43 protein-coding genes, 3 tRNA genes and 2 pseudogenes are annotated in these 48,032 nt (G+C 66.4%); 30 read left to right on the forward strand and 18 right to left on the reverse strand.

Annotated elements, in window-relative coordinates; genetic code table 11:
* Window positions 1-253: 253 nt before the first annotated feature.
* Window positions 254-1,150: a riboflavin biosynthesis protein RibF gene (gene ribF, locus Q0K09_RS02230; RefSeq protein ID WP_294472324.1), complete on the forward strand. Its 897-nt coding sequence runs from the start codon at window positions 254-256 to the stop codon at window positions 1,148-1,150.
* 33 nt (window positions 1,151-1,183) lie between these two features.
* Window positions 1,184-2,551, forward strand: coding sequence for a DUF1576 domain-containing protein (locus Q0K09_RS02235; protein WP_294472327.1), 1,368 nt, complete (start codon window positions 1,184-1,186; stop codon window positions 2,549-2,551).
* 50 nt (window positions 2,552-2,601) lie between these two features.
* Here the strand turns inward: Q0K09_RS02235 and Q0K09_RS02240 are convergent, their stop codons facing one another.
* Window positions 2,602-3,474 carry a 4Fe-4S cluster-binding domain-containing protein gene (locus Q0K09_RS02240; RefSeq protein WP_294472329.1) on the reverse strand — a complete coding sequence of 291 codons (873 nt, stop codon included), beginning with the start codon at window positions 3,472-3,474 and terminating at the stop codon, window positions 2,602-2,604.
* Window positions 3,471-3,692, reverse strand: a complete 222-nt coding sequence (locus Q0K09_RS02245) for a helix-turn-helix transcriptional regulator (RefSeq protein WP_294472330.1) — start codon at window positions 3,690-3,692, stop codon at window positions 3,471-3,473. The genes Q0K09_RS02240 and Q0K09_RS02245 overlap by 4 nt, the downstream gene beginning before the upstream one ends.
* 76 nt (window positions 3,693-3,768) lie before the next feature.
* Here Q0K09_RS02245 and Q0K09_RS02250 point away from each other — a divergent pair, with 76 nt between their 5' ends.
* Window positions 3,769-3,948: a hypothetical protein gene (locus Q0K09_RS02250; protein ID WP_294472332.1), complete on the forward strand. Its 180-nt coding sequence runs from the start codon at window positions 3,769-3,771 to the stop codon at window positions 3,946-3,948.
* A gap of 8 nt (window positions 3,949-3,956) precedes the next feature.
* Here Q0K09_RS02250 and Q0K09_RS02255 read toward each other — a convergent pair whose 3' ends face one another.
* Together Q0K09_RS02255 and recJ are read right to left on the reverse strand one after the other, a co-directional pair.
* Complete coding sequence (locus tag Q0K09_RS02255) at window positions 3,957-6,176, reverse strand: bifunctional (p)ppGpp synthetase/guanosine-3',5'-bis(diphosphate) 3'-pyrophosphohydrolase (protein ID WP_294472335.1); 2,220 nt, start codon at window positions 6,174-6,176, stop codon at window positions 3,957-3,959.
* A 74-nt stretch (window positions 6,177-6,250) separates the two neighbouring features.
* A complete protein-coding gene (gene recJ, locus Q0K09_RS02260) occupies window positions 6,251-8,320 on the reverse strand; it encodes a single-stranded-DNA-specific exonuclease RecJ (RefSeq protein ID WP_294472336.1) in 2,070 nt (689 codons plus the stop codon).
* A gap of 304 nt (window positions 8,321-8,624) precedes the next feature.
* On the opposite strand from recJ, the gene Q0K09_RS02265 reads away from it, so the two are divergent.
* Complete coding sequence (locus Q0K09_RS02265) at window positions 8,625-9,437, forward strand: cell wall hydrolase (RefSeq protein WP_294472338.1); 813 nt, start codon at window positions 8,625-8,627, stop codon at window positions 9,435-9,437.
* A 73-nt stretch (window positions 9,438-9,510) separates the two neighbouring features.
* On the opposite strand, the gene Q0K09_RS02270 is transcribed toward Q0K09_RS02265, so the two are convergent.
* From Q0K09_RS02270 to Q0K09_RS02280, 3 genes are read right to left on the reverse strand one after another with little or no spacing between them, the layout of a single operon-like run.
* Complete coding sequence (locus Q0K09_RS02270; protein ID WP_294472340.1) at window positions 9,511-9,912, reverse strand: GtrA family protein; 402 nt, start codon at window positions 9,910-9,912, stop codon at window positions 9,511-9,513.
* Window positions 9,896-10,861, reverse strand: a complete 966-nt coding sequence (locus Q0K09_RS02275) for a glycosyltransferase family 2 protein (RefSeq protein ID WP_294472341.1) — start codon at window positions 10,859-10,861, stop codon at window positions 9,896-9,898. Before Q0K09_RS02275 ends, Q0K09_RS02270 begins: the two co-directional genes overlap by 17 nt.
* Entirely contained in the window at window positions 10,854-11,054 is a 201-nt protein-coding gene (locus Q0K09_RS02280) for a helix-turn-helix transcriptional regulator (protein WP_294472343.1), read from the reverse strand. The genes Q0K09_RS02275 and Q0K09_RS02280 overlap by 8 nt, the downstream gene beginning before the upstream one ends.
* A 766-nt stretch (window positions 11,055-11,820) precedes the next feature.
* On the opposite strand from Q0K09_RS02280, the gene Q0K09_RS02285 reads away from it, so the two are divergent.
* Window positions 11,821-12,093 carry a hypothetical protein gene (locus Q0K09_RS02285; RefSeq protein ID WP_294472345.1) on the forward strand — a complete coding sequence of 91 codons (273 nt, stop codon included), beginning with the start codon at window positions 11,821-11,823 and terminating at the stop codon, window positions 12,091-12,093.
* A gap of 46 nt (window positions 12,094-12,139) precedes the next feature.
* On the opposite strand, the gene Q0K09_RS02290 is transcribed toward Q0K09_RS02285, so the two are convergent.
* From Q0K09_RS02290 to Q0K09_RS02300, 3 genes are read right to left on the reverse strand one after another with little or no spacing between them, the layout of a single operon-like run.
* Window positions 12,140-12,853: a sigma-70 family RNA polymerase sigma factor gene (locus Q0K09_RS02290; protein WP_294472347.1), complete on the reverse strand. Its 714-nt coding sequence runs from the start codon at window positions 12,851-12,853 to the stop codon at window positions 12,140-12,142.
* Window positions 12,850-13,290 carry an anti-sigma F factor gene (spoIIAB, locus tag Q0K09_RS02295; protein WP_294472349.1) on the reverse strand — a complete coding sequence of 147 codons (441 nt, stop codon included), beginning with the start codon at window positions 13,288-13,290 and terminating at the stop codon, window positions 12,850-12,852. Before spoIIAB ends, Q0K09_RS02290 begins: the two co-directional genes overlap by 4 nt.
* A 50-nt stretch (window positions 13,291-13,340) precedes the next feature.
* Window positions 13,341-13,646, reverse strand: coding sequence for an anti-sigma factor antagonist (locus tag Q0K09_RS02300; protein WP_294472351.1), 306 nt, complete (start codon window positions 13,644-13,646; stop codon window positions 13,341-13,343).
* Window positions 13,647-13,854: 208 nt separating this feature from the next.
* On the opposite strand from Q0K09_RS02300, the gene malQ reads away from it, so the two are divergent.
* The 9 genes from malQ to Q0K09_RS02345 all read left to right on the forward strand — a co-directional run bounded on the left by malQ (window position 13,855) and on the right by Q0K09_RS02345 (window position 26,793).
* A complete protein-coding gene (malQ, locus tag Q0K09_RS02305) occupies window positions 13,855-15,333 on the forward strand; it encodes a 4-alpha-glucanotransferase (protein WP_294472353.1) in 1,479 nt (492 codons plus the stop codon).
* 374 nt (window positions 15,334-15,707) lie between these two features.
* Window positions 15,708-18,677, forward strand: a complete 2,970-nt coding sequence (locus Q0K09_RS02310) for an acyl-CoA dehydratase activase-related protein (protein ID WP_294472355.1) — start codon at window positions 15,708-15,710, stop codon at window positions 18,675-18,677.
* Entirely contained in the window at window positions 18,674-19,441 is a 768-nt protein-coding gene (locus tag Q0K09_RS02315; RefSeq protein WP_294472357.1) for a GNAT family N-acetyltransferase, read from the forward strand. Before Q0K09_RS02310 ends, Q0K09_RS02315 begins: the two co-directional genes overlap by 4 nt.
* A gap of 46 nt (window positions 19,442-19,487) precedes the next feature.
* On the forward strand, window positions 19,488-20,813 hold the full coding sequence (locus tag Q0K09_RS02320) for a 2-hydroxyacyl-CoA dehydratase (RefSeq protein WP_294472360.1): 1,326 nt from the start codon (window positions 19,488-19,490) through the stop codon (window positions 20,811-20,813).
* A gap of 38 nt (window positions 20,814-20,851) precedes the next feature.
* Window positions 20,852-21,415 (forward strand): GNAT family N-acetyltransferase, encoded by a 564-nt coding sequence (locus Q0K09_RS02325; protein ID WP_294472362.1) that lies wholly within the window; start codon window positions 20,852-20,854, stop codon window positions 21,413-21,415.
* Window positions 21,412-22,227, forward strand: a complete 816-nt coding sequence (locus Q0K09_RS02330; RefSeq protein WP_294472363.1) for a hypothetical protein — start codon at window positions 21,412-21,414, stop codon at window positions 22,225-22,227. Before Q0K09_RS02325 ends, Q0K09_RS02330 begins: the two co-directional genes overlap by 4 nt.
* Window positions 22,228-22,251: 24 nt before the next feature.
* Window positions 22,252-23,595: an MATE family efflux transporter gene (locus Q0K09_RS02335; RefSeq protein WP_294472364.1), complete on the forward strand. Its 1,344-nt coding sequence runs from the start codon at window positions 22,252-22,254 to the stop codon at window positions 23,593-23,595.
* A 165-nt stretch (window positions 23,596-23,760) separates the two neighbouring features.
* Window positions 23,761-24,837 carry a hypothetical protein gene (locus tag Q0K09_RS02340; RefSeq protein ID WP_294472366.1) on the forward strand — a complete coding sequence of 359 codons (1,077 nt, stop codon included), beginning with the start codon at window positions 23,761-23,763 and terminating at the stop codon, window positions 24,835-24,837.
* Window positions 24,838-25,146: 309 nt separating this feature from the next.
* Window positions 25,147-26,793 carry a methyl-accepting chemotaxis protein gene (locus Q0K09_RS02345; RefSeq protein WP_294472368.1) on the forward strand — a complete coding sequence of 549 codons (1,647 nt, stop codon included), beginning with the start codon at window positions 25,147-25,149 and terminating at the stop codon, window positions 26,791-26,793.
* A 301-nt stretch (window positions 26,794-27,094) separates the two neighbouring features.
* Here the strand turns inward: Q0K09_RS02345 and Q0K09_RS02350 are convergent, their stop codons facing one another.
* The 6 genes from Q0K09_RS02350 to Q0K09_RS02375 all read right to left on the reverse strand — a co-directional run bounded on the left by Q0K09_RS02350 (window position 27,095) and on the right by Q0K09_RS02375 (window position 30,251).
* Complete coding sequence (locus tag Q0K09_RS02350) at window positions 27,095-28,729, reverse strand: class I adenylate-forming enzyme family protein (RefSeq protein ID WP_294472370.1); 1,635 nt, start codon at window positions 28,727-28,729, stop codon at window positions 27,095-27,097.
* 110 nt (window positions 28,730-28,839) lie between these two features.
* A tRNA-Val gene (locus Q0K09_RS02355) sits at window positions 28,840-28,915 on the reverse strand.
* 13 nt (window positions 28,916-28,928) lie between these two features.
* A tRNA-Glu gene (locus tag Q0K09_RS02360) sits at window positions 28,929-29,003 on the reverse strand.
* A gap of 23 nt (window positions 29,004-29,026) precedes the next feature.
* A tRNA-Met gene (locus Q0K09_RS02365) sits at window positions 29,027-29,103 on the reverse strand.
* 108 nt (window positions 29,104-29,211) lie between these two features.
* Window positions 29,212-29,904: a VanR-ABDEGLN family response regulator transcription factor gene (gene vanR, locus Q0K09_RS02370; protein WP_294472372.1), complete on the reverse strand. Its 693-nt coding sequence runs from the start codon at window positions 29,902-29,904 to the stop codon at window positions 29,212-29,214.
* A gap of 95 nt (window positions 29,905-29,999) precedes the next feature.
* Window positions 30,000-30,251, reverse strand: coding sequence for a phage-shock protein (locus Q0K09_RS02375; protein ID WP_294472374.1), 252 nt, complete (start codon window positions 30,249-30,251; stop codon window positions 30,000-30,002).
* 157 nt (window positions 30,252-30,408) lie between these two features.
* Here Q0K09_RS02375 and spoIIR point away from each other — a divergent pair, with 157 nt between their 5' ends.
* Entirely contained in the window at window positions 30,409-31,056 is a 648-nt protein-coding gene (gene spoIIR / locus Q0K09_RS02380) for a stage II sporulation protein R (RefSeq protein WP_294472375.1), read from the forward strand.
* A gap of 10 nt (window positions 31,057-31,066) precedes the next feature.
* Here the strand turns inward: spoIIR and Q0K09_RS02385 are convergent, their stop codons facing one another.
* A complete protein-coding gene (locus Q0K09_RS02385) occupies window positions 31,067-31,831 on the reverse strand; it encodes a hypothetical protein (RefSeq protein WP_294472378.1) in 765 nt (254 codons plus the stop codon).
* A 195-nt stretch (window positions 31,832-32,026) separates the two neighbouring features.
* Here Q0K09_RS02385 and Q0K09_RS02390 point away from each other — a divergent pair, with 195 nt between their 5' ends.
* From Q0K09_RS02390 to Q0K09_RS02450, 15 genes and pseudogenes are all read left to right on the forward strand, one after another.
* Window positions 32,027-33,316, forward strand: coding sequence for a cytochrome c biogenesis protein/redoxin (locus tag Q0K09_RS02390; protein ID WP_294472380.1), 1,290 nt, complete (start codon window positions 32,027-32,029; stop codon window positions 33,314-33,316).
* Between the two features lie 205 nt (window positions 33,317-33,521).
* A complete protein-coding gene (locus Q0K09_RS02395) occupies window positions 33,522-33,953 on the forward strand; it encodes a hypothetical protein (RefSeq protein WP_294472381.1) in 432 nt (143 codons plus the stop codon).
* The gene (locus Q0K09_RS02400; protein WP_294472383.1) at window positions 33,893-34,855 is read left to right on the forward strand and encodes an ABC transporter substrate-binding protein; all 963 of its coding nucleotides are present in this window, start codon (window positions 33,893-33,895) and stop codon (window positions 34,853-34,855) included. Before Q0K09_RS02395 ends, Q0K09_RS02400 begins: the two co-directional genes overlap by 61 nt.
* A 163-nt stretch (window positions 34,856-35,018) precedes the next feature.
* The gene (locus Q0K09_RS02405) at window positions 35,019-36,305 is read left to right on the forward strand and encodes an ATP-binding protein (protein ID WP_294472385.1); all 1,287 of its coding nucleotides are present in this window, start codon (window positions 35,019-35,021) and stop codon (window positions 36,303-36,305) included.
* A 12-nt stretch (window positions 36,306-36,317) separates the two neighbouring features.
* Window positions 36,318-36,548: pseudogene (locus Q0K09_RS02410) on the forward strand (HAMP domain-containing sensor histidine kinase); the annotation flags it as partial.
* A complete protein-coding gene (locus Q0K09_RS02415; RefSeq protein ID WP_294472386.1) occupies window positions 36,545-37,321 on the forward strand; it encodes a response regulator transcription factor in 777 nt (258 codons plus the stop codon). The pseudogene Q0K09_RS02410 and the gene Q0K09_RS02415, both read left to right, overlap by 4 nt.
* The gene (locus Q0K09_RS10710) at window positions 37,230-37,589 is read left to right on the forward strand and encodes a hypothetical protein (protein WP_365931237.1); all 360 of its coding nucleotides are present in this window, start codon (window positions 37,230-37,232) and stop codon (window positions 37,587-37,589) included. Before Q0K09_RS02415 ends, Q0K09_RS10710 begins: the two co-directional genes overlap by 92 nt.
* Entirely contained in the window at window positions 37,589-38,044 is a 456-nt protein-coding gene (locus Q0K09_RS10715; RefSeq protein ID WP_365931240.1) for a hypothetical protein, read from the forward strand. The genes Q0K09_RS10710 and Q0K09_RS10715 overlap by 1 nt, the downstream gene beginning before the upstream one ends.
* A gap of 2 nt (window positions 38,045-38,046) precedes the next feature.
* Window positions 38,047-39,201 (forward strand): N-acetylglucosamine-6-phosphate deacetylase, encoded by a 1,155-nt coding sequence (nagA, locus tag Q0K09_RS02425; RefSeq protein ID WP_294472388.1) that lies wholly within the window; start codon window positions 38,047-38,049, stop codon window positions 39,199-39,201.
* A gap of 45 nt (window positions 39,202-39,246) precedes the next feature.
* Window positions 39,247-39,705, forward strand: a pseudogene (locus tag Q0K09_RS10720) (class II fructose-bisphosphate aldolase); the annotation flags it as partial.
* Window positions 39,706-39,778: 73 nt separating this feature from the next.
* The gene (locus Q0K09_RS10725; protein WP_365931246.1) at window positions 39,779-40,366 is read left to right on the forward strand and encodes a class II fructose-bisphosphate aldolase; all 588 of its coding nucleotides are present in this window, start codon (window positions 39,779-39,781) and stop codon (window positions 40,364-40,366) included.
* A gap of 12 nt (window positions 40,367-40,378) precedes the next feature.
* On the forward strand, window positions 40,379-41,215 hold the full coding sequence (locus tag Q0K09_RS02435; RefSeq protein WP_294472390.1) for a triose-phosphate isomerase family protein: 837 nt from the start codon (window positions 40,379-40,381) through the stop codon (window positions 41,213-41,215).
* A 9-nt stretch (window positions 41,216-41,224) separates the two neighbouring features.
* On the forward strand, window positions 41,225-42,685 hold the full coding sequence (locus Q0K09_RS02440; RefSeq protein ID WP_294472392.1) for a lactate racemase domain-containing protein: 1,461 nt from the start codon (window positions 41,225-41,227) through the stop codon (window positions 42,683-42,685).
* Between the two features lie 12 nt (window positions 42,686-42,697).
* On the forward strand, window positions 42,698-43,864 hold the full coding sequence (locus Q0K09_RS02445) for a 6-phosphofructokinase (RefSeq protein ID WP_294472394.1): 1,167 nt from the start codon (window positions 42,698-42,700) through the stop codon (window positions 43,862-43,864).
* A gap of 6 nt (window positions 43,865-43,870) precedes the next feature.
* Window positions 43,871-44,683 carry a hypothetical protein gene (locus tag Q0K09_RS02450; RefSeq protein WP_294472395.1) on the forward strand — a complete coding sequence of 271 codons (813 nt, stop codon included), beginning with the start codon at window positions 43,871-43,873 and terminating at the stop codon, window positions 44,681-44,683.
* Window positions 44,684-44,816: 133 nt separating this feature from the next.
* Here the strand turns inward: Q0K09_RS02450 and Q0K09_RS02455 are convergent.
* On the reverse strand, window positions 44,817-48,032 hold a 3,216-nt coding region (locus tag Q0K09_RS02455; protein WP_294472397.1), incomplete at its 5' end, for a hypothetical protein.

A 48,032-nucleotide genomic window follows, 5' to 3' on the forward strand; every position in this document is an offset into this window, starting at 1 on the left:
TGCCAGCGGCCCAAAATCCCTCGCTGCCGGACACATCGCCAATTTTCAAACAAGCCCTAGGGCTTGTTTGAAAAATGGCAACATGCCCAACCGGCGGGGCTTTTGTCCCCTGGACGGCGCAATTTTTCCTTGAAATCCGCCAGGATTCCTGCGAAAAAATTGCTTGCCAGCGGCCCAAAATCCCTCGCTGCCGGACACATCGCCAATTTTCAAACAAGCCCTAAACCATCAGAGATTCAGAGAGGTGACATTTTTGGAGGAAATCAGACGGGCCATTGCCCTGGGCTTCTTTGACGGCGTCCACCTGGGCCACGGGGCCCTGCTGAGCCGGGTGAGGGAGGTCTCCGCCCAGAGGGGCCTGACCCCCTCGGCCTTCACCTTCGACGCCCACCCCAACAGCCGCATCACCGGAGCGGTGACCCCCCTCATCAACTCCCCCGCCGACCGGGCCGGCCTCATGCGGCGGCTCTACGGCATTCAGGATGTCATTGTGGCCCACTTCGACAGCATGATGCGCATGGACTGGCGGGACTTCGTCACCGAGTACCTGGTGAAGGAGCACGGGACGGCCCATGTGGTGGCCGGCCATGACTTCCACTTCGGCTACAAGGGGGAGGGCAACCCCCAGCGGCTCCAGACGCTGTGCCGGGAACTGGGGGTGGGCTGTGACATCATTCCGAAGGTGGAGCTGGAGGGCATCACCGTCTCCTCCACCTACATCCGCACCCTCATCGCCCAGGGGGAGATGGAGCGGGCCATGGAGTTTCTGGGCCACCCCCACATCCTCACCGACCGGGTGGGCCACGGGAAGCGGCTGGGCTCCGCCCTGGGCTTCCCCACGGTGAACCTCCGCTTCCCGGAGGGAGTGCTGGTGCCCGCCCACGGGGTCTACGTCACCCGGGTCCGGTTCCAGGACGGCGCCAGCCGACCGGCCGTCACCAATATCGGGGTCCGCCCCACGGTGGACGACGGGGACCGGGTTAATGTGGAGGGCTATATTCTGGACTTCTCCGGCGACCTGTACGGCCAGCTGGTGCGGATAGAGTTTTATAAAAAACTGCGGGGGGAGCGGAAGTTCCCCTCCCTGGAGGCTTTGCGGGACGAAATTATGAAAAACGCGCGGGAGACCTGGGACTACTTCCAGACCTGAGGCTCCGCACCATAACAGAAGGAGGACCTTTGGATGCGATATAAGAAGGAGTATTGGTTGATTGTCTTGTTTGCCCTGTCCCTGGCTGTGGCGGGCCTCTGCTTCGGCGACCCCGCCAGCATCCTTCCCGGGCTGCGGAAGATCATTCTCATGCAGGACGTGCTCATCACCGACTATGTGGAGACCGTGGGACCCGGCGCCGCCTTTGTCAATTCGGCCCTGGTGACCCTCATCAGCGCGGGCCTGCTCTACTTTTCCGGCGACGTGCCCAACGGCTTTACCATCACCGAAATCGGCCTCATGTCCGGATTTGCCCTCTTCGGCAAGAATATCTTCAACATATGGCCCATCATTCTGGGGACCTTCCTCTACAGCCGCATCCAAAAAGAACCCTTCTCCAAATACGTCACCACCGCCCTGCTGGCCACTGCCCTCTCCCCCCTGGTGAGCTACATGGCCTTCGGCAGCCGCCACGCCCACCTGCTGTGGGGTCTGGTCATCGGGGTGATCATCGGCCTCATCCTCCCGCCCCTGTCGGCCTACACCTATAAGGTGCAAAACGGCATGAACCTCTACAACATGGGCTTTGCCTGCGGGATGCTGGCCATGATGATCGTGCCCATGCTGGCCGCCATGGACGACAGCCCCCAGGCCGTCTCCTATTGGGCTGAGGGCTACAACCTGGAGTTCGGCCTGATGCTGGCCAGCTACTGCGTCATCTTCATCGTCTGCGGCATCTTCTTCTCCGGGACCCCCATCTGGGCGGCGTGGGCCGGCTACCGGCGCATCCTCACCACCTCCGGCCGGGCCCCCAGCGACTACCTGCGTACCTCCGGCCACGGCCCCGTGCTGATCAACATGGGGGTCAACGGGCTGGTGGCCATGGCCTACATCCTGCTGGTGGGCGGAGATTTGAACGGCCCCACCCTGGGGGGCATCTTCACTGTCATCGGCTTTTCCGCCTACGGCAAGCACCTCTTTAACATCCTCCCCGTCATGGTGGGCGTGCTCTTCGGGGGCGTCTTCATGCACTACAACGTGGACGCCCCCAGCCTCCAGCTGGCCGCTCTTTTCGGCACCACCCTGGCCCCCTTTGCCGGAGTATTCGGCCCCGTCACCGGCGTGGCGGCGGGCTTCCTCCACTCGGCTGTGGTGCTCCAGACCGGCTCGGCCCTGGCGGGGGTCAACCTCTACAACAACGGCTTCTCCGGGGGGCTTATCTCTATCGTCCTCTTCCCGGTGGTGACGGCCATCTTCCGCCACAGCAACCCGGACCTGGTCCCCATGGACTTCTTCGTAGACACCCGGGGCGACAAGCCCGCTCCCCTGGAGCGGGACCAGATTCCCACCATCCGGGAGCCCGCCGCTTCAGAGGGCCAGGAGGAACACCGGGAAAACTAACAGAAACGCACGCGTCCCCGCCCGGCGGCGGGAGACGCGTGCGTTTCTGGTTATACCCCTGTGAGGTCAAAGGCCGGGAGGAAGCCGATGTCGTCGGCCCCCGCCTCCTGGCAAAAGCCCTCCAGGCCCAGGTCCCGCATGTATGCCTGGGCCGCCCGGACCTCGGAGGGCCGCAGCCGCCGGTTCAGCGTAGGATACTCCGCCGCCCGGCCCAGGGGCAGGTACTGGCTCATAAGGGAGAAGAGGACGGTTTTGGGCGGGAAGGTCCCGGCCACCCAGTCCATGACCCGCTTGGCCTCAGCCAGCTGCCCCGGCAGGAGGAGGTGGCGGATGAGGACCCCCCGCCGCAAAAGGCCGTCCTCCAGGACCCAGGGACCGGTCTGGCGGACCATCTCCCGGATGGCGGCGGCAGCCGCCTCCGGATAATCAGCGGCCCCGGAGTACCGCTCCGCCAGGGCCGGAGTCAGGTACTTGAGGTCCGGGAGATAGACGTCCACCTTTCCCTCCAGGGCCCGCAGGGTCTCCACCCGGTCGTAGCCCCCGGAGTTCCACACCACCGGAACCGGCAGGGGCTCGGATAAGAGCTCCGCCGCCACATGGGCGAAGTGGGTGGGGTTCACCAGGTCGATGTTGTGGGCCCCCTGGCGCACCAGGTCCAGGCAGATCTCCCGGAGCCGGGCCGGGGTGACGGGCTTTCCAAAGTCCCGGTGGCTGATGGCGTCGTTCTGGCAGAAGAGGCAGTCCAGACTGCACCCGGAGAAGAAGACCGTCCCGGCCCCCCGGCTTCCGGAGATGGGGGGCTCCTCCCAGCGGTGGAGGGCCGCCCGGGCCAGCACCGGCAGGGTGGGCATCCGGCAGCGGCCCGCCCCCCGGTCCGGGGTCCGCTCCGCCCCGCAGCGCCGGGGGCACAGGGCGCAGATCACAGCTGGTGGAGGACCCGGTCCTCCGTGCGCCCCATAAGCCAGTCCACCGAGACCTGATAGAAGTTTGCCAGCTTCAGCAAGCTGTTGTAGTTGGGCCGGGCGTCCGCCTCAAGCCGCTGATAGGCCCGGAGGGCCATCCCGCAGGCTTCCGCCACCTGGGACTGGGTAAACTGGCCCTCCTTCCGAAGCTGCCGAAGCCGCTCATTGCATACCACCATTTTGAATTCTCCTCTTGACATACGTTGTCCGCCCCATTATAATATGACAGAAAAGACGTTTTTGAGGGGGATCCCTATGACAAAGACCATAGAGATGTTATACCACTATTGGATTGGCGCACCCAGGCCGGAGCGCTGGCCGGAGTTCGCCGCCAAGGACCCCCTGCTGGCCCACGGTCTGGACTGCTTCCAGGAGGGCTTCCGGCTGGGCCTCCTGCTGGGGCTGGAGGCCCTCTCCGCTGAGACGGAGGATTGACCGGCCGCTCAGCCGGAGGCCCGCTTGACCTGGTAGACGCCGGAGATCTGGCTGAGCTTGTTGGTCACGGAGGTGAGCTCGTTCCGGTCCTTGACCTCCAGGACGATGAAGCCCCGGGCGTAGCCGTCCGGCAGGCTCCGGACGGAGAAGTTGTGGACCTTGACCTTGGCGGTGGTGAGGGCCATGGTGATGTCCAGGGCCAGGCCCTCCCGGTCCTTGGCGGAGAGCTCCAGGGAGGTCTGGTAGCCGGGCAGCTCACTCTCCCCCCAGGCCACCTTCACCCAGCGGCCGGGCTCCTCCTGCTGCTTTTCCGGGGAGGCGTTGGGGCAGTCCTGCCGGTGGACCGACACGCCGAAGCCCCGGGTGATGAAGCCCACCACCGGGTCCCCAGGCACCGGTGCGCAGCACTTGGCGAACTTCACCAGGCAGTTGTCCAGGCCCTCCACGATGATGCCAGACTCGCTGCGCCGGGCTCCGGGGATGAGCTTGGCTGGGGCGGAGAGCTGGGGGGAGCCGGCCTGGGCGGCCAGCCGCTCGGCGTTGGCCTTCTCGTTTTTGTCCCGGGCCTGCTGCCGCAGCTCGTCCCGGATGCGGTTGACCGCCTTCTGGGCGGTCATGCCGCCGTAGCCGATGGCGGCGTAGAGGTCGTCCAGGCTCCCGGCCCCCACCTTTTTCAGGATGTGGGGCAGCATCTCCTCGCTGGTAATGGCGGCCAGGGGGATACCCGTCTGCTTGAGGGCCGACTCGAACATGGACCGGCCGGTGACGATATTCTCCTCCCGGCGCTCCTTCTTGAACCACTGGCGGATTTTGTTCCGGGCCTCGTTGGACTTGCAGATCTTCATCCAGTCCCGGCTGGGGCCGTGGGCCGACTTGGAGGTGATGACCTCCACGATGTCCCCGCTCTGAAGCTGGTAGTCGAAGGTGACGATGCGGCCGTTGACCTTGCAGGCGGTCATGGCGTTGCCCACGGCGGAGTGGATGTTGTAGGCAAAGTCGATGGGGGTGGCCCCTGCGGGGAGGTTCACCACGTCCCCCCGGGGGGTGAAGACGAAGACCTCGTCGGCGAAGAGGTCTACCTTCAGGGTGCGGACGTACTCCTCGGCCTCGGTGTCCTGCTGGCTCTCCAGGAGCTTGCGGACCCACTCGAAGGCCTCCTCGGTGCCCAGCTTGTCGTTGGCCATGCCCTGCTTGTACTTCCAGTGGGCGGCGATGCCGTACTCGGCGGTGTGGTGCATCTCCCAGGTACGGATCTGGACCTCGAAGGGGATGCCCTCCCGGCCGATGACGGTGGTGTGGAGGGACTGGTAGCCGTTGGGCTTGGGGGTGCCGATATAGTCCTTGAACCGCCCCAGCACCGGCTTGAAGAGGTCGTGGATGCAGCCTAAGACGTTGTAGCACTCGGTGGTGTCGTCCACAATAACCCGGAAGGCGTAGAGGTCGAAGATCTCGTCCAAGGTCTTGTTCTGGGCGAACATCTTCCGGTAGATGGAGTAGATATGCTTGACCCGGCCGTAGACCGTGGCGTGGATGCCCTCATCGGCCAGGCGGCCGGTGATTTTGCGCTGGATGCTGGCCATAAACTCCTCATGGGCGGAGGAGCGGCGCAGGAGCTCGTCTGCGATCTCCTGGTAGCCCACCGGGTCCAGGTATTGGAGGGAGAGATCCTCCAGCTCCCATTTGATCTTCTGCATCCCCAGCCGGTGGGCGATGGGGGCGTAGATCTCCATGGTCTCCAGGGCCTTCTCCCGCTGCTTCCGGGGGGTCTGGTACTCCATGGTGCGCATGTTGTGGAGCCGGTCGCAGATTTTGATGAGGATCACCCGGATGTCCTTGGCCATGGCCATGAGCATCTTCCGCAGGTTCTCCATCTGCTCCTCTTCCTTGGAGGTGTACTGCACCCGGGTCAGCTTGGTGACCCCCTCCACCAGGTCGGCCGCCGCCGGGCCGAAGTGCTTGGCGATCTCCTCATGGGTGACCCCGGTGTCCTCGATGCAGTCGTGGAGGAGGGCGGCGATGATGGAGTCGGTGTCCAGCTCCAGCTCGGCCACGATTTCGGCCACCGCCAGGGGGTGGGTGATATAGGGGGAGCTGTCCTTCCGAAGCTGGCCGGAGTGGGCGTTGTCCGCGAACTGGAAAGCGGCGAAGAGCCGCTTGGTGTCCAGATTATGGTTATACGCCTTGACTTTGTCTTCCAGGGCGTGATAGCTCTCCAATACGGGGTCCATAGGATCACCTGCTTTTTTTCTGGGTAGCGGGCTCCCGCAGGAGTCCTGTGCCGGCGCCTCCGGCGGGGAAGGGGTCAGCCCTGGGCCATGCGCCGCAGGCGGCGCATGAGGGGGGCAGCCTCCAGGTCGGCCTTGCCCTTTACCGGGCACAGGTCGATGCGGAGGTGGTCGGTGGAGTGCTCCACCCGGATGAGCCCCCGGTCGTCCAGGACCTCCAGGCAGACCAGGGTACGCATGACGGTCTCCCGGAGGCCGCTGCACCGGGAGACGCACCGGGCCAGCCGGCGGGCGGTGTCCTCCACCCGGCCCAGGCGGGCGTGGCCGTTGAGGTAGCGCCACACGGCGGCGAACTCCTCCCGGCTGGGAATCAGGGAGGCGGCCTCCTGGGGGGAGAGGGGCTCCCCCTGGTGCAGCCGGTTGTAGAGGGCCTGCTCGGCCTCCATCCGGGTGGCGGCGGGGCGCAGGTCGCACAGCTGGAGCTGGACCGTGCGGCTGCCGCGGAATTCGTTGATCTGGGGGGTGAAGGCCACGTCCACCCGTTCCCCGGGGGCGATGCCGGCCAGGGCGGCGGTGGCCGAGAAGAAGATGGCGTCCAGGGCGCAGCCGTGGTGGTTCAGCCGGAGCTTCAAATGCCGGCCGCCCCCCACCTCGCACATGCCGGCCACCGTGCATCCAGACAGGGCGAAGACCGGCTTGGGGTTGGCCGCTCCGCAGGGCTCCAGCAGGCCCAGCCCGGCGATCTCCTCCAGGGTCAGGAGGGCCGGGCTGGGGAGTTCAGCGTCCACCTCCAGCACCGAGACCAGCTCTGCGCCCCCGGTCCACGCCTCCACGCAGCGGTCGATGCGCACCCGGAAGGCGTCGATGTTCTCCGCCCGGATGGTGAAGCCGGCGGCCAGGGCGTGGCCCCCGAAGCCCTCCAGCAGGTCGGCGCAGGACTCCAGGGCCTGGAAGAGGTTGAAGCCGCCGAAGGAGCGGCAGGAGCCCTTTCCCTTCCCGTCCTGGAGGCAGATCATAAAGGCGGGGCAGGCGTACCGCTCGGCCAGCCGGGAGGCCACGATGCCCACCACCCCCTGGTGCCAGCCCTCCCCGGCCAGGACGATGGACCGCCGGGGTCCGGCGGACTCCCGATCCAGCCGGTCCAAGCACTGGGAGAAGATCTCCCCCTCGATGTGCTGGCGCTCCCGGTTGAGCTCGCACAGCTCCCGGGCCAGGACCTCGGCCCGGCCGGGGTCCTGGGTGAGGAGGAGCTCGGCGGCCAGGACCGCCCGGCCCATGCGCCCGGCGGCGTTGATCCGGGGGGCCAGGGTGAAGCCCACGCCGGTGGAGGTCACAGGCTTCTCGCCGCTGCCGGACTCCCGCAGCAGGGCCCGCAGGCCAGGCCGGGGGTTCTGGGCCAGCAGGGCCAGACCCTGCCGGACGATGGTGCGGTTCTCCCCGGTGAGGGGCATGACGTCGGCCACGGTGCCCACGGCGGCCAGGTCGGCATAGGCGGCGAAGACCGCCTCCCGCTCCGCCTCCGGAGTCAGGGCCAGGGCCAGCTTCAGGGCCACCCCCACCCCGGCCAGGCCGGCGAAGGGGTAGCCGCAGCCGGGCCGGTGGGGGTCCACCACCGCCAGGGCGGGGGGAAGGGCCTCCTTGCACTCGTGGTGGTCGGTGATGATGACGTCCACCCCCAGCGCCATGGCGTAGGCGGTCTCCTCCAGGGCGGTAATGCCGCAGTCCACCGTCACGATGAGGGTCACGCCCCGGGCGCGGAGGGCGTCCACCGCCTCCCGGTTGAGGCCGTAGCCCTCCTCCAGCCGGTCGGGGATGTAGGAGATCGCCTGTCCCCCCCGCTCCCGGAGGAACTGGGTGAGCAGGCAGGTGGAGGTGATGCCGTCCACATCGTAGTCGCCGTAGACGGCGATGGGCTCCCCGGCGGCGATGGCCCGCTCCAGCCGGGCGGCGGCCTTGTCCATGTCCCGCAGGAGGAAGGGGTCGTGGAGGGGGGCCGCGTCCCCGGACAGGAAGGCCCGGGCTTCCTCCGGCCCGGTCAGTCCCCGGGCGCAGAGCACCAAGGCGGCCAGCGCCGGCAGGCCTTCCTCCGTCAGGGCGGAGACGGCGGCCCGGTCCGGCGCGGCCAGGTTCCATTTTTTATATTTCATGGCCATATCCTCAGAATCTCAGAAAATCACCCTCTATTATATCAAATCCGATGGCCCCTGACAAGTCAAGGTTGGAAATCGCCCGGCAAACGCATAAACGAATCTATCCCCCAAAAAGATTTGGCTTGTCTTGTGAAAACGACGGCGCCTCTCCAAATACTGGTTTGGGCGCTGAACTCCATCGGGAATGATATCCAGGCAGGGACCGCAGCCTGTTCCGCCGCCCCTGGAAGAGATTGTGTCTTGCCTCCCGGGTGAAAATTAGTTACAATTTGGTTACAACTTCTCCTGGGAGGACCTTACCATGCGACGATTTCCCCTGCGACGATTTTTTGCCGGCCTGGGCCTGGCCCTTGCGCTCACCGTCACCACCGCCCTGGGGGCGGGGCCCCTTTCCATCGACGGCCAGGAGGTAGACGCCGCCGCCACCGTGCGGAACAACACCACCTACGTCTCCCTGCGGACGGTGGTGGAGACTCTGCGGCCCGACGCGGCGGTCTTCTGGTCCAGCGGCCAGGCGGCGGCGGAGGGCGGCGATTTTTCCCTCACCGCCCGCCCCGGGGCCCTCTATCTGGAGGTAAACGGCCGGGCCCTCTACATCCCCCAGGGGGTGCTGCTGGAGAACGGCCGCACCCTGGCGCCGGTCCGGGTGCTGGCCGACGCCCTGGGGGCCAGTGTGGACTGGGACAGCGCCACCGGCGCGGTCACCGTCACCTCCGGAGACGCGGCCCCCACCGCCGCCGATGTCTACGACGCCGACGACGTCTACTGGCTCTCCCGGATCATCTCCGCCGAAAGCCGGGGGGAGCCCCTCCTGGGCAAGATCGCCGTGGGCAACGTGATCCTCAACCGGGTGGCGCACGCTGACTTCCCCGACACCATCTACGGGGTCATCTTTGACGCGCGCTGGGGCGGACAGTTCGAGCCGGTCCGCAACGGGACCATCCACCAGGCCCCCACCGCCGAGAGCGTCATCGCCGCGAAGCTGGTGCTGGAGGGGGCCCAGACGGCTGGGGACAGCCTCTACTTCCTGGCCCCCGCCCTCACCGCAAACCACTGGACGATGGAGAACCGGGACTATGTGACGACCATCGGCGTCCACCAGTTCTACCGCTGAGCATACCGCAAAAAACCGTTCCCCCGCCGCGGCGGAGGAACGGTTTTTCTGTCCGGCGCGGGATGGCCTCCGGTCACCCCTTTCGAAAGGCAAAAAACCGCTGGCCGAAGTAGTTGAGCACCGTATAGAGCCCCATGCCCACCAGCTTGGACAGCCGCTCCCACCACAGGGGGGGCAGGGGGCTCCAGGGCGCCAGGAGGCCCATGAGCCCCCGGGCCAGGCCGTAGCCCAGAGCGTAGCACACCGCCACATTGACGGCGAACTTTACCGCCGACCGCCCCAGGGTCTCCTGGCTATGGAAGGTAAAGCGCCGGTTCAGAAAGAAGCTCAGCACCGCCCCGGCCAGGTAGGCGATGGCGGTGGAGGGCCAGTAGCCCAGCCCCTCCAGGGCGAACATCAGCACCGTGGAGAGGAGGGTGTTCCCCACCCCCACCAGCAGGAACTTGAGCATACTCACATCAAAGAGCTGTCTCATCGCGCGCCTCCAGCACCTCCCGGATCAGGAACCGGGGCCGGGCCTTGGTTTCCAGGTAGATTTTTCCGATATACTCCCCGATGACCCCCAGGGACAGGAGGATGAGCCCCCCGATGGCCCACACCGAGCAGATGACGCTGGCCCAGCCGATGACGGTGACCCCGTGGGCCCAGCGGACGATGGAATAAATCAGCATCAGCAGGCTCACCAGGAAGACCAGAAAGCCCAGGAGGGTGATATAGCGGATGGGCTTGGTGGAGAGGCTGGTGATGCCCTCCAGGGCGAAGGAGAGCATCTTCTTCAGGGGGTACTTGCTCTCCCCGGCGAAGCGCTCCCCCCGCTCGTAGGCCACATAGCCCACATTGTAGCCGATGAGGGGCACGATGCCCCGGAGGAAGAGGTTGACCTCCCGGAACTGGGCCAGGCCCTCCAGGACCCGGCGGGACATCAGGCGGTAGTCGGCGTGGTTGAACACCGTCTCGGCCCCCAGGAAGTTCACGATCCGGTAGAAGCCCTCGGCGGTGGTGCGCTTGAAAAAGCTGTCTCTGGCCCGGGAGGAGCGGACCCCGTAGACGATGTCGCAGCCCTCGTGGAACTTGTCCACCATGGCGTCCACAGCGTTGATGTCGTCCTGGAGGTCGGCGTCCATGGAGATGACCATGTCTGCCCGGTCCTTGGCGGTCATGAGCCCGGCCAGAAGGGCGTTTTGGTGGCCCCGGTTGCGGCTTAAATCCACCCCGGAGAAGAGGGGGCAGTCCTGATGGAGGCCCTGGATGATGGACCAGGTGCCGTCCCGGGAGCCGTCGTTGACCAGGAGGACCCGGCTTTTGGGGGAAATCTTCCCCTCACCCATGAGCTGTTCCAGCTTTTCCCGCAGCCGCCGGGCCGTCTCCGGCAGGACCGCCTCCTCGTTGTAGCAGGGGACAACTATATATAAGGTGTCACTCATCTTGTGCGTTCTCTCCAAACATTGAAATTTCCAGGATATCACAAATTTTCATCAGAAGTGGCAGGGTGGGATTCCGGCGCCCTGTCTCTATTTGATTCATGTAGGGCTGGGAGATACCTAGTAATTTCGCCAAATGATTCTGGCTTATACCCTTTTCTTCTCTTTTTTTGCGAATCAATTCACGATAATCCATAAAATATCCCCTTTCCTGCTCATTATATAGCACTTTGCAATATGTGTAAATTATAGCATATTGCAATGATTTAGCTTGAACTATCGTTATCGCAATATGCTATAATTTCTGCGATGATTTGTATGGATAAAATTAAGGGATAAGGCTTGGCGGACTCACGCCAGACTGCCCAGCCCAGCACAAAGCCGAGCCAACCCGCAAAGCCCGCGCCGTGTACTCTGCCAGGCGAGAAGCACTTTCAGGCGGCGGACGGATAGAACCACAGACCCATTCCTACGCCACAAACTGAGGCCGTAACGGCCGGAAGGGGTCCCCATACTCATACGAAAGCCGTCAGCCGCCGTATACGTCCACAAACGGCCCCGAAGACCCACCCCCTCTTGTGGGGAGAGGAAGAACAAATGGAGTGGAGCGGATGTCCCCCGCAGGGGGACGGAGCGAAGCGAAATTTGTTCTGACGAGGAGTCAAGAACCATTTCTTTTTCCGCAGAAAAAGAAATGGTTCTTGACCCTGCGGCGGGAGCCGCAAACCCCTTCCGGCGGGACGCCGGATCCCCAAGGGCAGGCCCTTGCCCTTGACCGCCTAACTGCGATAGATTTGTGCATCTTGTCCGTTTATGAGACAGGTGTGAACCGCCGGTAAGTTACAACTGTACAAGGTAAGTTACAACTGTACAATTTGACAGATAGCGGAAAGCTATCATTGACAGCATCCACTTTCCCGATTATCTTGATTGTATCACATATTTGTAAAGAGGTGACCCCGATGGATAAAATTATGGATACCCTCTGGGAGGCGGTCCGCTGTTCCCGCCGCCAGGTTCTCTCCCAGGACCAGGACTACGCCCAGAAGCAGGAGACCTGGGACCGGCGGTGGAGGCACTTTCTGGACACCCAGCCCCGGGAGGCCTGCGCCGGGGCCCTGGGCGTCATCGACGCAGTGAATCTGATCCGGTTCCGGGAGATGGAGGACGCCTTCTTCTTCGGCCTCCGGCTGGGGGCGGCCTTTGGGCGGCTGGAGCGCACGGAGAAGGATTAAAAAAGCCGGGCGGAGGATGTCCGCCCGGCCTTGTGTCCCTGTTGGGTCAGTCTCCCAGCCGCTCCCGCAGGTGCTCCACAGCCTTCCGCTCGATGCGGGAGACCTGCACCTGGCTGACCCCCAGCACCCTGGCGGCCCGGTCCTGGGTCAGGTTCTTGTAGTACCGCAGGAGGATGACCTGCCGCTCCCGCTCCGGCAGGGAGTCGATGGCCCCCCGGAGGGCCAGGCGCTCCACCACCCCCTCCTCCATGCCCTCGGTGCCCAGCATACTCTCCAGGGTAAAGCCCTCCTCCCCCGCCTCCATCTGGAGGGAGGCCACCGGCAGGCTGGCCTCCTCGGCGGCGGCGATCTCCTCGCTCTCCAGCCCGGTCTCCTGGGAGAGCTCCGACAGGGTGGGCTCCCGGCCCAGGGTGTGGCTCAGCCGGTCCCGGGCCTGGCGGATGGTCAGGGCCCGCTCCTTGACGCTCCGGCTCACCTTCACCGCCCCGTCGTCCCGGAGAAACCGCCGGATTTCCCCGGCGATCTTGGGCACGGCGTAGGTGGAGAACTGACAGCCAAAGGCGGGGTCGAAGCCCCGCACCGCCTTGAGAAACCCCAGACAGCCCAGCTGGTAGAGGTCCTCCGGGTCGGTCCCCCGGCCGTAGTACCGCCGCACCACGCTCCAGATGAGGCCGGCGTTGTCCTCCATCAGCTTCTCGCAGGCGTCGTTGTCCCCGCCCCGGGCGGCCTCCAGCAGGGAGGCGGTCTCCAGGGCGCTCATTTTCCCGCCGCCCGGAGGGAGACGCGGCGGCGCATGGTGACCACGGTGCCCTTGCCGGGCTTGGAGCGCACCTTTAAGCTGTCCATAAAGCTCTCCATGATAGTAAACCCCATTCCGGCCCGTTCCCCGCCGCCGGTGGTGAAGAGGGGGGTCCGGGCCTGCTGGATGTCCGCGATGCCCACCCCCCAGTCCTGGACCGCCACCTCCAGGGTGTGGTCCTCGAAGAGCCGCAGCCGCAGCCGCACCTTGCCCAGCCGGTCTGGATACCCGTGGACCACGGCATTGGTGACGGCCTCGCTGACGGCGGTTTTGATGTCGTTGACCTCCTCCAGGGTGGGGTCCAGCTGGGCGGCGAAGCAGGCCGCCGCCGTCCGGGCAAAGCCCTCGTTGGCGGAGCGGCTGAGAAATTCGATGGTGGCGGTGTTGATCGGTTTCATCCTATGTATTCCTCCTGTCCCGGACGGCCCAAGGCCGCCCCTGGTGCGTTTCACTCAAACTTCATCAGCCGCTCCAGCCCGGCGGCCTGGAGGACCTTCCCCGCCTGCTCCGGCACGCTCCGCACCGTCACGGCGCCCCCCAGCTCGGCGGCGCGCTTGTAGGCCCGCAGCAGCACCGCGATGCCCGAGCTGTCCATGAAGGTGACGCCCCCCAGGTCCAGAATCACCCGCCTGGGCAGACGCATGTCGATCTCCCGGTCGATGCCGTCCATCAGCCCCCGGGCCCGGTGGTGGTCCACCTCTCCGCTCAGGGCGATGCGGAGCTCCCGGTCCTCTCCTGTGCATGTCAGACCCACAGCCTGTCCCTCCGTCGGAATCAAAAATCGAGACATACCAGATTATGGTATGTCTCGATTATACTCCGGGGACCCCGGCGCCTCCTGTCGAAGGCTGGCCTTTCCGGAAAATTCTTCTTCCGGCCGGGAACCAAAAATCCGTCCTTGCGGCCGCCCGGCGGGGGCATTATAATGGAGAGGTATCTGAATTTGAATGGAGGCCCCGCCCATGTTGAACGGACGATCCAGCGGCATTCTGCTCCCGGTCTTCTCTCTCCCCGGCCCCTGGGGCATCGGGACCCTGGGGGAGGGGGCCCGGCGCTTTGTGGACTTTCTGGCCCAGGCCCGCCAGCACACCTGGCAGATCCTCCCCCTGGTCCCCCCGGGCAGCGGGGACTCCCCCTATATGTCCCCCTCGGCCTTCGCCGGGAACCCCTGGCTCCTGGACCTGGAGGATTTGGCCCGGCGGGGGCTCCTGACGGCGGAGGAGCTCAACGCCGCCCAGTACCCCAACCCCGACCGGGTGGACTACGCCTGGCTCCGGGAGACCCGCCCCGCCCTCCTGCGCGGGGCCTGGCGCCGGGACCAGGAGACCGCCGCCCGGGCAGACTTTCTGGCCCAAGAGGCCGATTGGCTCCCGGACTACGCCCTCTTCCGGGCCATTCACGACCGGGTGGACCTCCCCCTGGACCAGTGGCCGGAGGACCTGCGCCGCCGGGACCCCGCCGCCCTGGACCGGGCCCGGCAGGAGCTGGCGGAGGAGGTGGACTTCCAGGTCTTCCTCCAGTACCACTTCTTCCGCCAGTGGGAGGGCCTGAAGGCCTACGCCAACCAGAAGGGCGTGGCCGTCATGGGGGACCTGCCCATCTACGTCTCGGCCGACAGCGCCGAGGTCTGGGCCCAGCCCCAGCTCTTCCAGCTGGACCAGGACCTGGTCCCCGCCGCCGTGGCCGGGGTGCCCCCCGACGCCTTCTCCGACGTGGGGCAGCACTGGGGCAACCCCCTCTACGACTGGGCCGGCCACCGTCAGGCCCTCTTCGGGTGGTGGGTCCGGCGGATGAAGCACGCCGCCCGGCTCTACGACCGCCTGCGCATCGACCACTTCCGGGGGCTCCACACCTACTGGTCCATCCCCACCGGGGCCAAGGCCGCCCTGGAGGGCCATTGGGAGGAGGGCCCCGGCCAGCCCCTGCTGGACCTGCTCGCCCGGGAGGTGCCGGAGCTGGAGCTCATCGCCGAGGACCTGGGGGACCTGGACGAGGCCGCCCGGCAGTTCATCGCCCGCTCAGGCATCCCCGGCATGAAGATTCTGGTCTACGCCTTTGACCCCGTGGGGGAGAGCGCCTACCTGCCCCACAACTGCCCACCCCAGTCGGTGGTCTACACCGGCACCCACGACACCCCCACCTTCGTCCAGTGGCTCTTTGAGGAGGCCGGCCCCAGCGAGCGGGACTACGCCTCGGACTACCTCCGCCTCCGCTCCGATGAGGGCTTCGGCTGGGGGGCGGTCTGCGGGGCCTGGGGGGCCCCCAGCGCCCTGGCCGTCGCCCCCCTCCAGGACGTGCTGGGCCTGGGGAAGGACGCCCGGGTGAACTTCCCCGGCACCACCGGGCCGGAAAACTGGTCCTGGCGGGTCCGGGAGGACGCCCTGAACCCCGGCGTGGCCCAGCGCCTGGGGAAGATCACCCGGACCTACCGCCGGGGATAACCAGCGGCCCGCCGGGGAGCGTCTGCAACCCCGGCGGGCCGTAATCCGATGGTTCCCTTAGGGCTTGTTTGAAACATGTCAACATGCCCAATCAGCAGGGCTTTTGCCCCCTGGACGGCGCAATTTTTCCTTGCAATCCGCCAGGATTCCTGCGAAAAAATTGCTTGCCAGCGGCCCAAAATCCCTCGCTGCTGGACACGTTGCTATTTTTCAAACAAGCCCTAGGCATTTTCCGTCAAAATACCATTGCAATCCCGTAGGATTTATGGTATTTTGTTCACAGGATTTCAGTTGTAAATCTTGTCGAATTGTTATAGTATATAGAATACGAAAAAATCGCGCTCCGGCCTGGTCCGGGGCTATGAGGTGAATCTATGAGCCTTCGCATCGGCATCGACATCGGCTCCACCACGGTCAAGGTGGTGGTGCTGGACGAGCAGAACCAGCTTTTGTTCCGCTCCTACGAGCGGCACTACTCCAAGGCCCGGGAGCGGGCCTGTGAGACCCTGCGCTCCATCCAGGAGAAGCTCACGGGGCAGGAGGTCCGCATGGTCATCACCGGCTCGGCGGGCCTGGGAGTGGCCCGGGCATCGGGCATCGACTTCGTCCAGGAGGTCTACGCCACCGCCGCCGCCGTGAACGCCTACATCCCGGGGACCGACGCCGTCATCGAGCTGGGGGGCGAGGACGCCAAGATCATCTTCTTCGGCGGCGCCCTGGAGGAGCGGATGAACGGCTCCTGCGCCGGGGGCACCGGGGCCTTCATCGACCAGATGGCCACCCTGATGAACGTCTCCGTGGACGAGCTGGACGCCCTCTCCCTCAAGCATGAGAAGATCTACCCCATCGCCTCCCGCTGCGGCGTCTTCGCCAAGAGCGACATCCAGCCCATCCTGAACCAGGGGGGGCGGAAGGAGGACGTGGCCGCCTCCATTTTCCAGGCGGTGGTGGACCAGACCGTGGCCGGCCTCACCCAGGGCCGGGCGCTCAAGGGGAAGATTGTCTTCCTGGGGGGCCCCCTCCACTTCCTCCGGGGCCTGCGGGAGCGGTTTGTGGAGACCCTGGACCTGGATGAGGAGCACGCCATTTTCCCCCAGGATGGGGACTGCTTTGCCGCCATGGGGGCGGCCCTGTGCGCCACCGACTACGCCCCCCGGTCCTTTGACGAGGCCCTCAAGCTCCTGGAGGAGTCGGTGGAGGCCAAGAACACCATGGACACCCTCCCCCCCCTCTTCGATGGGCCGGAGCAGTACGAGATCTTTACCGCCCGCCACAACGCCAGCCGCCTCCCGGAGGTGGATGCCAAGACCTATACTGGGGACGCCTGGCTGGGCATCGACGCCGGGAGCACCACCACCAAGATGTGCCTCATCGCCCCGGACGGGGGGCTGCTCTATACCTACTACCACTCCAACCAGGGCAACCCCGTGGCCATCGTCCTGGAGCAGCTCCGGGAGATTTACAAGCTCTGCGGGGACCGCGTCACCATCAAGGGGGCGGCGGTCACCGGCTACGGCGAGGACCTCATCAAAAACGCCTTCTCCTGCGATCTGGGGCTGGTGGAGACGGTGGCCCACTACAACGCCGCCGCCCACTTCAACCCCGACGTGGACTTCATCATCGACATCGGCGGCCAGGATATGAAGTGCTTCAAGATCCGCAACGGCGCGGTGGACTCCATCATGCTCAACGAGGCCTGCTCCTCCGGCTGCGGCTCCTTCATCGAGACCTTCGCCAAGGCCCTGGGGTACGACATCGCCGCCTTCTCCAAGCTGGGTCTCTTCGCCAAGCATCCGGTGAACCTGGGCTCCCGCTGCACCGTGTTCATGAACTCCAGCGTCAAACAGGCCCAGAAGGACGGGGCCAGCGTGGAGGACATCTCGGCGGGATTGTCCATCTCCATCGTGAAGAACGCCGTCTACAAGGTCATCCGGGCGGCCTCCGCCGACGACCTGGGACAGCACATTGTGGTCCAGGGGGGCACCTTCCTCAACGACGCCGTCCTCCGGGCCTTTGAACTGGAGCTGGACCGGGAGGTGGTCCGGCCCACCATCGCCGGGCTCATGGGGGCCTTCGGGGCCGCCCTGGCCGCCCGGGACCTCCACCTGGAGCGGAGCACCCTGCTGAACGCCAAGGCCTTGGAGACCTTCACCCACACCGCCAAGCCCGCCGCCTGCGGCCTGTGCACCAACCACTGCTCCCTGACCGTCAACACCTTTGACGGCGGGCGGCGCTTCATCTCCGGCAACCGCTGCTCCCGGCCCCTGGGCAAGGAGCGGGTGGAGCTGCCCGACCTGATGCACTATAAATATCAGAAGCTCCGGGCCATGGAGGGCAAGGGGGAGGGTGACGGCTCACGGGGCCGCATTGGCATCCCCTTCGGCCTGAACATGTACGAGAACCTGCCCTTCTGGTACACCTTCTTTACCAAGCTCAACTTTGAGGTGGTCCTCTCCCCCGAGTCCTCCCGGAAGCTCTACCTCAAGGGCCAGCACACCATCCCCTCGGATACGGTGTGCTACCCCGCCAAGCTCCTCCACGGCCATGTGGAGGCCCTGGTGGAGGAGGGGGTGGACGCCATCTGGTACCCCTGCATGTCCTACAACAACGACGAGGGCATCGGCGACAACCACTACAACTGCCCGGTGGTGGCCTACTATCCCGAGCTCCTGGCCGCCAACGTCCCCGCCCTGAAGGAGACCCGGTACTTAGACCCCTATGTGGGCCTGTGGCGGCACAAGGACTTTGAAAAGCGCATCGCCAAGCGCATGGAAACTGAGTTCGGCGTCCCGCCCCGGGAGAGCCGCCAGGCCGCCAAGGCGGCCTACGCCGCCTACGACGCCTACGTCCACGACGTCCGGGAGACCGGGGCCCGGTACATCGCCCAGGCCCGGGCTGAGGGCCGGAACATCATCGTGATCTGCGGCCGGCCCTACCACATCGACCCCGAGATCAACCACGGCATCAACGACCTCATCACCTCCTTCGGCTTTGTGCTGGTCACCGAGGACGCCCTGAGCTACCTGGAGGGCTACGCCCCCCGGCACGTCCTCAACCAGTGGACCTTCCAGAGCCGGATGTACAACGCCGCCCGGTATGTCTGCACCCAGAGCGACATGCAGGTGGTCCATCTGGTTTCCTTCGGCTGCGGCACCGACGCCATCACCACCGACGAGCTGCGGGACATCCTGGAGCGCGGCGGCAAGCTCTACACCCAGCTGAAAATCGACGACATCAACAACCTGGGGGCGGTGCGCATCCGCATCCGCTCTCTGATGGCGGCTATGGACGCCCGGAAGGTCCAGGCCGGCGCCACCTCCCAGGCGGGGGGCGGCGCGGCTTGACCGGCCGGGCGCTGGAGGCCCTCATCGACGCACAGCTGGCGGAGGACCTTGGGCTGGAGCCCCCGGTCTGGGACCGGGGCGGCGTCACCGTAGTCCCCTGGCGGGAGCGGCCCGGCCGGCGGCGCTACTGGGCGGGGCACCCCTTCTTCCTAGGCTGCGTCCGGCGGGGTACGGCGGCCTTTGCCGTCCACCCGGACCTCCTCCCCTGGGCCCGGGAGGCTCTCCCCGGCCTGGACCCCGCCTGGTGCCTGGACTTCGGCGGCCTCCGGGCCATGGACCGGGCCCTGGAGCCCTTCGGCTGGGGCATCTGTAAGGCCCACCCCTTTTTTGTCCCTGATCTCTCCGCGCCCCGGGCCGTCTCCGGCGGGGATGTGGCCTGGTATGAGGGCCCGGACCTGGAGCGGTTCCGAGGGGACCCCCGCTGGACCGACGCCCTGGCCTTTCAGCCCGCATGCCCCGACATGCTGGCCGTGGCCGCCCTGGACAATTTCGGGGCCCCCGCAGCCATGGCGGGGGCCAGCCGGGACGGGGCGCGCCTCTGGCAGATCGGCGTCAACGTGCTGCCGGAGCACCGGGGCCGGGGCCTGGCCGTCCGGCTCACCGCCCTGCTGAAGGACGCCCTGCTGGACCGGGGCGTGGTCCCCTTCTACGGCACCGCCCTGAGCCACACCGCCTCCCTGAACGTGGCCCGGCGGGCGGGCCTCCGCCCGGCCTGGGCCGAGGTCTGGGCCTGCCCCCTGGACCGCATGGACGGCTCCCTTTAGACTCGCGGCCCCCTTGACGGGCCGCCCGGGAAAGGAACGATACATTTTGGCAGAATTAGTCTACGACAAGACCGGCCGCCTCCTCTTCACCAAGGAGATGAAGAAGGAGTACACCCTTCTGGTACCCCAGATGCTCCCCGACCACTTCGCCATGCTGGTGCGCATCCTCCAGAACGAGGGCTACAAGGTGGAGATGCTGGGCAACACCGGCAAGCCGGTCATCGACGCCGGGCAGAAGTACGTCCACAACGACGCCTGCTACCCCGCCATCCTGGTCATCGGCCAGCTCATCAACGCCGTCCAGAGCGGCAGGTACGACCCCCGCAGGGTGGCCCTGGTCATCACCCAGACCGGCGGCGGATGCCGGGCCTCCAACTACATCCACATGCTCCGCAAGGCCCTGGAGAAGGCGGGGCTCTCCTACGTCCCCGTCATCTCCATCAACCTCTCCGGCCTGGAGCACAACCCCGGCTTCAAGCTCACTTTGGGCGTCCTCCGCAAGGCCGTCTTCGCCATTTTGTACGGCGACCTCATCATGAACGTGGGCAACCAGGTCCGCCCCTATGAGGTCCATCCCGGCGAGACCGACCGGGTGGCGGCGGAGTGCGTGGATTTCCTCCTGGAGGACATGGCCCGCGGCAAGGGCCTGTCCTACAAGAGCATGGTGAAGAACTTCGACCGCATCATCGACCGCTTCAAGGCCATCCCCGTCACCGGGGAGGAGAGGGTCCGGGTGGGCGTGGTGGGGGAGATCTACGTCAAGTACGCTCCCCTGGGCAACAACAACCTCAACCAGTTTCTCCTCTCCGAGGGGGCCGAGCCGGTGGTCCCCGGCCTGCTGGACTTTGTCCTCTTCAAAATCTACAACCGGGACGTGGACGTGGACCTCTACGGCGGCAAGTGGATCAAGCAGGCGGTCTGCCGCTTCCTGCTAAGCTATATGAAGAAGTACCAGCACGCCCTCATCGACGCCCTGGAGCGCTCCGGGCGCTTCCGGGCCCCGGGGGATTTCGACGATCTCCACGGCTACATCCAGGGCTACCTGGGGGACGGCAACAAGATGGGAGAGGGCTGGCTCCTCACTGCCGAGATGCTGGAGCTCATCCACACCGGGGTGCCCAACATCGTCTGTACCCAGCCCTTCGGGTGCCTGCCCAACCACATCGTGGGCAAGGGCATGATCCGCAAGCTCAAGGACGACTACCCCTGGAGCAATATCGTGGCCATCGACTACGACCCCGGAGCCACCAAGATCAACCAGGAAAACCGCATCAAGCTGATGCTGGCCAACGCCCGGGGCCTGGCCAAGGAGCACGCCGCCCAGGAGGCGCGTCAGGAGGCCGCCCGGGAGGCTGAGCCTGCGGCGGTATGACGATGCCCCAATTTTCCGCCCAAGGAGGACCCTGCCCCATGGAACACCTGCGCTTTGTGGACGCCTGCACCGAGGAGCACTTTGCCGCCATGTCCCGCATCCACGCCCTGGGCTGGCGGGACACCTACGCCGAGGCGGTGCCCGCCGACTATATGGCCCGGGAGATCACCGACGGGCGCTGGATCCCCTGCTTCCGGGAGGACTACCAGTCGGGCCGGGCCCGCGGCCTGCTCCTCTACCGGGGGGATACCCCGGTGGCCTGCCTCAACTACGGCAGGGCCCGGACCGAGAACTTCAACGCTGGGGTGAAGGAGGGCTCCGACTTCCCCAATGAGGCCTACGCCGGCTGGGGGGAGCTCATCTCCTTCTACACCCACCCTCAGGAGCGGGGGAAGGGCTACGGCGGAAAGCTGATGGAGGAGGCCCTGGACCGCCTCCGGGCGGAGGGCTACCGGGACTGCTTCGTCTTTGTTCTCCGGGAGAACCGGGCGGCCCGGCGGTTCTATGCCGCCCACGGCTTCGGCTGGGACGGCACCCAGGCCGGCATCCCCTTTCCCCCGGACACCGTCTGCATCGACCTGAGATATGTGAGAAAGCTGTGAGGAACGTGAAAAAGCCCGCCCTGCTCCTGTGCGCCCTGCTCCTCCTGGCCGGCTGCGGCGGGGAGGAGCCCCTGGACTGGACCCCCACCCCCGTCACCCCGCCGCCCACTCGAGAGGCAAGCCTTACGGAGGATGCGTCCTGGTGGGCGGGGGTGGATGTGGATCTGCTGCCCACCGAGGCAGGGTCGGAGCCCTATGTGGACGGGGAGGTCACCTACCGGGTCTGGGCCTCCGCCCCGGAGCGGGAGCTCCTGCTCTACGAGGTCCGCTGCGCCCCCTATGAGGGGGCCCAGTACCTGCTGCGGAAGGGGGAGGCCCTGGGGGAGCCCCTCCGTCTGGCGGAGGGGCTCCCCGAAGGCCGGTGCGGCCTGGCCTGGGGGGACTATGACAGAGACGGGGCGGAGGAGTACACCCTCACCCTGACCCGCGACACCGGCGCCGACCTCATCCTGTGCGAGCTGACGGGGGAGGACTGGACCTTCCACACCTACGGGCCGGCGGACTACAGCGCCCAGCTCTCAGCGGCCCTGGGCTTCTCCGATGAAAACGGCGCCGTCACCCTGCGCTATGGCGGGACAAGCGTTACCTATACCCTGGGCCCGGCGGAATCCGGCCCGGCGGCCCCCTTGGAGGACTTCTCCCGGGTGGCCTTTGTTACCCCCGACGGGGACCGCCTCTCCGGCTCCTTCGGGGCGGGGGCGGTCATCGGCGGGGAGAACGTCTATTTCGCCCAGGTGCTGGCCGACGTGGTCTACGACGGGGAGGGCTTCTCCCTGGCCAACCTGCGGCTGCTGTCCACCACCGGGGTCTGACGGACCGGGAAAGGAGCGAGGAAGTTGGACGACAAGAAGATGGGCGCCATGCCGGTGCGCCCCCTGCTGCTCCACATGGCCTGGCCCATGATGCTCTCCATGCTCACCCAGGCCCTCTACAACCTGGTGGACTCCATGTTCGTCTCCCAGCTCAGCGCCTCGGCCTTCCAGGCCCTCTCCCTGGCCTACCCGGTGCAGATGTTCATGGTGGCCGTGTGCGTGGGCACTGGCGTGGGGGTCAACGCCCTCCTCTCCCGCCGCCTGGGGGAGGGGGACCGGGGGGCAGCGGGGGCGGCGGCCCTCAACGGCGGCTTTGTCTACGCCCTCTCCTGGGCGGTTTTTCTGTGCTTCGGCCTCTTTCTCACCCGGCCCTTTCTGGCCTTTTTCACCGCGGACCCCGCCATCCTCGCCGACGGCTGCGCCTATCTCTCCATTGTCACCGGGGCCTCCCTGGGCATGACCATGCAGTTTGTCACCGAGCGGATCCTCCTGGCCGTGGGGGACCCGGTGGGGCCCATGGTCATCCAGGGCATCGGGGCGGTGGTCAACCTGGCGCTGGACCCCCTGCTGATCTTCGGCCCCGGACCCTTCCCCGCCCTGGGGGTGGCGGGGGCCGCCCTGGCCACCGTCCTGGGCCAGTGGGTGGGCATGGCCACCGGCTTCCTGCTGGTCCGCCGCCGGCGGGCCCTGCCCCTCTCCCTCCGGGGTTTCCGGCCCCGGGGGACGGTCATCGGAGAGATCTACCGCATCGGCGTCCCCGCCATCGCCATGCAGTCCCTCTCCTCCGTCATGACCCTGGGGCTGAACAAGATCATGGCCCTCTTTGACCCCAGCGCCGTCTTTATCCTGGGGGCCTATTTCAAGCTCCAGTCCTTCCTCATCATGCCGGTGTCCGGCCTCACCAACGGCCTCACCCCCCTGGTGGCCTACAACTACGGGGCCAGGAGCCGTGCCCGCATCCTGGCGCTGGTGCGCTTCGCCCTGACTCTGGGCGCGGCCATCATGGCCGCAGGGACTCTGCTGCTCCTTCTCTTTCCGGCCTTCTTCCTGGGACTCTTCCAGGCCGAGCCCCGGGTCCTCTCCGCCGGGGTCCCCGCCCTGCGGATCATCGCCTCCAGCTTCGTCTTCGCCGGGATCTCCACCGTTCTGTGCGCCGTCTTCCAGGCCCTGGGGGCCTCCCTGCTCAGCCTGGGGGTCTCCCTGCTGCGGCAGGTGGTGCTGATGCTCCCCCTGGCCCTGGTGCTGGGCCTGCTCCGGCCCGCCCTGATGTGGGCCTGCTTCCCTGTGGCGGAGCTCCTGACCTGCCTGGTGGCCGCGCTGGCCTACCGGCGGCTGTGCCGGACCAAGCTCTCCCCGGAGGCCCTGTAGGTCCGCCCCCTCCGTCCCCAGCCGGGCGGGCTGTTTCCGGTTTGTTACGCAATGTTCATAAATTGGCGGTTGTTTTTTCTCGAAGAAGGCGCTATAATCTACACTCGAATGAGTTTGCACATCCATTCTGGGCATTTTACATTTTGAGAATGGAGGGCTTTCCTCGTGAAAAAGCTGCTTTCTTTCTGTGCCGCCTGTCTGGTGGCCCTGTCTGGTTGTACGCCCGGCGGCGGCGAATCCACGGCGCCTCCGCCGGTCTCCCCTTCCGCCGGCCTGCCCAGCACCACGCCCCTGTCCAGCCAGGAGGTGGTCCTGACCCCCTCCCCCAGCCCGGACTCCCCGGCGCCCTCCGTCCCCGCCAGCGCCGCGCCTCCGGTGGAGAGCGCTTCGCCCGCGCCCTCTCCCACGCCCCTCCCGCCGGAGACCCCTGTGCCGGAGACGCCTGTGCCGGAGACCCCTGTGCCGGAGACCCCTGTGCCGGAGACCCCTGTGCCGGAGACGCCCGCCTGGGACGGGAACCCGGACGCCCTGACCCTGGACGACTTCCCCACCCAGCTCATCACCGGGCCGGAGCTGGCTGCCGCCGCCGCCGCCCAGGACCCGGCCAGCGCCGGGCTCTACCTGGTGGCGCAGCTCCCCGACGCCGACACCTGGCTCTACGGCTTCTGCGGGCCCCAGGACGCCCAGGGGCTCATCCTTCGGGTGGGGGCCCAGTGGCAGGCCTATGACATTCCCTTCCTCACCCCCGGGGCGGCGCTGCCTGCCATGGCCTATGGAGACTACGACGGGGACGGGGCCCCGGAGCTGGCCCTCTCCACCCTGACGGGCAGCGGATCGGGCGCGGCTGTCTGGAGCCTCTCGGTGGTGGACTTCTCCACCGGCCTGTGGGAGCTGCTCCAGTTCATCCCCGCCGACTACGGGGCCATCCTGGACCTCTCCCTTACCAGCGCCTATGACGCCGCCGCCGGAACCGTGACCCTCCAGGCCGGGGGGGCAGTTCTGACCCTGAGCCTTGCGGATCTGGGCTATGCCGACCCCGGCGGCACGGTGGAGGCCGCCCCCCTGCCCCAGGTGTCCTTCACGGCGGAGGGAGACGCCCTCTCAGCCTCCTTCGGCGTCGGGCTCTTTGCCCCCAATCTGCCCCCCGCCGGACTGCCGGCGGCCGCCCTTCAGGCCGATGTGGTCTACACCGGCTCCGCCTTCGGCCTGGGGGACTTCACTCTCTCCCAACCGGAATCTTAGGCCGCACGCCCCCGTTTTTTACGCCTATATGCTGCCGGACGGGCTCCCTTCTCCGAGGGCTTGTTTGAAAATTGGCGATGTGTCCGGCAGCGAGGGATTTTGGGCCGCCGGCAAGCAATTTTTTCGCAGGAATCCTGGCGGATTTCAAGGAAAACTTGCGCCGCCCAGGGGGCAAAAGACCCGCCGGATGCCGCTCGCTGTGGGAGAACGGGGAAATTCCATAAAATTGTCGGCGTGCCGCTTAATTTTTACAAAATTGTGACGAAAAAATGATGTGATGACATGCAGGATGGTCAGGGGGTATTTTAGATGACGAAACACAGCATTAAACTGCATGTATGGGCGAGAGTCGCCGCCGTGCTGTTTGCGGCCCTGCTTATGGGCGTCGTGGTCAATATCAGCATTCGATTTATCCGCACTGCAGAGCAAAGCAACGAGCAGGCCAATACCATGCTGTCCCAGGCCCAGGCGGCCCAAACAGCCCACTACCTCTGGTACAGCCAGCTGGGGGACTCCCTCTACACCGGAACGGCCTTTGCCGGGACCATGGACCCCACCGCCTGCGGCCTGGGGCAGTGGCTCTACGGGGATGCCGGGACCCAGGACCCTGATATCCTGGCCCTGCGGGAGGAGCTGATCCCCCTCCACGAGACCATCCACGCATCCGCCCAGGAGGCGCTGGACCTCCCCCAGGCCCAGGGACAGGTATACTACCGCCAGACGATCCAAAACAGTGTAACCACCCTGGTGGGGATGCTGGACGAGATTGTCACCCGCGCGGATGCGGTGTGCACAGAGAATGAGGCGGACATGGGTCAGGCCATCCAGATCGCCTCCATCAGCTCCATTGTATGCGGACTGCTGACCTTCCTCTGCCTGGGGAGCCTGGTACAGTATGTATTGCGGTGTGTCATCAAGCCCATCCTGCACATTACGGAGGAGAGCCGCGTGCTGCTGGAGGGGCGGCTGGACTTTCATCTGGACTGCCGTGTGAAGAACGAGCTGGGAGAACTGGCCCAGATTCTACAGCAATCCATGGGAACCATCCGGGGCTATGTGGCGGAGATCGACCGGCTGATGGCGGAGTATGCCGAGGGCCGCTTTGCCGCCGAGCCGCAGGTGGACTTCCAGGGCGACTTCCATTCCATCCAGAAATCCATGGACGCCTTCACCAGCCGGATCTCTCAGGCGTTGGACGTGGTGGAGACGGCGGCGGCGCAGGTGTCCAGTGGAGCGGATCAGATCTCCGGAAGCTCCCAGTCCCTGGCCCAGGGGGCCACGGAGCAGGCCAGCAGCGTGGAAACGCTGGTGACCGAGCTCAAGGAGCTGGCGCAAATCTCCCGAGAGAACGCCGAGCGGGCCCAGACGGTTCAGGGCACGGCCAGGCAATCCGGGGAGCGGGCGGAGGAGAGCAGCCGGCAGATGGGTGAAACGGTGCAGGCCATGAGTGAAATCCAGAAATCGGCCAGTGAGATCAGCCGGATCATCGGCACCATTGAGGATATCGCCTTTCAGACCAACATCCTGGCCCTGAACGCGGCGGTGGAGGCCGCCCGGGCCGGCGCCGCCGGCAGGGGCTTCGCTGTGGTGGCCGATGAGGTGCGCAGCCTTGCCGCCAAGAGCGACGAGGCGGCCAAGGCAACCAAGGAACTGATTGAGAACGCCATCCAGGCGGTTGAACAGGGCAGCCAGATTGTGGAGGCGGTGTCTGGAGAGCTGGAGAAGAGCCGCGGACTGGCTGGCCGCACCGCCCAGGAAATTGAGGAAATCGCCCAGGCGGTGCACTGCGAGGTGGACGCTGTGGCCCAGATCAACAGCGGCGTGGGGCAGGTGTCCGCTGTGGTACAGCAGAACTCCGCCGCCAGCCAGGAGATCGCCGCCATCAGCGGCGAGCTGTCCATCCAGGCCAGAGCCCTGAAAGAGCAGACGGAACGCTTCCAGCTCCGGCAGCCCTAGGGCTTGTTTGAAAATTGGCGATGTGTCCAGCAGCGAGGGATTTTGAGCCGCTGGCAAGCAATTTTTTCGCAGGAATCCTGGCGGATTTCAAGGAAAAATTGCGCCGTCCAGGGGGCAAAAGACCCGCCGGTTGGGCATGTTGCCATGTTTCAAACAAGCCCTAAGATTTGCGTAAAAAAGAGCCATGCGCCCAGCGGTCAAAATCCTTGCCGCTGGGCGCATGGCCCATTTTTCTGCCGCTCTGCCGGAGACTGCGCGGGGGAAATCGCACCGCAGCCGCCGGACAAAGAGCTTAAATCCCTCAGGCCTCGCTCTGGGCCTCCACCAGGCGGACGCCGCAGTACTGCTCCCGCAGCCGGGGCTTTTCGATCTTCCCGGTGGCATTCCGGGGGACGGGGGCGAAGATAATCCTCCGGGGCCGCTTGTACCGGGGCAGCTCGGTGCAGAAGTAGCGGATTTCCTCCTCGGTGCAGGTCTCCCCCTCCTTGACCTGGATGATGGCGGCGGCAATCTCCCCCAGCCGCCGGTCCGGCAGGCCGATGACCGCCACGTCGTGGACCTTGGGGTGGGCCGAGAGGAAGTCCTCGATCTGGACCGGGTAGAGGTTTTCGCCGCCGGAGATGATGACGTCCTTCTTCCGGTCCACTAAGTAGTAAAAGCCCTCCTGGTCCTGCCGGGCCATGTCCCCGGTGTGGAGCCAGCCGTCCCGGAGGACCTCCGCCGTGGCCTTGGGGTCGTGGTAGTAGCCCACCATGACGCCGGGGCCTCTGACGCACAGCTCCCCTACCTCCCCCGGCAGGACGGGGCGGTCCAGTTCGTCCACAATTTTGACCTCCCAGCCGTAGCCGGGGACCCCGATAGCCCCCACCTTGCGGATGTTCTCCAGCCCCAGGTGGACGCAGCCTGGGCCGGTGGACTCGGACAGGCCGTAGTTGGTGTCGTATTTGTGGTGGGGGAAGTAGCGCAGCCAGTGTTTGATGAGGCTGGGGGGCACGGGCTGGGCCCCGATGTGCATGAGCCGCCACTGGCTGAGCTGGTAGTTGGGCAGCTGGAGGACTCCCCGGTCCAGGGCGGCCAGGAGGTCCTGGGCCCAGGGTACCAGCAGCCAGACGATGGTACAGGCCTCCCGGGACACCGCCTCGAGGATGGACTGGGGGGAGTTGCCCTTGAGGAGCACCGCCCGGCTTCCGGTGAAGAGGGAGCCGAGCCAGTGCATCTTGGCCCCGGTGTGGTAGAGGGGCGGGATGCACAAAAAGACGTCCTCGTGGGTGGTCTGGTGGTGGATGGCCTCCATCCGGGCCGCCTGGAGGAGGGCCTGATGCCGCAGGAGGATGGCCTTGGGGAAGCCGGTGGTGCCGGAGGAGTAGTAGATGGCCCCCTCGTCCTCGTCCTCGATGAGGACCTTGGGGGCCACGCTGGAGCAGTTGGCCGCCGCGCGGTGGTAGTCCTCGGCGAAGGTGGGGCAGCTGTCCCCCACAAAGAAGAGCAGCCGCTCCCGGCCGATGGAACCGGCGATGTCCTCCACCCGGCCGATGAACTCCGGGCCGAAGAAGAGGACGTCCACGTCGGCCAGCTTGACGCAGTACTCGATCTCACGGGCTGTGTAGCGGAAGTTCAGGGGCACCGCCACCGCCCCCGTCTTCAAAATGCCGAAGTAGATGGGCAGCCACTCCAGGCAGTTCATCAGCAGCAGGGCCACCTTCTGCCCCTTGTGGACCCCCCGGCCCCGCAGCAGGTTGGCCGCCCGGTTGGCTTTCTCGTCAAAGACCGACCAGGTGATCTCCCGGCGGTAGGGGGCGGTGCCGGTGGGCTGGATGAGCTCGTACTCCTTCCAGGTCACCCGCTGCTCCTCGTGGACCTCGGGATTGATCTCCACCAGGGCGATTTCATCGCCGTACAGCTTGCTGTTGCGCTCCAGTAAGTCGGTGATGGGCATGGCTTCCTCGTTCCTTTCCCGGGAGGGGCTCCTCCACTTTATTGGTTTTTGAGATAAACAACAAATCCGAACCCGCCCCCAATGGGGGACAAGTTCGGATTATGTTGCTGTGGTGGAGACAACAGAACTCGAATCTGTGACCTCTCGCGTGTGAGGCGAGCGCTCTACCAGCTGAGCTATGCCTCCATATGGGAGACGTTGGTGACGCGTACGGGAATCGAACCCGTGTTACCGCCGTGAAAGGGCGGTGTCTTAGCCGCTTGACCAACGCGCCATGCGGTGCAGCGCGGGGCTGCATGGTAGCGGCACCTGGATTTGAACCGGGGACAACTCGGGTATGAACCGAGTGCTCTAGCCAACTGAGCTATGCCGCCTTATCGGCCCCAGTGAAACAGGGCAAGAGATAGTATATCCGACTTGCTCCAAAATGTCAACCATTTTTCTGAATTTTCTGGATTTTTCTTTTCCCCCCGGGAGGGGGCTCAGTCGATCTTGTAGCCCACCCCCCACACCGTCTTGATGAACCGGGGGTTCCGGCTGGGCTCCCCCATCTTCTCCCGCAGGCGGCGGATGTGGACCATCACCGTGTTGTTCCGGTCCAGGTACTTCTCCCCCCACACCGCTTCAAAGAGACGCTCAGCGGAGATGACGCGGCCCCGGTTTTCGCAGAGCATCCACAGGATGTCGAACTCCAGGGGGGTCAGGTTCAGCTCCCGGTCGTAGAGGGTGCACTGGTGGGTGCTCCGGTCGATGACCAGGCCGTTGAAGTCGATGACCTCCCCGACGGGGGGCTGGCCCACGCCGTTGTAGCGGGTGTACCGCCGGAGCTGGGCCTTCACCCGGGCCACCAGCTCCAGGGGGTTGAAGGGCTTGGTGAGGTAGTCGTCCGCCCCGATGGTGAGGCCGGAGATCTTGTCCGTGTCGGAGCTCCGGGCCGTCAGCATGAGGACGGGGAAGTGGTGCTCCCGGCGGATCTCCCCGCAGAGGACAAAGCCGGAGATGTCCGGCAGCATCACATCCAGAACGGCCAGGTCCGGGGGGTGGTCCCGGACGCAGGCCAGGGCGTCGGCCCCGGTGCCGCAGGTATAGACGGTGAAGCCCTCGCTGCGGAGATAGACCCCCACCAGCTCGGCGATCTCCGGCTCGTCGTCCACCACCAGGATATTGGCCTCCATGTTCCTCACCTCTCCGTCCCCATTATAGCGGCTCTTCCGCGGGAAAGTCAATGCTCCGGGGGAAAAGGTAAGAAAATCATAAGATCTGCTCCGGCTCAAAAGATCCACCGCAGCACGCCGGAGGCGGCGAAGGCCAGGGCGGCGGGGATCAGGTTCTCCCAGCGGAAGGGCTGGTCCAGAATGCCTTTCACCAGCAGCACCACACCGGCCAGGCGCAGCAGCCAGGGCACCAGGGAGAAGAGAATGGCCAGGGGCAGACCGATGAGGATGAGCACCAGGCCGATGAGCACGGAGCCCACCACCACGCCCCCCAGGCACAGGACGGTCAGGGTCAATAGGGTAATCATAAGGGTCCCTCCTTTTACGGTCCCCATAGTACCACGGGGGCGTTAAAAAGAGAGGGGAGAGGAGATTAAAATTGGGTGAAAATTTCCGGGGGCGGGTTTAAGCCCCGGCGGGGCTGGCCAGAATAGGGGCACAGGCTACATAAGGGGAAGGTGCTTTATGATGATAGAGACCCTACAGGAAAGCCGCCGCCTGCGGCGCTGGGAGGCCGCCCTGCTGGCCGGCATGGCCATCGCCCTGCTGGCGGGGCTCTGGCTGGACGGGGAACAGGCCGCCCTGGCGGACAAGGTCCTCCGCCTCCACGTCATCGCCAATTCGGACACCCAGGCCGACCAGGCCCTAAAGCTGGAGGTCCGGGACCGGATTCTGGCCGAGGCCGGGGTTCTGCTGGAGGGCAGCGGCTCGGTGGAGGAGGCCGTCCAGGTCCTCCAGGACGCCCTGCCCCAGCTGGAGGCGGCGGGGGAGGCGGCCGTCCGGGCGGCGGGCTATGCCTACCCCGTCTCCGCCTCCCTGGAGGAGGATGTCTGGTTCCCCACCAAGGAATACAGCGACTTCGCCCTGCCCCAGGGGAGCTACACCGCCCTCCGGGTGGTCATCGGAGAGGGGGCGGGCCAAAACTGGTGGTGCGTGGTTTTCCCGCCCCTGTGCCTGGGCTCGGTCTCCGAGACCACGGAGGAGACCGCCGCCCTGGGGGGCCTGAGCCGGGAGGAGGTCTCCCTGATGACCGGGGAGACTGAGGGCTATGTGGTCAAGTTCCGGGCCATTGAGCTCTGGGAGAGCTTCCGGGGCTGGGTGGAGGGCCGGTAGCCCGCCCCCCCTACCACTCGTTGACGGCGTACAGGATGGCCAGCCGGATCTGCCTCAGCAGTGCGTCAGAGAGCCGGTCGTACTCCCGGCTCAACCCCTTTTCCCCGGCCAGACAGGGGGGCGTGTCGTTCCAGGAGCCCATGGCGCCGAACACATCGGCGCAGTCGGCCGCGTCAAAGAGGGCGCACCGCTCCTGGGGCAGGGGCAAGCTGTACGCTGACCTTGGCGCCTCCACGGCGCCGTCCAGAATCACCCTTGCCCGTTCAAAGATACGCGCGAAGCCGGGGCAGTCGATTTGGACCGCCAGCGCCTGGATCTCCAGAAGGGTCTGCCGAAATGTGGGGGTAGGATTCTGGAAACGGGGCTTCCCAGGCGGAGGGGAAGATAACTCCTGCTCCGTATACAGGCCGCTCCACCGCTTCTTCACGCTGTCGAAATGCCGGCTCCCGGTGAAGGCTGAGGCCAGGCCGCCCCGGCGGAAGCAGATCATGGCGCTCCCCGTTATGTTGACAAAGCCCAGGATATTCCGGTCCGGCACGTCCACCGGGCAGAGGAGCTTGACGTCCTCCAGCCCCCTCTGCCTCATATGCGCAAACCACGCCTCCACATGGGGCGCAGTATAGGGGCCCGCCCCTGGGCGGGACGCCTCAGGCAGGCAGACAAAGGCAGTGGCCTCCTCATAGGGACCCGGCGTATATTGGATGGGCGCCTCCTCCCGCAGGGCCTGCTTGGCCGCCGTAACCAGACGGCAGATTTGAAACAGTTCTCCGTTCATGCCGCTCCTCCATTCTGACCCGCTCCATCGGGCCTTTTATGGTCATGATAGCACACCGCCGGTCTGTCTTCAAGCCGCCCTCTGGGCGGCTTTTTTGGGCCCGGCCTCCGGGCGGGCGCTCTTGTTCCTCCTTGACGTCGGGGCCGGGAGCTGGTATACTGCCAGCAAATCCCTCTGCTGTTAAAGGAGGTTCCTATGGGCTTTTCCATTGAGACCGGCGTGTCCGCCGTCACGGTATTTCTCCAGGGCATTCTGAGCTTTTTCTCCCCCTGCGTCCTGCCCCTGGCGCCTCTCTACCTGGGCTATCTCTCCGGCGGGGCCGGCAGTTCGGAGGCCGGCGGAGCCGCCCGCCGCCGGGGAAAGCTGATGGTCCACACCCTCTGCTTCGTGGCGGGGGTCTCCTTCGCCTTTTTCCTGCTGGGCTTCGGCTTCTCCGCCGCTGGGCAGTTTTTCCAGCGGTATCAAGCCGTCTTCACCACGGTGGGCGGCATTCTGGTGATCCTCCTGGGGCTCTACCAGCTGGGGGTCTTCGGCTCCCCCCGCCTCCTGGCCGCCGAGCGCCGCCTGCCCTTCCGGCTGGATAAGCTGGCCATGGGGCCCCTGACGGCCCTGGTCCTGGGCTTTACCTTCTCCTTCGCCTGGACCCCCTGCGTGGGGCCCGCCCTGGCCTCGGTGCTGCTGATGGCCTCCTCCACCGCCTCCGCCGCCGCCGGCTTCGCCCTCATCGGCCTCTACACCCTGGGCTTCGTGCTGCCCTTTTTGGCGCTGGGCCTCTTCGCCGATGGGGTGCTGGACTTCTTCCGCCGCCGCCGGCAGGTGGTGCGCTACACCGTCAAGGCCGGGGGCGTGCTGATGCTCCTGATGGGGGTGCTGATGCTCACCGGCTGGATGGGGGGCGTCACCGCCTACCTGGCCCGGCTGGGCGGGGCGGCGGGGGGCGGGACGGCCGCCCAGGTCCAGCAGACCCCGGCCCCCGTCTCCTCCCCGTCCCCTGCCCCGGCGGCCGCAGAGGACCCGGAGGCGCTGCCCCCCGCCCCGGACTTCACCCTGACGGACCAGAACGGGGAGACCCACACCCTGTCGGACTACCAGGGTCAGACGGTGCTGCTGAACTTCTGGGCCACCTGGTGCGGCCCCTGCCAGCAGGAGATGCCCGACCTCCAGGCCCTCTACGAGGCCTGGGGGGAGAACGGCGGGGACCTGGTGGTGCTGGGGGTGGCCAACCCCAGGACCGAAGAACAGCCCTTCAACCAGGACGGCACCGTGGAGGAGGTGGCGGCCTTCCTCTCCGACGGGGGCTACACCTACCCTACCGTTATGGACACCACCGGGGAGCTCTTCTCGGCCTACGGCGTCCGGTCCTTCCCCACCACCTTTATGATCGACGCCGAGGGCAGGGTCTTCGGCTACCTCATCGGCTCCATGAGCCGGGAGGTCATGGACAGCATCGTGGAGCAGACCATGACCGGCCAGCGGGCCGGGTAGGCCCCGCCCCGGTTTCCCGCCCTTCCAGCGCCCCCGCCCCGGTTTTTGGGGCGGGGGCGCGGCGCTTTCGGGGCGCTGAAAAAGGTATGACGAAAAATCATACTTTTGTTTTTCCTCCCGCGACCTTATACTGGACTTATCCAAAACACAGAAAGCGCGGTCCAGGCCGGGCTCCGGCCCGGTGAGAGAAGGAGTGATCCCATTCATGGAGGAAAAGAAAAAATCCCTGACCAGCCGCATCCCTGCCAAGGTGTGGCTGCTCATCTCGTTCCTGGCGGCCATGGCGGTGTGGTACGCCCTCTCGGTCATCCCCGCCACCAGCCGGGCCTTTCCCAACATCATCGTCACGGCGGAGGGCCTCCTCACCATGATTGAACGGGGGGCCTTCTGGCAGGACCTGTCCAGCAGCATGATCTCGGTCTTCTCGGGGTACGCCCTGGGCTTCGTCATCGCCCTGCCGGTGGCCATCCTCATGGCCTGGTATGTGCCGGTGCGGAACATCCTAGAGCCCTGGATTCAGTTCATCCGCAACATCCCCCCCTGGCCTACGTCCCCCTCATCGTCATCTGCGCCGGCGTGGGCCGCCGCCCCCAGATCATTGTCATCACCATCGCCTGCTTCCTCATCATGTGCGTGACCATCTTCCAGGGCGTCATCAACGTGGACGAGACCCTCATCAAGTCCGCCCGGGAGCTGGGCTACTTCACCGAGGAGGGCCTGGACGTCACCCTGACCTCCTTCCAGGACGGCCCCACCATCATCGCCGCTATGGAGAACGGCTCCATCAACTTCGGCTACATCGGCGACGGCGCCCACCGCCTGTGCGTGCTGGGCCAGGCGGAGATCATCGGTCTGTCCCACATCTCCAACGGCGACGCCGTCATCGGCGGGCCCAACGTCGCCTCCCTGGAGGACCTGGCCGGTAAGACCGTGGCCTACTCCTCCGGCACCTCCAGCGAGACCATCCTGGTCAACGCCCTCAACAGCGTGGGCCTGACCATGGACGACATCACCGCCATGGACATGGACGCCTCCGCTGTGGTCACCGCCATGCTCTCCGGCGGCGTGGACGCCTGCGCCATCTGGTCCCCTCAGAGCCTGACCATCCTGGACGAGATGCCCGAGGCCACCAAGCTGGCCCAAAACACCGACTTCTCCGACATCAGCATCTCCCTGGCCAGCTGGATCGCCATGCCCAGCTACCTGGAGGCCAACCACGACGTGGCCGTCCGCTTCATGCGGGCCCTCTTCAAGGCCATGGACTACGCGGCCCTGGAGGAGAACTATGAGCAGGTCTCCCAGTGGGTGGCCGACGAGCTGAAGCTGGATGTGGCGTCCGTCCTGCCCCAGGCCCGGGGCGACGCCGACTGGCTCACCGGCCAGGAGGTGGCGGCCAGCGTGGCCGACGGCACCGTGGAGGGCTATTACGCTCTGCAGCAGGAGATGATGCTCACCGCAGGCAGCATCACGGAAGAGGACGTCTGCCCCGTGGGCGACTATGTGAACTTCGACCTGATGACAGAGGCCGGCACCTACTGAGCTTGGGAACGAGCACCCCAAAGGGCACAGGATTTGGGGCGGCGGCGGAGCGCCGCCGCCCCCCTTTCCTGTCTGAACGCCCCCTTCGGCCCGCCAGGTGATTTACAAACCGGTCCTTCCCAGCTAAAATTAGAGAAAAAGGCTTTGGAAGGAGGCGCGGGCCATGCTGCTGCTGTTGGTGACGGGACTGCTGATGGGATCCCTGCTGGTGCTGTGGGTGAAAAAGAACCGGGCCTCCCTGCTCCTGGCGGGGATGTGCCTGAGCCTGACCCTGTTCCTCTTGGGAATCATGCTCTTCATCGCCAAGAAGAGCGGCATTTCCCGGGAGCTGGAGCGCTTCCTCTTCCTCTCCCGGGACATTCGGATCTGGATGCAGTACCGCTTTCTCACCCTGGGGCAGCTGGGCTGCCTCATCTCCCTGGGGCGGCACCTCTACCCCCTGTGCCTGCTGGAGATGGCTATGGAGTACTCCATGATCCCCGCTCTCTGGAAATCCCCCCTGCTCCGGCGGGTGGCGGCGGTGCTGCCGGCGGTCTCCCTGGTCCTATACTGGCCGGGGGTCTACCGCCCTCTGGTGGATTTGGGGGACGGGGTTCGGGGCCTGCTCTACAACTTCTCCTATGTGTGGGTGGTGGGGTATGTCTGTCTGGCCCTGTGCCTGCTGGGCTATGAGTTCTTCTCCATCACCATGGCCTTTTCCCGGCGGCGGTTCGCCCAAATCCTGGTGTGCCTGGCCTCCTTGTCCGCCCTCTACCTCCTCTACTGCGGCCAGGACCCGGGCCAGGTCTACCGCTTCTACAGCTACGACTACATCTGGATTCGGGGGGTGGGCTACCTCCAGCACAACCTGAGCATCTGGGGCTATGGGGTGCTGGTGGTGTGCAACGCCGTCTGCGGGATCCTGGGCCTGGGGAGCCTTCTGCGCTACACCCGGGACAGCTTCGCCCGAGACCGGGACGACATCGCCCTGGAGCGCAAGTTCGACGTGGCCCGGACCGGGGCCTCGGTCTTTGTCCACAGCATCAAAAACCAGCTTCTGGCCAACCGGGTCCTCTACAAGCGCATCCGCGCCGAGCTCCAGAAGGATGCCCCCGACCTGGAGCGGCTGCGCACCTATACCGACGGCCTGTGCCAGAGCAACGAGCTGCTGCTCGCCCGCTCGGAGGAGCTCTACCGGACGGTCAAGGCCAAGTCGGTGCGGCTGGTGCCGGTAGACCTGGGGCGGCTGGAGGCGGTCACCCTGGAGCGCTTCCGGCAGAAATACCCCGAGGGCCGGGTGGAGGTCCACATGGACCGGAGCCTCCAGGTGCTGGCCGATGCGAACTACCTCAGCGAGGCCCTCTATAACCTGCTGACCAACGCCTGGGAGGCCACGGTGGAGGCCGGCCGCCAGGACGACGCACCGGTGGAGCTGTGGAGCCACCAGGAGCGGCTCTACACGGTGCTGTAGGTCCGGGACTGCGGCCCCGGCATCCCCCCGGGGGAGCTCAAGCACATCTTTGAGCCCTTTTACTCCGGGAAGAACACCAATTTCAACTGGGGCATGGGCCTCTACCACGTCCGCACCATCATCCGCAGCCACCTGGGCTCCCTCCGGGTGGAGAACCGGCCGGAGGGCGGGGCGGCCTTCTTTCTCCTGCTGCCCCGGTACGGCCGCCATTGGGCGTTCACACAAGGGGGGGAGGAGAGATGATCCGCATTCTGGTGGCCGAGGACTTCGACCTCCTGCGGGAGGACCTGTGCGGCATTCTGAACCAGCAGCCGGACATGACGGTGGCGGGGAGCGCCGGCAGCGGGAAGGAGATCGAGGCCCTGGCCCGCTCCACCGCCTGCGACCTCATCCTCATGGACATCGAGATGGAGACCACCACGGCGGGCATCCGGGCCACCGAGCGCATTCTGGAGGAGAAGCCCAGCCTGAAGGTCCTCTTTCTCACCGCCCACGAGACCGACGATATGATCCTCACCTCCATGGGCGCCGGGGCGGTGGACTACATCGTCAAGGGCTGCGACGACGCCGAGCTCCTCCTCCACATCCGCAGCGCCTGGGAGGGCCGCCCCATGCTGGACGCCCGGATTCAGAGCGTCCTCTTCAAGGAGTACTCCCGCCTGCGCCGCTCCGAGCGGAGCCTGCTGTTCTTCATCAGCACCGTCTCCCCACCGCTGAGCGGGAGCTGGTGCGGCTGCTGCTGGAGGACAAAAAGGTCAAGGAGATCGCCGCCATCCGGTGCGTGGAGGTGGTCACCGTCAAGACCCAGATCAAGAGCCTCCTGCGCAAGTTCGGCTGCACCCGCACCAGGGAGATTGTTTCCACCATCCGGGAACTCAATGTGGCCCACCTCTTCTGAGGGGGCCGGGAAAGGAAGCATATATGATGGATTATTTTCAGATCAGCGCCCAGGACCTGGGCAGAGACGCCAAGATTCCCGTGGTCAAGCTGGGAGACTCCGGCGAGGTCTTCTATGAGCTGGCCCTGGAGATGGTCAGCGCCATCCGGGCCAACAACGACCGGGGGGAAAAGACCGTCTTCATCTGTCCGGTGGGCCCGGTGGGCCAGTACCCCATCTTCGTCCGGCTGGTGAACCGGGACCGGCTCAGCCTGAAGAACTGCTGGTTCCTCAACATGGACGAGTACCTCAACGACGACGGCGCCTACATCCCCAAGGAGAGCCCCCTGTCCTTCCGGGGCTTCATGGAGCGGACGGTTTATGGCCAGATCGACCCGCGCTGCTGATGCCCCCGGAGCAGCGGGTCTTCCCCGACCCCGCCGGCCCCGGCCGGATGGACCGGCTCATCGAGGAGCTGGGGGGCGTGGACATCGCCTTCGGGGGCATCGGCATCAACGGCCACCTGGCCTTCAACGAGGCCCGGGAGGACATGACGGCCCAAGAATTTGCCGCCCAGGGCACCCGGGTCCTCTCCCTCAACCCGGAGACCCGCACCGCCAACGCCATCGGGGACCGCTGCGGCGCCATCGACACCATGCCGAAGCGGGCCGTCACCATCGGCATCCGGCAGATTCTGGGGGCCCGGAAGGTCCGCCTGGGGGTCTTCCGGGCGTGGCACCGCAGCGTGGTCCGCCAGGCCGCCTACGGGCCTGTCACCGCCCACTTCCCCGCCAGCCTGCTCCAAAACCACCCAGACGCGGTGATCTACGCCAACGCCACCGCCGCCGCCCAGCCCTTCTGACCATGGAGCGCACGCTGTTTACCAACGGACGGGTCCTCACCGGCGGCAGGCTGGCGGCCTGTGAGGTCCTGGTCCGGGAGGGGCGCATTGCCGCCGTGGGGGAGAACCTGGACCGGGCGGGCTGCCGGGTGGCGGACCTGGGCGGGAACCTCCTCGCCCCCGGTTTTCTGGACGTTCACACCCACGGCGGCGCCGGCGTGGACATCAACGCCGCCGGCTGTGAGGACCTGTCCAGGCTCTCCGCCTTCTTCGCCAGCCAGGGGGTCACCGGCTTCCTGGCCTCCATCCTCACCGACACCGAGGAGGCCACCTGTCGGGCCATCGACCGCGTCTGCGCCTTGATGGACCGCCCCGCACCGGGGGCCAAGTGCCTGGGCATCCACCTGGAGGGCCCCTTCCTCTGCCTGAAGTACAAGGGGGCCATGCCCCCGGAGCTCCTGCGGGAGGGGGACGCCGGACTCTTCCAGCGCTATCAGGAACGCGCTGGCGGCCGCATCCGCTACATGACCGTGGCCCCGGAGGTGCGGGGGGTCCCGGAGATGATCCGGGCCCTGCGAGGCCAGTGCGTCCTGGCCATGGGCCACACCGACGCCGACTACGAGACGGCCATCGACGCCATCGAGGGGGGCGTGGCCGCCTGCACCCACACCTTCAACGTCATGAGCCTCTTCCACCAGCACCGGCCCGCCGTCATGGGGGCGGTGCTGGAAAGGCCCGTCTACTGCGAGGCCATCTGCGACGGCCGGCACCTCCACCCCGGCACAGTGCGGATGCTCCTCTCCTGCAAGGGCTGGGACAAGGTGGTGGCCGTCACCGACTCCATGCAGGCCGCCGGCCTACCCGACGGGGCGTATATGCTGGGGGTCAACCCCGTCACCGTCACTGGCGGCGACGCCAAAATCACCGGCACCGACATCCGGGCAGGCAGCACCCTCACCCTGGCCCAGGCGGTGAAGAACCTGGCCCGCTTCACCGGGGCGGGGCCGGAAAACGTGCTGAAGCTGCTCACCATCAATCCCGCCCGGCTCATCGGCGAGGACCACCGCCGGGGCGAGATCGCCGCAGGAAAGGACGCCGACTTTGTGGTCCTCTCCCCGGAACTGGACGTACTGGAAACCTGGTCGGCGGGCGAGCGCGTCTACGCCGCCGCAACATGAAGCAAGGAGGATATCATTATGCCTTTGGTACCGCTCAGACCCCTGATGGAGGCCGCCGAGGCCCACAACTACGCCCAGGGGGCCTTCAACGTCAACGCCGTGGCCCAGGCCAAGGCCGTCATCGAGATGCATGAGACCTTCCGCTCCCCCGCCATCCTTCAGGGGGCCGACCTGGCCAACGCCTTTATGGGTGGCCGGGTGGACTTCCAGAACGGCACCCTGGAGGACAAGAAGAAGGGGGCCCGGAATATCGCCGCCGCTGTAAAGAAGTACGGTGAGCACTCCCCCATCCCCATCGTCCTCCACCTGGACCACGGCAAGGACTTTGACTCCTGTGCGGCCGCCATTGAGGGGGGCTACACCTCCGTGATGATCGATGGCTCCTCCCTGCCCCTGGAGCAGAACATCGAGCTCACCCGGGAGGTGGTGAAGTACGCCCACGCCCGGGGGGTCAGCGTAGAGGGAGAGCTGGGGGTCCTGGGGGGACAGGAGGACCACGTCTTCGCCGCCAGCTCCACCTACACCAACCCCCTGGACGCCGTGAAGTTCATCCAGGAGACCGGGGGACGCCCTGGCCATCTCCTACGGCACCCAGCACGGGGCCAACAAGGGCAAAAACGCCAAGCTCCGCCGGGAGATCCCCATCGCCATCAAGGAGTGCATCAACCGCCTGGGGATCTTCTGCGCCCTGGTCTCCCACGGCTCCTCCACTGTACCCCAGTACATCGTCCGGGAGATCAACGGCCTGGGAGGCGACATCCAGAACGCCTACGGCATCAACGTGGACGAGCTGATGGCGGCCATCCCCTGCGGCATCCGCAAGATCAATGTGGACACCGACATCCGCCTGGCGGTGACCCGGAACATGAAGGAGCTCTTCGCCCAGCGGCCGGAGCTCCGGAAGAGCCCCTCCATCGGCGGGGTGTACGCCCTGCTGGAGGAGAAAAAGTCCGCCTTTGATCCCCGGGTCTTCTTCCCGCCCATCATGGACACGGTCCTCACCGGGACCCTCCCTGACGACGATGTGGCCCTGCTCATGGGCCGGGTGGAGGCCGGTGTGAAGGAGGCTGTGGGCTCCCTCATCGTTCACTTCGGCTCCTACGGCCGGGCCCCCCTGGTGGAGCAGAAGTCCCTGGAGGACATGATTGCCTTCTACAAACAGTGAGGAGGAGACGGGATGAAGCACCTGTACTTGAACCTAAAGCGGTTTGACGTGCCGGTAGAGTACGGCGGCGTCAACCGCATCGCCCCGGTGGGGGAGTGGGGGCGCTATATCGTCACCCGCACCCAGGAGGGCCTGAAGGGCTACGACCCGGCGGAGGCGGAGTTTGTCCAGTACTTCCCGGAGGCGCACATCCTGGGGGCGGTGGGGGCCCTGTGCCCGGACAGCCCCGTCCAGGTGGGCAGCCAGGGGGTCTACCGGGTGGACACCGCCGTGGGGGGCAACTTCGGGGCCCTCACCACCAGCCGCCCGGCCTCTATCGTGAAGGCCATGGGCTGCACCGCCGCCCTCATCGGCCACTGTGAGGAGCGCAACGACAAGGCCGGTATTCTGGCCGAGGCCGGGGTCGCCGACTCCGCCGCCGTCAACCGCCTGCTCAACCAGGAGGTGAAGACGGCGGCGGCCCAGGGTCTCTCCGTGCTCTACTGCATCGGGGAGAAGAGCGAGGAGCAGGACCGCTGGCAGGAGGTGCTGGGGGAGCAGCTGGACCTGGGCCTGGAGGGGGTGGACCCCTCCAAGGTGGTCGTCGCCTATGAGCCCATCTGGTCCATCGGTCCCGGCAAGACCCCGGCGGGGAAGGACTACATCACTAAGATCGCCCGGTTTGTCAAGGAGCGGACCGGGGGCCTGGACGTGGTATACGGCGGCGGGCTGAAGGTGGACAACGCCGAGATGCTCGCCTCCATCGCCGAGATCGACGGGGGGCTCATCGCCCTGACCCGGTTCCAGGGGGAGATCGGCTTTTACCCGGAGGAGTACCTGGAGATCATCAAGACCTATTTGGGGAAGTGAGGAGCAAGCATGAAGCTGGAATTTGAATACGGCCACGGCCGGATGAGCGCGGAGCTGCCCGACAGCACCGACGTCTTTATCCCCGGGGAGACGGTGCCCGACCCCCCCTGCCTGCCCCAGGACTGGGACAGCCTGTACGCCGCCACCCTGGAGAGCCTTCGCAATCCCATCGGCATGAGGTCCCTGCGGGAGCTGGCGGGCCCCGGGAAGCGGGTGGTCTTCGTCATCCCGGACATTGTGAAGGGGGGCACCCAGCCCACCGCCCACCGGCGGGTGAGCATCCGGGCCTGCCTGGACGAGCTCTACGCCGCCGGGGTGGAGCAGAAGGACATCCTGCTCCTCTTCTCCAACGGCCTGCACCCCCGGGCCACCGTGCCGGAGATGAAAAAGATTCTGGGGGAGGAGCTCTTCAACGCCTTCTACTGGACGGGCCAGATCGCCAGCCACGACAGCGAGGACTATGAGCATATGGTGGATCTGGGCGCCACCCGGCGGGGCGACCCGGTGCTGATGAACAAGTACGTCTATGACTGCGACATCCCCATCCTCATCGGCCACACCCAGGGGAACCCCTACGGGGGCTACTCCGGGGGCTATAAGCACTGCGCCACCGGCATCACCCACTGGCGGAGCATCGCCAGTCACCACGTCCCCCAGGTGATGCACCGGGCCGACTTCACCCCGGTGTCCGGCCACAGCCTCATGCGGACCAAGTTCGACGAGATCGGGATGCACATGGAGGAGAAGATGGGCCGCCCCTTCTTCTGCTGCGACGCGGTACTGGACACCTACTCCCGGCAGATCGCCATCTTTTCGGGCTGGGCCAGGGAGATGCAGCCCGTCTCCTGGCAGGTGGCCAACAAGCGGACCTATGTGCCCTACGCCAAAGAGAAGTACGACGTGATGGTCTTCGGGATGCCCCAGGACTTCCACTACGGCAACGGCATGGGCACCAACCCCATCCAGATGATGCAGGCCCTCTCCGCCCAGGTCATCCGGCACAAGCGGGTGATGAAGGACAACTGCGTCATCCTCTGCTCCTCCATCTGCAACGGCTATTTCCACGACGAGCGCTGGCCCTATCTCCGGGAGCTCTATGAGATGTTCCAGCACGACTATATGCAGGTCCTCCCCGACATGGACCGCTACGGGGAGTACTTCGCCACCAATGAGGCGTACATCCGCAAGTACCGCTTCTGCAACGCCTTCCACCCCTTCCACGGCTTTTCCATGATGAGCTGCGGCCACATCGCGGAGAGGAACACGGCGGCCATCTACATCGTGGGGGCCCAGGAGCCGGGCATCGCCCGGAGCATGGGCCTCAAGACCCGGGCCACCTTCGAGGAGGCTCTGGAGGACGCCAAGCGGAAATTTGTGGGCCCCAACCCCCGCATCCTGGCCCTCCCCAGGACCTTCCAGCTGGGGGCGGTCCATCTCTGCATGGCTGGCGACGACCTGAGCGGCGTGTAAGGAGGGGAAATCATGCTGAAAGGAAATATGCTCATCGCCCACGGCGGCGGCCCCACCCCCGTCATCAACAGCTCCCTGCTGGGGGCGGTGCGGGAGGCCAAGGCCCACGGCGAGATCGAGGCCATCTACGGCGCCCGCTTCGGGGCCGAGGGCCTCCTGGCCGGGGACCTCATCGACCTGAGGGCGGTCCCCGACGGCGACCTGGAGCTTTTGGCCAAAACCCCCGCCTCCGCCCTGGGCTCCTGCCGCCGGAAGCTCACCGGCGCCGACTACCCCGCCGTGCTGGAGTGCTTCCAAAAGTTCAACATCCGCTACTTCTTCTATAACGGCGGCAACGACTCCATGGACACCTGCCACAAGGTCTTCCAGCTGGCCAGCCAGTCCGGCTACGAGCTGCGGGTCATGGGCATCCCCAAGACCATCGACAACGACCTGGCTGTCACCGACCACTGCCCGGGCTTCGGCAGCGCCGCCCGGTATGCCGCTGTCTCCGCCCTGGAGCTGGCCCAGGACGCCGCCGCCCTGCCCATCCATGTGGTCGTCATGGAGCTCATGGGCCGGAATGCCGGCTGGATCACCGCCGCCTCCGCCCTCTACGCCGGTTTAATGCCCTGCGAGCACCTGGTCTACCTCCCCGAGACGGCCTTTGACAAGGGAACCTTCCTCCAGGCGGTCCAGGAGAAGTTCGCCAGGGGCCGGGGTCTGCTGGTCACCGTCTCCGAGGGCATCCACTACGCCGACGGGACCCCGGTGGCCGACTCCGGCCTGGTGGACGGCTTCGGCCACAAGGTCCCCGGCGGAGCCGCCCAGACCCTCAGCGATATGATTCTGGCCGAGACCGGACTCAAGTCCCGCTCCGAGAAGCCGGGGCTCCTGGGCCGGGTCAGCGTGGCCCTCACGTCGGAGGTGGACCGCCGGGAGGCTCAGGAGGCCGGCGCGGCGGCTGTTCGATACGCAGTGGAGGGCAAGACCGGCTTCATGGTGGGCTTCCAGACCACCCGGACGCCGGAATACCGCTCCGAGCTCTGCCTCATCCCCCTGGAGCAGGTGGCCAACGCCGAGAAGACCTTCCCCCTGGCGTGGATCGGCTCTGACGGAGCCAGCATCCGCCCTGAATTCCGGGACTACTGCCTCCCCCTGGTGGGGGACTACGACAGCCGCTTCGTCTCCCTGCGGTAGCGGCCTATGCTGTACAACATGGAAAACGGCCTCTTGTCGGTGACGGTCAGCACCTTTGGGGCCGAGCTTCAAGACATCCACACCTTGGGGGCGCCCTCCGTCCCCTGCCTCTGGGACGGAAAGGCCGGGATCTGGCCCCGCCGGGCCCCGGTCTGCTTCCCCTGGTGCGGCCGGGTGGAGGGGGGCTGGTTCCAGGAGGAAGGGGTCCGCTACGAGGCCGGGTCCCACGGCTTTGTCCGAGACCTGGAGCACACCCTGGCGGACCGGGGAGCCCAATGGCTCCGCTTCCGGCTGGACTGGCCGGGGGACGGCCTCCGCTGGCCCTGGGCCTTCACCTTCGAGACCCTCCACACCCTGGAGGGCCGCCGCCTCACCACCACCTGTACCGCCGTCAACCGGAGCCCCCGGCCCATGCCGGTACAGGTGGGCTTCCATCCGGGCTTCCGCTGTCCCCTGGACCCGGCCCGGGGCCTGGGGGACTATGCCATCCGCTTCCAGCGCCCGGAGGCCCCAGGCGGCACCGACCGCCTCCCACTGACCCCCGGCCTCTTTGACCAGGACAGCCTCTGCTTCCGGGACCTGGGATCGGCCTGGGTCCGGCTGGAGGAGCGGGATACCGGCCGGTATCTCCAGGTGGACCTGGAGGGCGCACCCTATCTGCTGCTGTGGAGCCAGCCGGGAATTCCGGGCTTTGTGTGCATTGAGCCCTGGACGGGCTATCCCGGCCCCGGCCACGACCTGGCCGCCCGGCCGGGGGCGGTCCTCCTGCCCCCCGGCGCGTCTCTCCGCCGCAGCATGACCCTGACGGTCCATCTCTGACCCTCCCCGGCAAACCCAGCGGGCCCCCTGTCGCCAGACAGGGGGCCCGCTCTTTTTCACCCTCTCAAACGTGTTCCGGGGAAGATGGCTGTCGAGGGAGCGTTTCAGGGCGGAGCGCTGTGAAGCCGGCGCGTCAGCGCCCAAACAGCCGCCAGAAGAAGCCCCCCTTCTTTTTCTCCCGGGCCGGGCTGGCCCCCAGCTTCTTCAGGGCTGCGAAGGCCGTGGCTTTGCGGGAGAGCTCCAGGGCCCTGACCGGGTCCTGGGGCACGCCCCGGCCCTGCTCATAGCATACGCTTAGCTCCATCAGGGCCTTGGCATCGCCCCGCTCCGCCGACTGCTGGTAGAGCGCCGCCGCCCGGGCCTCGTCCTGGGGGACCCCTCTCCCATCCCGGTAGCAGTCGCCCAGAAGGCGCGGAGCCCGGGTATCGCCCAGGTCGGCCGCCTTCTGGAACCAGGCCGCCGCTTGTTTCGGGTCTGCGGGGGCGCCAATGCCATTGAGCAAGCAGATTCCGGCGTTGCAGGCCCCGGCGGGGGACCCCAGATCTCCGGCCTGCCGGTAGAGGGACAGCGCTTGGGCCTCGTCTTGGGAGATCCCCGTTCCCCGTTCGTAGCACAGCCCCAGGCTCACCAGGGCGTGGGGGTAGTTCTGCTCCGCCGCCCGGCGGTAGAGCTCCACCGCCCTTGGGGCGTCCTGAGGAACCCCAGCGCCCTGCTCATAGCAGTCACCCAACAGGTCTAGGGCCTGGGGATAGTCCTGCTCCGCCGCCTTTTGGAGCCAGTACACCGCCTGTCCCGGGTCCGTTGGGACGCCAATGCCCCGGAGGTAGCAGCGTCCGGCGTTATAGGCCCCAGTCTCCTCCCCCCGCTCTCCAGCCTGCCGGTAGAGGGGCAGGGCCTTGGCCGGGTCCTGGGGTACGCCCCGGCCCCGCTCATAACAGATGCCCAGGCTCACCAGGGCCCTGATGTGACCCAGATCCACCGCCTTTTGGAACCAGGCCGCCGCCCGCTCCAGGTCCACAGGGGTGCCGGTGCCCTCCAGATAACAGAGGGCAGCGTTGTAGGCCCCTGGGGGATTTCCCCGCTCCCCGGCCTGCCGGTAGAGGGACAGGGCCCTGACCGGGTCCTGGGGCACGCCCCGGCCCTGCTCATAGCACAGGCCCAGCTCCACCATGGCCTTGGCATAGCCATGGTCCACCGACTGCTGGTAGAGCGCCGCCGCCCGGGCCTCGTCCTGGGGCACCCCCCTCCCATCCCGGTAGCAGTCGCCCAGAAGGCGCAGGGCCCGGGCGCTGCCCAGGTCCGCCGCCTTCTGGAACCAGGAGACGGCCTCCTCCGGGTCTGCGGGGGCGCCAATGCTGTTGAATAAGCAGATTCCGGCGTTGCAGGCCCCGGCAGGATCCCCCAGCGCTCCGGCCTGCCGGTAGAGGGACAGGGCCAGGACCTCGTCCTTGGGGACCCCCGTCCCCTCTTCGTAGCACAGGCCCAGGCTCACCAGGGCGGGGGGAAAGTTCTGCGCCGCCGCCTGGCGGTAGAGCGCCACCGCCTTTTGGGCGTCCTGGGGAACCCCCAAGCCCTGTTTATAGCAGTCCCCCAACAGGTCCAGGGCCCGGGCGCTGCCCAGGTCCGCCGCCTTTTGGAGCCAGAACGCCGCCTGCTTCCGGTCCACAGGGGTGCCGGCGCCCCGGAGGTAGCAGAGCCCGGCGTTATAGGCCCCGTCCTCCTCCCCCTGCTCTCCGGCCTGCCGGTAGAGGGACAGAGCCTTTGTCGGGTCCTTGGGCACACCCCGGCCCCGCTCATAACAGACGCCCAGGCTCACCAGGGCAGTGGTGTCGCCCAGGTCCGCCGCCTTTTGGAACCAGGCCGCCGCCTGCTCCAGGTCCACAGGGGCGCCGGTACCCTCCAGATAACAGAGGGCGGCATTATAGGCTCCTGTGGCATTTTCCTGCTCCCCCGCCCGGCGGTAGAGGGAGAGGGCCTTAGCCTCGTCCTTGGGCACGCCCCGGCCCCGCTCATAGCAGATGCCCAGGCTCACCATGGACTTGATATCCCCCCGGTCCACCGCCTGCTGGAAGAGGGCCGCCGCCCTGGCCTCGTCCTGGGGGACCCCCTTTCCATCCTGGTAGCAGCCGCCCAAAAGGCGCAGGGCCCGGGGGCTGTCCAGGTCCGCCGCCTTCTGGAACCAGGAGACGGCCTCCTCTGGGTCTGGGTGGGTTCCGATGCCATCCAGGAAGCAGACCCCGGCGTTGCAGGCCCCCTCCTGATCCCCCTGTTCTCCGGCCTGCCGGTAGAGGGACAGGGCCTGGGTCTCGTTCTGGAAGACCCCGATCCCCCGCTCATAGCACAACCCCAGGTCCACCATGGCGGTGAGGAAGCCCTGGGCCGCCGCCCGGCGGAAGCAGTCCACAGCCCGCTGGGGGTCCGGCTCCACCCCCCAGCCCCGGAGCCAGCACTCTCCCAGCAGATCCAGGGCCCGGGCGCTGCCCAGGTCCGCCGCCTTCTGGAACCACTCCACCGCCGCCCGTTCGTCCACAGGCGTCCCGATGCCGGTGAGGTAACAGTATCCGGCGTTGCAGGCCCCCACGGCGTGTTCCTTCTCTCCGGCCTCCTGATAACAGGCCAGAGCCCTGGCCCCGTCCGCCGGAACCCCCACGCCCTGCTCATAGCACAGGCCCAGGCTGGTCAGGGCGGGGGCATATCCCCCCTCGGCCGCCTTTCGGAACCACTCCACCGCCTGGGCGGGGGAGCGCTCCACCCCCTCGCCGTCCCGGTAGCAGAAGCCCAGCAGATTCATGGCCCGGGGGGAGTCCTGCCCAGCCGCCTTTCGGAGCCAGACCACGGCCTCCTGGGGGTCTTCGGGGCCGCCGATGCCGTAGAGGAGGCAGTACCCGGCGTTGCAGGCCCCGACGGAGTCGCCCAGCTCCCCGGCCTTTCGGTAGTATGCCAGGGCCTGGGCCTCGTCCTTGGGGACCCCCGTGCCCTGCTCATAGCACAGGCCCAGGCTCACCAGGGCGGGGGGATAGTCCTGCTCCGCCGCCCGGCGGTAGAGCTCCGCCGCCTTTTGGCCGTCCCGGGGCGCCCCCACGCCCCGCTCATAGCAGTCCCCCAGCAGATCCAGGGCCCGGGGATAGCCCTGGTCGGCGGCCTTTTGGAGGAGGCTCACGGCCATGTCCGGGTCCTCCTGAACGCCGATGCCCCGGAGGTAGCAGTACCCGGCGTTGCAGTATCCGGCGGCGCTGCCCCCCCTGCCGGCCTGGAGGTAGAGCTTCACCGCTCTGGGCCGGTTCTGCTCCACCCCCCGGCCCTGCTCATAGCACAGGCCCAGGCTCACCAGGGCGGGGGGATAGTCCTG

Origin of the sequence: uncultured Intestinimonas sp. (assembly GCF_944387725.1) — a bacterium.
Taxonomy (GTDB): domain Bacteria; phylum Bacillota; class Clostridia; order Oscillospirales; family Oscillospiraceae; genus Intestinimonas.

Excerpts from the sequence above, each read along its gene's own strand:
- Q0K09_RS02385 (WP_294472378.1), bottom strand. The coding sequence starts at position 31,831 with ATGAACGGAGAACTGTTTCAAATCTGCCGTCTGGTTACGGCGGCCAAG.
- spoIIAB (WP_294472349.1), bottom strand. The coding sequence starts at position 13,290 with ATGAAACCGATCAACACCGCCACCATCGAATTTCTCAGCCGCTCCGCC.
- Q0K09_RS02255 (WP_294472335.1), bottom strand. The coding sequence starts at position 6,176 with ATGGACCCCGTATTGGAGAGCTATCACGCCCTGGAAGACAAAGTCAAG.
- Q0K09_RS02375 (WP_294472374.1), bottom strand. The coding sequence starts at position 30,251 with ATGATTACCCTATTGACCCTGACCGTCCTGTGCCTGGGGGGCGTGGTG.
- vanR (WP_294472372.1), bottom strand. The coding sequence starts at position 29,904 with ATGGAGGCCAATATCCTGGTGGTGGACGACGAGCCGGAGATCGCCGAG.
- Q0K09_RS02440 (WP_294472392.1), top strand. The coding sequence starts at position 41,225 with ATGAAGCTGGAATTTGAATACGGCCACGGCCGGATGAGCGCGGAGCTG.
- Q0K09_RS02270 (WP_294472340.1), bottom strand. The coding sequence starts at position 9,912 with ATGAGACAGCTCTTTGATGTGAGTATGCTCAAGTTCCTGCTGGTGGGG.
- spoIIR (WP_294472375.1), top strand. The coding sequence starts at position 30,409 with ATGATGATAGAGACCCTACAGGAAAGCCGCCGCCTGCGGCGCTGGGAG.
- Q0K09_RS02325 (WP_294472362.1), top strand. The coding sequence starts at position 20,852 with ATGGAACACCTGCGCTTTGTGGACGCCTGCACCGAGGAGCACTTTGCC.
- recJ (WP_294472336.1), bottom strand. The coding sequence starts at position 8,320 with ATGAAATATAAAAAATGGAACCTGGCCGCGCCGGACCGGGCCGCCGTC.
- Q0K09_RS02285 (WP_294472345.1), top strand. The coding sequence starts at position 11,821 with ATGGATAAAATTATGGATACCCTCTGGGAGGCGGTCCGCTGTTCCCGC.
- Q0K09_RS02390 (WP_294472380.1), top strand. The coding sequence starts at position 32,027 with ATGGGCTTTTCCATTGAGACCGGCGTGTCCGCCGTCACGGTATTTCTC.
- nagA (WP_294472388.1), top strand. The coding sequence starts at position 38,047 with ATGGAGCGCACGCTGTTTACCAACGGACGGGTCCTCACCGGCGGCAGG.
- Q0K09_RS02290 (WP_294472347.1), bottom strand. The coding sequence starts at position 12,853 with ATGAGCGCCCTGGAGACCGCCTCCCTGCTGGAGGCCGCCCGGGGCGGG.
- Q0K09_RS02265 (WP_294472338.1), top strand. The coding sequence starts at position 8,625 with ATGCGACGATTTCCCCTGCGACGATTTTTTGCCGGCCTGGGCCTGGCC.
- Q0K09_RS10710 (WP_365931237.1), top strand. The coding sequence starts at position 37,230 with ATGGATTATTTTCAGATCAGCGCCCAGGACCTGGGCAGAGACGCCAAG.
- Q0K09_RS02275 (WP_294472341.1), bottom strand. The coding sequence starts at position 10,861 with ATGAGTGACACCTTATATATAGTTGTCCCCTGCTACAACGAGGAGGCG.
- Q0K09_RS02445 (WP_294472394.1), top strand. The coding sequence starts at position 42,698 with ATGCTGAAAGGAAATATGCTCATCGCCCACGGCGGCGGCCCCACCCCC.
- Q0K09_RS10715 (WP_365931240.1), top strand. The coding sequence starts at position 37,589 with ATGCCCCCGGAGCAGCGGGTCTTCCCCGACCCCGCCGGCCCCGGCCGG.
- Q0K09_RS02345 (WP_294472368.1), top strand. The coding sequence starts at position 25,147 with ATGACGAAACACAGCATTAAACTGCATGTATGGGCGAGAGTCGCCGCC.
- Q0K09_RS02310 (WP_294472355.1), top strand. The coding sequence starts at position 15,708 with ATGAGCCTTCGCATCGGCATCGACATCGGCTCCACCACGGTCAAGGTG.
- Q0K09_RS02245 (WP_294472330.1), bottom strand. The coding sequence starts at position 3,692 with ATGGTGGTATGCAATGAGCGGCTTCGGCAGCTTCGGAAGGAGGGCCAG.
- Q0K09_RS02235 (WP_294472327.1), top strand. The coding sequence starts at position 1,184 with ATGCGATATAAGAAGGAGTATTGGTTGATTGTCTTGTTTGCCCTGTCC.
- Q0K09_RS02415 (WP_294472386.1), top strand. The coding sequence starts at position 36,545 with ATGATCCGCATTCTGGTGGCCGAGGACTTCGACCTCCTGCGGGAGGAC.
- Q0K09_RS02435 (WP_294472390.1), top strand. The coding sequence starts at position 40,379 with ATGAAGCACCTGTACTTGAACCTAAAGCGGTTTGACGTGCCGGTAGAG.
- Q0K09_RS02405 (WP_294472385.1), top strand. The coding sequence starts at position 35,019 with ATGCTGCTGCTGTTGGTGACGGGACTGCTGATGGGATCCCTGCTGGTG.
- Q0K09_RS02395 (WP_294472381.1), top strand. The coding sequence starts at position 33,522 with ATGGAGGAAAAGAAAAAATCCCTGACCAGCCGCATCCCTGCCAAGGTG.
- Q0K09_RS02250 (WP_294472332.1), top strand. The coding sequence starts at position 3,769 with ATGACAAAGACCATAGAGATGTTATACCACTATTGGATTGGCGCACCC.
- Q0K09_RS02350 (WP_294472370.1), bottom strand. The coding sequence starts at position 28,729 with ATGCCCATCACCGACTTACTGGAGCGCAACAGCAAGCTGTACGGCGAT.
- malQ (WP_294472353.1), top strand. The coding sequence starts at position 13,855 with ATGTTGAACGGACGATCCAGCGGCATTCTGCTCCCGGTCTTCTCTCTC.
- Q0K09_RS02280 (WP_294472343.1), bottom strand. The coding sequence starts at position 11,054 with ATGGATTATCGTGAATTGATTCGCAAAAAAAGAGAAGAAAAGGGTATA.
- Q0K09_RS02450 (WP_294472395.1), top strand. The coding sequence starts at position 43,871 with ATGCTGTACAACATGGAAAACGGCCTCTTGTCGGTGACGGTCAGCACC.